Genomic DNA, 53,214 nt, shown 5'->3' on the forward strand with positions numbered 1-53,214 from the left:
GATTCATCCAAATTTTGAATCAAAATCCGGGCGGGAGCGCAAGCCCTGCCGCGCCGCCGATGGGCCTGGGTAATTACGTCGCAATTCACCCAGAAAGTTTAGCGTCGCAGATCTCGCATAATGGTCAAGTCGGAAACCATCGCGAATGCTGGCTAGCGAAAGCGGCAATGCAACACCATTATGGATCAGTGTGATCGCGTCCAGTTCAGGCATGGCCGATCACCCATTGACGCTCTGCCAATTTCTGCGATCATTTTTGAGACGGTGATCGCGGTACCTTTGTATCCGTCCTGTCGGCTTGCGTGAGTGGAGTGAATCGATAAATCGCGCAATCGACAGGTGGACGCATGACTGCGTATTTCTGCAACCGCTTTCAGCATCGCCGCCAGGCAAATATCTCAAGACGCGTATGCGGCCTGGTGGCCGGACTGTCTCTCGCGTTCTTCGCCGTCGCACAGGGTCACGCGGAGGCGCCCGGATGCGTCTTGGGTGACCAGGCGTCTTGCGAGGCTGCCGCCAAGGCGGGGAACGCCGCCGCGCAACTCGATTTCGGGTCCATGTACGAAAAGGGGAACGGCGTTCCGGCCGACCTGACGGAAGCTGTTCGCTGGTATCGATCATCTGCCGAAAACGGCAACGCTGTCGCGATGGCCAACCTTGGTTCGATGCTTGAAAGCGGTCGAGGCGTTGCAAAGGATTTCACAGAGGCGTTTCGGTGGTACCGTAAATCAGCCGATGTGGGCAACGCCAACGGCCAGTATGGCGTCGGACATTCCTACGAAAAAGGGCATGGTGTAGACAAGAATTTCAGTGAAGCACTTGTCTGGTTTAGGAAAGCAGCCGACCAAGGCTTTGCTCAGGCGCAATTCAAGCTCGGATACATGAATGAATTTGGTTATGGCACGGCTAATAACCTTGAATTCGCTGTAAAATGGTATCAGTTAGCCGCTGAAAAGGGACTTTCTATAGCTCAGGAGAAAATGGCCACAGCGTACGAAAAAGGCACCGTTACAAGACAAGATTATTCAGAGGCGATCAAATGGCGTCGACTTGCGGCCGATCAAGGACTTGCAAGAGCACAAAGAAATATTGGCTGGATGAATTTCGCGGGCCTTGGAATGCCTGTGAACTATGACGTTGCAATGAAGTGGTACAAACTCGCAGCTGATCAAGGCTTGGCAAAAGCTCAAAATGATATTGGTGTCCTTTACACGCTGGGCTACGGAGTCGAAAAGGATTACGTCAAGGCTTTGAATTGGTTTAAAATGGCTGCTGATCAAGGCTTCCCGGCAGCGCAATACAATCTTGGGCTGGCCTATGAATATGGACGGGGGATACGGACTGACCGTGCAGCCGCTATGGAATGGTACGCGACGGCAGCAAAGCACGGCAATCAAGAGGCGCTAAATGCGATAAAGAACTCATGTGGGACAAATGACATTTCATGTATCGAGAACAAAGGTCTTTCAAAAGCTAATGAATCGAAATCGACTTCTCTATCGACTGCAAATCAGTTAACGGCCTCGCAACCGTCCACGTGTTCTTCCGGTCGCGAGGTTTATGTTGGTTTGGATGGCGACGCGGCTAGAGCCGTCTGCGTCTCCGCGTCCCCGCCCGAGGCCGTCCAATCTTTTAACGCCGGGCTTTCCAGTCGATCCAACTCCCGCATCAGCGACGACAACATTCCTTGCTCGGACGGGACGACTAGCCACGCGGCGACAAGGCGCGGCGCGTGCTCTCGGCACGGCGGCATCGCTCGATAGGCGTCTTGAGCGTCAAGATTCAGGTTTGCGATTCATACAGCGAGGTGATATACAGAGTAGAGGCATACGCCGTTCAAGTGCTTGGTAAACAACAACAAAGTATTTCTGGTGTATCTTCCCTCCCTCTCCGCCATCGTCCCTTGATTTCATTGCGGATTATCGTCTCAATGACGTCCTGCCGCCTTCTTGCCCGCCATGCTTCAACATGCTTGAGCCGTTTGTCCCATTTGTTCTGACCGCGGACATCCGAACGGCATCGGGTTCAGCCCGATCCCACCGCTTGATTGCAACTTCACAACCCAGCCGGGAAAACCGCGCCTTGAAAGCGTTTTCGAGCGAAGTGGATGCCGGTTCGCGTGAAGAAAGCGCGTAAAAACAAAACACTAGAGGCGTCGGAATCGACCTGTTGACCAAGCCGATCGCCGTCGCGCTTGTCTTGGCGATTCTGAGCCATAGCGAACAGCTCGTCTTGAACCGTCGATCCCGCGCCATGCCCGCAGCCCCGAAATCCCGACAGAGCGCCGGACCGGGGCCGCCGCGATCAGGGTGAGACAAGCACGATCAATTGCGAGTCGGCCGATTCGCGATCGTCTCTTGAATGGCCCGTCAGTAATCCATTCCCATGCCGCCGCCGGGCGGCATGGCCGGACCGGAGTCTTTTTTCGGCGCCTCGGTGATCGTCGCTTCGGTGGTGACGATCAGGCCGGCGATCGAAGCGGCGTCCTGGATCGCGGTGCGGACGACCTTGGTGGGGTCGATGATGCCGAGCTTGACCAGATCGCCGAATTCGGCGGTCTGGGCGTTGTAGCCGAAGGCGTAGTCCTTGGACTCCATCAGCTTGCCGGCCACGACCGCGCCGTCGCCTCCGGCATTGTCGACGATCTGCCGCGCAGGCGCCTGGATCGCCTTCCGAACGATATCGACGCCCGTCTTCTGGTCCGGGTTCTGGACTTTGACCTGTGCGAGCGCCGGTATGGCGCGCAGCAGGGCAACGCCGCCGCCGGGCGACACGCCCTCTTCGACCGCGGCCCGCGTCGCGTTGAGCGCGTCGTCGACCCGGTCCTTCTTTTCCTTGACCTCGGTTTCGCTGGCGCCGCCGACGCGGATGATGGCGACGCCGCCGGCCAGTTTCGCCAGGCGCTCCTGCAACTTCTCGCGGTCGTAGTCCGAGGTGGTTTCCTCGACCTGCGCCTTGATCTGGGCGATGCGGGCCTCGATGTCCTTCTTGTCGCCGGCGCCGTCGACGACGGTCGTGCTGTCCTTGTCGATGCGGATTCGCTTGGCGCGGCCCAGCATCGCCAGGGTCACATTTTCCAGCTTGATGCCGACGTCCTCTGAAATGACCTGTCCACTGGTGAGGATGGCGATGTCTTCCAGCATGGCCTTGCGGCGATCACCAAAACCCGGGGCCTTGACGGCGGCGATCTTCAGGCCGCCGCGCAGTTTGTTGACGACGAGCGTGGCCAAGACCTCGCCTTCGACATCTTCGGAGACGATCACCAGCGGCTTGCCGGTCTGGACGACCGCCTCAAGCAACGGCAGGATCGCCTGCAACGACGACAGCTTCTTCTCGTGGATCAGAATGTAGGGATCGTCGAATTCGGCGATCATCTTTTCCGTGTTGGTGATGAAATAGGGTGAGAGATAGCCGCGATCGAACTGCATGCCCTCGACGACGTCGAGTTCGGTCTCGAGACTCTTGGCTTCTTCCACCGTGATGACGCCTTCATTGCCGACCTTCTGCATCGCCTTCGCGATCATGTCGCCGATCGACCTGTCGCCATTGGCCGAAATCTGCCCGACCTGGGCGATCTCGTCATTGGATGTGACTTTCTTCGAATTGGCCTTGAGATCGGCGACAATGGCGACGACGGCAAGGTCGATGCCGCGCTTCAGGTCCATCGGATTGAGGCCGGCCGCGACCGCCTTGGCCCCTTCGCGCGCGATCGCCGCGGCGAGCACGGTGGCGGTCGTGGTGCCGTCGCCGGCGGCGTCATGCTGCTTGTTGGCGACTTCACGCACCAGCTGGGCGCCGAGGTTCTCGAAGCGGTCGGCCAGTTCGATTTCCTTGGCGACGGTGACGCCGTCCTTGGTGATGCGCGGCGCGCCGTAGGATTTTTCGATGACGACATTGCGGCCCTTCGGCCCCAATGTAACCTTCACCGCATTGTTGAGCAGTTCAACGCCGCGCAGGATGCGGTCGCGCGCGTCGGTGGAAAAGCGAATGTCTTTGCCGGCCATGGGGATTAAAACTCCAGGAGATGGGTGGGTTCGAGAGATGGATCAGCCGACAATTCCGAGCACGTCGCTTTCCTTCATGATCAGCAGGTCCTGCCCGTCGATCTTGACCTCCGTGCCCGACCATTTGCCGAACAGGACGCGATCGCCCGCTTTCAGGTCGGGCGGGACGCGTTTGCCCTGCTCGTCGCGCGCGCCGGGGCCGACGGCGACGACTTCGCCTTCCTGCGGCTTTTCCTTGGCGGTGTCGGGAATGATGATGCCGCCCTTGGACTTTTCTTCGCCTTCGAGACGTCGAAGCGCAACCCGGTCATTGAGGGGACGGAATGCCATCTGGGATTTCCTTGATTTGGGGATCGAACGGGGGGCTGAAATGGGGAACGCGACGTCGTCAGCCTTGAGCCGGCGCGCCGCTGTCCTTGGCGGGAAGCCCGGAATCGCGATCGGCTTTGCCCGCGTTCTCGACCCGTGTCGCCTTCCGCGCCTCTTCGTTGCGCTGCGCGACCAGCAGGTCGTGGACGATCTGCACGGTTGAAGGAAGGGGAACGCGTCGTCCGAAACGCATGAGCTGTTTCATGATGAAAACTCCTTGGAGATAAAAGGTTTGGCGCCGGGCGCGCTACCAGCGCCCGCCGAAACGGCTGCGCCATCCGCCGCCGCCGCGAACCGCTCGGATGAGCAGAAGCAGCAGCACCGCGCCGATCGTGGCGTTGAGGATTGCGCCCAGCGTTCCCGATCCAAGATGGACGCCAAGCTTCGGCAGCAGCAGCCCACCGATGAAGGCGCCGGCGACGCCGATCACGAGATCGCCGATGAGGCCCAACCCCGCGCCCTGCACGAACTGGCCCGCCAGCCATCCCGCGACGATTCCGACAAGGAGCAGAATCAGTAATCCCTCGCCCGACATGACCTTCTCCTTTGAGGGCTCTTTCGCCGATCGCAGATTGGCAGATGTCGCGAAGAGGGTGCAGGTTCGGAATCTACTCAGCACAGATGGGAGCTCACGCGGGGGGCGTCCGAAACTTGGCGGCCCCTCGAAGTCTATCGAGCGCGTTGACGCCCTCGACGATTGGCTCTGGCGTCGCGCCGTCCCCATCGCGCTGCGTGAGTAGTTTCCGATGCTGTCGGCGCCGCTCCGCGAAGCCTACCGCTTGGACCATTGGCGGCGTTCAATTTCGCCACGCGCTCCGCTGTCGCCAGTTCTGGCCCGCGCCGGGCGCGCCCTGGTGAGCGCTCACAGTCGCAGCCGCGCACGTTGGAGAAAGTCATGACAACAACCACCATTGAGTCGCCGCCGCCTGGGCGCTCGCGCTTTCGCGTTCTCGTGAACGGTTTCGTCGAGAACGTCACCTTTCCGACCCTGAGAGAGGCGATCAAGTCGATTCCAGACAGCGGCGTCGAGCGTTCGAGCTTCGAGATCTATGACGCCGTCGAACTGGGATATGTCTGGACGCGGCACAGACGCCAGGCCCGCAGCGCCCGGCCCGAGCCGTTCGCCATTCGCGTCAACGGGCGCGCCAACGGCCAATCTTTCACAAGCCTGGACGACGCCATCCAGGCGATCTCGCTGCGTCCGCGAGGTGACGATTGCGAGGTGCTCGAAGCCGGGACTTGCGTGTTCGCGCTGCGCTCCGCGTGCGCCGGGAAATCCGCGTCAGCGATTTAGAGCATTTTCAAGCGAAGTGGATGCCGGTTCGCGTGATGAAATTGCGTCACAACAAGAACCTAGAGCTTTTTCATGTTTCCATGAAACGTGAAAAAACTCTAGAGCTGTGAGCGCGGCTCGCCCGCAAACGTGTCCGCCGCATCGCGAAAAGGCCCATTCATGCGCTAAGCAGGATTTCCGAAAAGCAGCCCCCGGTTTTCGGATGAAAATCCTGCGAAAACAAAGGAACCTAAGCAAACATTCGTTGGCCGACCAACGAATGTTTGCTTAGGCGAATTCCGAGACATCTCCTTGCGCGCCCTTGACCCGAACGCTCAAGGAGCATTGGCCGGGAATAGACCGCCGGATCGCGGCGGCAATAACCGGAAACTGGACGCGCTGTCTCGCAACCCTTGCGCGGGCCAGAGCGAGACACCAACCGGCCGCCGCTCTGCGGGTGCGAACGCCGGCAGGAAAAGCCCTCAACCCCAAATGGAGATTTCAACATGACATCGTTTTTCAAGATCGGCGGCGCTCTAATTTTCGCCACGCTCCTTCCGACTGCGGCCTTCGCCGGTGAAAGAATTGGCGCGCTCGAATGTCATCTTTCCGGAAACGGGCCCAGCATTCTGGTGGAGAATCAATCCGTGGACTGCGTGTTCACCAGCGATCGCGGCGGCCGGCCCGCGCATTACGTTGGCAAGCTCACCAAGATCGGAGCCAATATCGGCGCGAATGGCCATGGAGACCTCCTCTGGGGCGTGGTTGCGGCGACCGGGAAGATCGGACGCGGCGCGCTTGCCGGCGAATATGTCGGGCCTGAAGCTTCGGTCAAGGTCGGCGTTGGCGTCGGCGCGGCCGCTCTTGTTGGCGGATCGCACCAGACATTCTCGTTACAGCCGTTGAACGTCGAAGGCGGCGCAGGCCTGGGCTTTGCCGCGGGCGTGGAAAGCCTGACGCTGGTCTATGTCTCGGATCGGCCGGCGCCGAAAATGCGGCATCGGCATTTGAACGACGCGCATCAAGGCTGACAAAGCGGCGCCGGCGGGGGACATCCCGGCGGCGCCCGCCGCGAGATCAAATCGACGTCAGCGCCTGACCTTCGCCCAGCTCGCGGCCATGGCCTCGGACTCCTTTTTGAATTTGGCCTTCGCGCTCGCCCATTCGGCGGCGCTGGCGGTTTCCAGTCTGGCCGCCGCATCCTTGGTTTTCCTCCACGCCCTGTTCAGGTCTTCCGCCGCTTCGGCGCGCGCCGCCTGGGACTCGGTCTTGGCCTTCTCGGCAAAAGCGTCGAGCTTGAGGCGCCAGTCGTTCAAGTCTTCCCTGGCCTTTTGCAAGGTCGCGCCGCGATCCGCGACGGGCGCGGCGGCCGGCGCGGACCGCGCAGGTTCCGCTGAAGCCGGCGCGACGCCAATCAACGCCAGGGACGCGACGATGACGATGTGCATGAGAGTTTTCATTCTGATGTCCTTGCGGGATCGCAGGCCGCGCGCTTCGCGCTCCAGGCCGCGAAAGTAAGCGCCGGGTTCACCTCCACGACAGGGGCGGACATGACCCACGACGCGGGCGCCAACGCGCCGACGACGTCTATTTCATGGCTTTAAAGCGCGGGCGTGCTGCGCATTTTTCGGACCTGCCGCGCGCCCGTTTCGCTCATGACTGGCGCTCGGGCAAAGCGCCTTCTGCATGGCCAGGATGAGATCGGCTTCGAAATAGGGCTTTTGCAACACCGTCGCGAGGGGTCGCAGGGCTCGAACGCTGGTGGCGTCGCCGCTGACGAGAATATGCGGCATCGGACCGAACGCCAGGATCGTCTCGATCGCGCCCAGCCCACTGCCGTCCCGCAAATTGGCGTCGATGATCATGATGTCGGGCTTTTCCCGGGCGGCGGAGGCGACGGCGTCGCGCTCGCCCGCCTCGATCGCGCAAACCTTATGGCCGAAGCCTTCGATCACTTCAGCCAGCAGTTCGGCGAGCAAGCCGTCGTCTTCCACGATCATCACCCGGAGTGTCTTCACGGCGCGGCTCCAATGTGGGATCGGCGTTTCCACCGCATGAGATCTCGAATCGGCGCATTCAACGCGCACCATAGGGATGCTGGGGCTCGCGACGCAGGGTCGGAATCTACCCAGGGTCGGGCTTGGAGAATTGGAGCCCCCGCCGCGCCACCTATGGTATGATGCAAGCGTCCTGTATGCGCAGGCGGACATCACGGGGAGTTTCGCATGCGAACGATCGCGCCGCGCGTCGACGATTCACATTTTCCCGTGGTGGCGATCGGCGCCTCCGCCGGAGGGCTCGACGCCTGCCGGAAGTTTCTGGGCGGATTGCCGCCGCATTCCGGCATGGCTTTCATTCTGGTCCAGCATCTCGATCCGACCCACGCCAGCATGCTGGTGGAGCTTCTGGCCAGCCAGACGCCGCTCAAGGTTTGCGAGGCGGCGGATGGCGCGCCGGTCGCGCCCGAGCATCTTTATGTCATTCCGCCCGGCCTCTATCTGTCCGTCTCGGGCGGCGCGCTCAAACTGTCGCAGCCCGAGGCGAGGCACGGCGCGCGCATGCCGTTCGATTTCCTGCTGCAATCCATGGCGGAGGAATATTCCGATCGCGCTGTCTGCGTCATGCTTTCGGGAACCGGCGCGGACGGCAGCCGGGGCCTGAAAGCCTTGAAGGAGTGCGGTGGCCTGGTCGTCGCGCAGGACCCCGACGAGGCCGGATTTGACGGCATGCCGCGCAGCGCCATCGAAACCGGCGCGGTGGATCAGGTGGCGCCGGCGGCGAATTTGCCCGAGGCGATCATCGCCTATTTCCAAAGCGCGCGAAGAAATGCGGCGCAACCGGTTTTGACGGAGGATTGGCTGACGGCGATCGTCGATCTGCTCCGCGTGAAGGCGGAGCATGATTTCCGCCTTTACAAGCCGGGCGCGCTGCGCCGCCGAATCGAACGGCGCATGGCGCTCGCCGGCTGCGATGCGACGAACTATCTGAACAAGCTGCGCGACGATCCCAGGGAAGTCGATCTCCTCGTCAAGGACCTGCTCATCAACGTCACCTGTTTCTTTCGCGACCCCAAGGTGTTCGACTTTCTCAGCGAGAAAATTCTGCCCGAGCTGATCCGCGATCATCAGGCGGAACAGCCCTTGCGCATCTGGGTCGCCGGATGCAGCACAGGCGAGGAAGCCTATTCGCTGGCCATGCTGTTTCGCGAGGCGATTCACGCGAGCGGCAGGGCGATCAAATTGCAGGTTCTCGCCTCGGACATTGATGGCGACGCCGTGGCGCAGGCGCGCGAAGGCTTGTACCCGGCCTCCATCGACGCCGAAGTCTCGCCGGAGAGGCTGGCGCGCTTCTTCGTCAAGGAGGAAGGCGGCTACAGGGTCGCGCCCGACTTGCGCGACACTGTCGTCTTCACCGTGCAGGACCTGCTCGTCGATCCGCCATTTTCCAGGCTGGACTTCGTGTGCTGCCGCAATCTGCTGATCTATCTTGGCCTGGAAGCGCAGGCCAAGGTCATGGACCTCTTTCATTTCGCCCTGCGTGAGGGCGGAATCCTGCTGCTCGGCGGCGCCGAATCGGTGGGGGAAACCCATGGCCGTTTCACGGCGGTTGCTGGCGCCGAACGCATCTTTCGCCACACGGTGCGCGGCCGTCCCGGAGATTTCCGCTTTCTGGGCGGCGCAGGCGCGCGCCTTCCGGCGCGGTGGGCGCCGGGATCACCCTCGCGGCGAAGAAGTCTCGCCGATTTGTGCCAACGGCTGTTGCTGGACGATTTCGCGCCGGCGGCCGTGCTGATCAATCGCAACAACGAATGCCTTTACGCGTTCGGGCCGACGGATCGTTACCTGGCGATCGCTCCGGGGCAGGCGACGCACGACCTGCTGGCCATGGCGCGCAAGGGCCTTGGCGCCCGGCTCCGCTCGGCGATCCAGCGCGCCTTCGACGAGAATGCGCCTGTAACCGTCAACATCAGTCGGCCGGATCACGAGGAACGGCCGCCCTGTCGCATTTCCGTTCGGCCGGTCGTCAGCGACGGCGAGCAACTCGCGATGGTCTGTTTCGTCGACGAGCCGCGAAGGCCAAGGCGCGAGATCGGCCCAAGCGACGTCGCGCCGAACGCGGAACTGGCGCGAGAACTGGAGGCGACGCGGATCGAATTGCAGGAGGCTCTGCGCGATCTGGAAGTCGCGGGCGAGGAGCACAAGGCGATCAACGAGGAAGCCTTGTCGGTGAACGAGGAGTTCCAGTCCGCCAACGAGGAATTGCTCACCTCGAAGGAGGAGTTGCAGTCGCTCAACGAAGAGCTGACCGCGCTCAACAACCAGCTTCAGGAGACGCTCGATCGGCAGCGCACCACCTCGAACGATTTGCAGAATGTGCTTTACAGCACCGATGTCGCGACGCTCTTTCTCGACGACAGCCTCAACATCCGCTTCTTCACCCCTGCGACCCGCGCCTTGTTCCACGTCATCGCCGGCGATGTCGGCCGTCCCCTGGCGGACCTCGCCTCGCGCGGCGCGGACGAAGCTCTGCTGTCGGACGCGCGCGTCGTGCTGGCCAAGCATCTGCCGGTCCAGCGCGAGATCGAGACGCCCGACGGCCACTGGTTCATGCGCCGCATCCAGCCCTATCGGACCCAGGCCGGCGGCGTTGAAGGCGTCGTCATCACCTTTGTCGACATGACCGAGCGCAAGAGCGTCAATGACGCGCTGGAGGCCGCGAAACATCGGGCCGAAGCCGCGGACAAGGCCAAGTCGCGATTCCTGGCCGCCGCCAGCCACGATCTGCGCCAGCCGTTGCAAACGCTGGCGCTGCTCCAGGGACTTCTGGAGCGCGCGGTCTCCGGCGAGAAAGAGCGCAAGTTTGTCGCGCGCATCGGCGAAACCCTGACGGCCATGACCGGCATGCTGAATGCGCTGCTCGACATCAACCAGATCGAGGCCGGCGCGGTGCGCGCGGAAATGGCGCCTTTCCCGGTGCAGAACCTGCTGACGAAATTGCGCGATGAATTCATCTATCCCGCGCAGGAGAAACATCTCGACGTGCGCATGGTCGGATGCGGCCTGTCGATCTGGAGCGACCCGCGTCTGCTCGAACAGATTCTGCGCAACCTGTTGGGCAATGCGCTGAAATACACCAAAAACGGCAAGATTCTGCTCGGCTGCCGGCGCCAAGGGCAAGCCCTGAGGATAGAAGTCTGGGACACCGGAATCGGAATCCCGGAGTCCGAGATCCACGCGATTTTCGATGAATATCATCAGGTTGGCAATGAAGCCCGCGAGCGCTCCCGCGGGCTCGGGCTCGGCCTGTCGATCGTCCGGCGTTTAAGCAACCTGCTCGGCCATCGCGTGCGCGCGCGCTCGCACCATGGCAATGGTTCGGTCTTTTCCATCGAGGTGACGCTGGCGCCGAACGCGCCGCGAAAAGCTGCGGCCACGCGGCCCGGGCGTGGTTTCGAGCTTGAGGAGGAGCCGGCGCGCAAAGGCTCCATTTTGATCGTCGACGACGATCCGGAAGTGCGGGAGCTTCTGGCGCTTTTCCTCAAGCAGGACGGCCATCGCACGGCGCGCGCCTATGACGGCGCCGAAGCGATGCAATTGATCGAAAGCGACAATTTTCGTCCCGATCTCATTCTCGCGGATTTCAATCTGCCCAATGGAATGAACGGCGTGGACGTCATCGCCGCCATAAGAGAGAAGCTGCATCGCAATGTCGCGGCGATGGTCCTGACCGGCGACATCTCGACCGAAACCTTGCAGGCGATCGAAAAGGCCGATTGCACGCTGCTGAACAAGCCGGTGAAACTGGAGGAGCTGGCGCTGGCGGTGCGCCGCGCCCTGGCGCCGCCCACGCGCGCGGCGGCGCGCGAGGACGGCGATCCGCCCGCCCCCTTGCCGCCGGTGGTTTTCGTCGTCGACGACGATCGCTTCCTTCGCGAGGCCGTGCGCGCCGTGCTGGAGGACGATGGCCGCACCGTCGAGGATTTCGAAAGCTGCGAGGCCTTTCTCGCCGCGCTGACGCCGGGCCGCGACGCCTGCCTGCTGGTCGACGCGGCGCTGCCCGGCATGAGCGGGCTAGACCTGTTGCGCCAACTGAATCGGGACGGCCCGAAAATCCCGGCGGTGATGATGACCGGCAAGGCCGATGTCGCCATGGCTGTCGAGGCGATGAAAGCGGGCGCGTTGGATTTCATCGAGAAGCCGATCGGCCGCGAAGAACTGCTGGCCAGCGTCGCGCGCGCGTTCGAACATGCTCAGGATTCCAGCAAGCTGGTCGCCTGGCGCGAAGCGGCGGCGGCCCAGATCGAAGTCCTGACCCCAAGGCAGAAGCAGATCATGGCGCTGGTGCTCGCGGGCGCCCCCAGCAAGAACATCGCCGCCGATCTCGGCATCAGCCAGCGCACCGTGGAAAACCACCGCGCCGAAATCATGAAACGCACCGGCGCGAAATCTCTGCCGGAACTGGCGCGTCTGGCGGTCGCCGCCGCCGAGTGACTCGCCTCAAGCCTTGGGGGCGCCAGTCTTGGGGGCGTCGCGCTGTCCCAAGAGCCCGCCAAGCGCCAGGCCGCAGGTCAGCGCCAGCACCACAAGCCGTGTCGGCGTGGAAACGCCCGCCGACCGCGTCAAGGCGCGCGCGAGCCGATCCTGCGCGCCGACGGCCGCGACAATGGCTTCCACGAGCGGATCCGCAGGGGCGCGCGCCTGGGCGGGCGCCGCGGGCGCGCCGCGACGCGCCGAAAGGATAGCCGAAACGACGAAGGTTGCGAGCGCGAGCCCCGCACAGAGCCCGCCGACGATCATCGCGCTGGCGACCTGCCCTTGAGCCGCGACGAGCGCCGCATAGGCCGCGAGCGCGCCAAAGCCGATGGCGAGGGCGGCAAACAACGCCGTCAAACCAAAGCCCAGAGCCGTCATCGCCGCGCCGAACAGCGTGACGCGCAGACGCTGCTCGACAGCGGCGCTGACGAGGTCGAACAGCTTGGCGGGAAACGGGTTCATCCCCGCGCTCGGCCGATCATGCCAATGATCAGGCCGAGGCCCAGGGCGATCAGGATGGCGGTGAGCGGGTTGCGCTCGATGCTGGCGGTGATTTCATCGCCCGCGCGCGCGGCGCCTTTCTGGGCGTCTCCGGCCGCCTGGGCGAAAGTGTCCCTGACGCCGTCCGCCGCGTCGGACATGCGCGCGCCGGCCGTCTGCTTCTGTTGGTCCAGAAGGGCGCGCAGGGATTCGGTCAGATGGGCGATGTCGCGTCGCAAGGCGGCGAAATCCGCGGCGATTTCCTTGGCGGCGTTGTCAACATCTGCGGTCATTGCATCCTCCTGAAATGGCCCGCCGTCGCTGAACGCGCCGGCGGCGCGCGGGAAAAATTTCGAACCCGGAAACTGGAGCCTTTTCAAGGGAAGCGGATGCCAGTTCGCGTGACGAAAATGCGTCAAAACAAGACTCTAGCCCCAGTTCACGCTATGCGGCCATCTCGGCAGGGCGCCGATGAGAAACAACACCAATATGACGAGCAGGATTGTGCCGAGCAAGGGAAATCCCTTTCCTGATTGAACGCGGAAGCCGACGGATCGCCACCGGCGACCCGTCGGCTTGGAAACCTTACTTTTTAAGGACGTCCTTCACCGCATCCTTCACGCCGCCGGCGGCGTTCTGGACCTTGCCTTCAACCTTGTCGCGCTGGCCTTCGGCGACCAGCTTGGCGTCGCCGAGGACTTTGCCGGCGGCTATTTCGACAGCGCCCTTGGCCTGTTTGGCGGTTCCGACGATTCGATCCTTGTCCATGTTCATGGCTCCTGTTATCGAGGCTCCCACGGGCGCGCTTTGAGACGTTTCCAGCTTCATGGTGAAAGCGTCATTGCGAACGACTTGCTGGTTGTTGGCGCCAGCCCGAACGTCGCTCACGCCGCTCGTGGAGCCAGACCCTAGCTTGCGTCAGGCGATGGCCGACAGCATCGGAATCTACTCACGGAAGAAGAGTCGAACGGCTCGGACGGCGCTCGGTCAGGGCGATCACGCGACCGGCGGCGGCGCGCGGAAGGGAAATTCGCGGACTGCCGCGACAAGCCCGCAGGGCGCGCAGAAAGCGCAGCATCCAGTTGCCGGCGTCATGCTTGCGGACACGCTTCATCAGCGCGCGATAACGCGCGATGCGCTCTTCTCTCGGCATTTCGATCGCCCGTCTCATCGCGTGGGCCGTCTCGTCGATATCATAGGGATTGACGAGCAAGGCTTCCTGCAAATCCTCGGCGGCGCCGGCGAAGCGCGACAGGATCAGAACCCCGGGATCGGCTTCGTCCTGCGCCGCGACATATTCCTTCGCCACCAGATTCATGCCGTCGCGGAGCGGCGTCACCAGGCCGATGTGGCAGGCGCGGTAGTGAACGGCGAGGGTTTCGCGTGCGACGGCGCGATGAATATAGCGCAGGGGCGTCCAGTCGAAATCGCCGAACTTGCCGTTGATCTTGCCGGACAAGGCCTCCAGCTCGTGGCGAATGTCGATATAGGCGTCGAGATCGTCACGGGTCGGCGAAGCCACCTGGATCAAGGTCAGGGGCCGGCGATCTTCCGGATAGGAATCGAGCAGCCGCCGAAACGCCCGGAATTTTTCCGGCAGGCCCTTGCTGTAATCCAGGCGATCAACGCCGATGGCGCGAAGGGGTTTGCCGTCGCGGCGCTCCGTCTTCTGGATTTTTTGCGCGCCCTCTGGGTTCGCCGCCATCGTGGCGAAGCCACCCACATCGATGCCCGCGGGAAACACGCCGACTTGAAGATATTTGCCGTCGAGCCGCACCGTGTCGAGCCCGACGCGCTCGCCACCCAGCGCCTCGCAGACGAAACGGCAGAAATTGGCGTGATCGCCAGCGGTCTGAAAACCGATGAGATCGTAATCCAGCACTGTGCGCGCGAGACGCTCATATTCGGGCGCGGCCCTCAGGATTTCCGGCGGCGGAAAGGGAATATGCAGGAAGAAGCCAATCTGATTGCCGACGCCGCGCGCCCGCAGATCGGCGCCAAGCGGGATCAGATGGTAATCATGCACCCAGATCAGGTCCGTGCGGCGCAGGTGCGGCGCGAGCATGTCGGCGAAACGGGCGTTGACCCGCCGGTAGCCCTCGGCCGCCTCCAGCGTGAAGCGGGAGAGATCGAGCCGATAATGGTGGATCGGCCACAACACCTCGTTGGAAAAACCCAGGTAGAATTCGCGATGGTCGCGCTCGGTAAGCGGCATGGTCATCAGCGTGCAGCGGCCGTGCTGGAGGCAAGTCGCGGCGATGTCGCTTTCCTGCGCGACCAGTTCGCCATTCCAGCCGAACCACAAGCCGCCGCGGTCGCGCATGGCGTCGACAAGGCAGACCGCCAACCCGCCAGCGGCCTGCCCGGGGCTGGGAGCGGCAACGCGGTTGGACACGACCACCAGCCGTGTCATGCGCGGGCCTCTCGGGAGAGCGACGGGCGCCCGGCGCGAGCGACGGCGACGCCAGACTCGTTCCTGTCGTTCCGACGGCCTTGGACGCCGGCGCCTCTTGTCATCGCGACCAGGCCTTCCAGCCAATGGCGAAGGTCGGGAATGTCCTTCGCCCGAAATCTGGCGACGGTGCGGCCGCCGCCGACCTTGACCGAGAGCCCACCGCGGGCGTTGACCGCGGCAAAGGCGGGTTCGTCGGTGGCGTCATCGCCGGCGTAAATCGGCGTTTTCCCCTTGAACGGACGCTCGTCGAGAAAGGCGTCGACGACGCCGCCCTTGTCGGAGCCGGAGACCCTGATCTCGCAGACCATCTTGCCCTCGATCAGATGCAGGTCCGCCCGCGCGCCTGAAATTTTTCGTGCGAAGGCGCGGCAGCGTTTTTCGAAATCCGGACGCAGGCGGAAATGGATCGCCACCGCGCCGGTTTTCTTTTCGATCACGACGCCCGGCTCCAGGCGAAAGGCCGCGACCGCCTCGGCGGCCATCGACTCGACGACGCTCTGGTCGATGACCGGGGAATGCAGACGTCCGGCGGCGTCGCGGCGCTGGAGGCCATGCACGCCGGCGACAGGAAGGATCAGGGGATGGATCAGGCGGTCGATGACGCCAATGTCGCGTCCAGACACCAGGGCCAGGGCGTGGCCGCTCGCGTCGCGCAGGTTTTCGAGGAATTGCAGCATCGCGGCGTCAATCCGCACATGGTCGGGACGATCCGCGATCTCCACCAGCGCGCCGTCGAAGTCCAGAAAGATGCAGTAATCTTGGAGGTTGCCGAGAACGGGAAGGCTGGGCTGCGCGCAAAGTTTCGTTGGCGCCTTGGCCGATCCGCCGAACATGGAGCGATTGTCGTCGCTCGCCGCAAGCCGTTTCATGAAGCGCCTCCCAGATTGTCGCCCGAATCCTATGGGGGCTGGGCTGCGGGAGACAGGATCGGAATCTACCCATGACATGCGTGCGCCCGCCAGTCGCGGACGTTGTGGCGTCAGCCTTGATCCCGCAAAGCCTGGGCCTGGATCGGAGGACAAACATTCCGCCAGAAAATCTTGATCCTGTCCGTTGCGGTTCGCAGCCAGGCTTCTAGAGCGTTTTCAAGCGAAGTGGATGCCGGTTCGCGTGAAGAAAATGCGTCAAAACAATAATCTAGAGCTATTTCATGTTTCCCTGAAACGTGAAATAGCTCTAGGCCGAATTCAGCCAGGACTTGAAAGCGATGCAGCTTTCAAATCTGCATCGGCGCGCGCCGACCATGAGAGTCATGCGCCTTTTTCCAACTTTGGCGCTTGCGCCACACGTCACTTCTGCGCGGTCATCAGGTCCGCCGCCTTGAAATAAGCGCGGGCGTGGGCGAGCAGAACCTGGTCGGCGGGATGATCGACGGTTTCGACACCGGCGACACGTTCCAGCAAAGCCGCGTTGTGGCGCGCGATATGCTTCACGAGCGCCGTCTTCGCGACGCCAGGTCCCGTGATCAGAATCGCTTTCGATCCGCCGATCGCCTCGACCACGGCGCGGAAAAACGCCTTGTCCTCGGGCGCGTGGCCGCTTCCCATCGTATTCGCCTTGTGATGGATGTGAACATGCGGATCGTCGGGCCGCACGACGACACGATCCGCGTCCTCGGCGTTGAAATGAAAAACGCGCGCTTCGTGATGATCGATCCAGATGACGCTGTGAGCATGTTCGGTCATGGCTGTGTGTCCTGATGAGGGGGCGCGAGCGCGGTTATTGCGCAGCGATCCAGCGCGCGATTTCCGGCCAATGCTCCGTGAGGGTGCGGGCGCCCATGAACAGTCCGATATGGCCGCCCGGCACGGTCTTCTGCACGATATGGTCTTTCGGCGTTCCGATATATTTCACGGCGTCGAGGACCTGCTCCGGCGTGGTGATGTCGTCGGCGGCCCCGGCGAGCAGGTAGGTTGGACAGGTGATGTTGCGAAGGTCCAGCTTGCGGCCAAGCCCGATGAACTCGCCCTTCGCCAACCGGTTTTGCTTGAAGAGCTGCTCGATCGCCTGCAAGTACCACCGTCCCGGCAGGTCGATCGGGCTTTCGTACCAGCTCTCGAACGTTTCCTCCTTGGCCAACCAGACGGGATCGTCGATATGTTCGTAAACATCGATCTGATCCTGCATATAATGCTGCGCCGGGTGCATGTTCTTCCAGCCCTGAAGCATGACCGCGCCCCGCATCAGCCCGCCGCCGAGCGCGACAAGCTCCTGGTAGGTTGACAGTGGCGTCTCGTGGGCGAGGCGCTTGATCGGCCCGTCGCCCGCGTCCGTATCGATGGGCGCGCCCGCCAGCACCAGCGCATTGACCTTGTCGGGAAAGCGCGCCGCGACCATCGCCGCCATCCAGCCGCCCTGGCAGAGACCGACAAGGTTCACACGACCGCCGAGATCGTCGATGGCGACGACGAGGTCGGCGAGATAATTGTCGATCTCGAGATCCTTCATGTCCGGCGAAGCGGATTTCCAATCGGTTAGGGCGACATGTCCGAGGCCATTGTCCAACAAGGTCTGCACGAGGCTTTGACCCTTGTGGTAGTCGGCGATCATGGCGGTATGGCCGGCGTGAGGCGCGTCGATCAGGGTCGGCAGCGCGCCGGCCTTGCCGTAGTCGCGAAGGGCCATGCTGCGCAGGTCGAGGCGCAACACGTTGGGCGTCGCCAGCTTGGGCCGCAGCCCGCCGTGCAATTTGATTTCCTCGCCAACGAATTCAAAGTTCTTGGCGTAGAGCGCGACGCCTTCCGTAACGAGCGATTCCGCATAGGCCAGCGGCCAGAATGCGGGAATGCTGATCAAGGGCGCGGAGGGGCATTTTTCTGATTTCGCCTGGAGCATGAATGAACCTTCTCGCTTTCGGCGGACAATGTTGCGGGGCCGCGCGACAGCGACGCGTGGCGCAGTCAAAATCCGCCAATATCCAACCGTAGTCGTCACACGGAGTCGGAACAGCATCGGAAATTACTCACGTCGCAGAGGCTGATGCAAGTTGAGTCGTTTCCGAAGCTGCCGCCTTGCCCACGGCGGCTGCAACACTGCCGGGGTCAGAATCTCCCGTGGATCTCCGCCGCGAAACGTCGGGCGACGACGAAGGTCTTGAGTTTGCATGTGTCGCGCCGGCCACATGGAAAACGGGGGCCGGCGCGAAGACTGTCGATTGTCAGGCGGCGGCGTCAAGCGCGCGCTGAATGGCGCGAGTCAGATCGGCCTCGAAAAAGGGCTTCTGGATCATCGTGGCTAAGGGCCTGAGCGCGTGTATCGGCAGGATGTCGCCGGAGATGAAGACATGCGCGATCCTGATCCGGTTCTGGATGCGATCAACAGCGCCAATGCCGCTGCCTTCGCGCAACTGCGCGTCGACGATCATCACTTCGGGCTTGAGATCCAAGGCGGCCGTCACGGCCTCGAATTCCGTGGTCGCAATGGCCAGGACGTCATGACCTTGCGCTTCGAGCATCTCCGCAAGCGTCAGCGCGACCATGGAGTCGTCTTCCACCACCAGGATACGAAGGGGTTTCATCGCCTGACTTCGCCTCCGGCTCCGCCTTCATTCACCCAGGCGGAGATTTGCCGCGTCGCTTCAGCCGTCGCGACCTGTTCGCGAGCCTCCGCAACCTCCAGGACGCTCGGCGCGCGGGCGACCATCGGGTCAGCCGTCCGCAGCTGGGTTATCGAAACCCCGCGGGACAGAACCAACCAGTTGATGTCACGTGTCGCGCGCATGGCGGGGCTCCAGAAGTTACCACGGCAAGCATCGCCGGCGACGGCGCGACCGCTTGATCGCCGTGATGATAGGCGGACGGCTTTCGCAGTTTAACCATCGGAGATTACTCAAATTTCATCTCCACGCCGCTTCGTGGCGACCCGGACGTGAGTAGATTCCGAAGCTTCCGCCAGGGACCTCGCCGCCTATTTTGCCAGCGGTCGTGAACGGAGGCTGTCGCCATCGGGCTTGACCGCGCCGCTCCGGCTGTGGCGGTCGCAACTCTCCCCGCGACCGCCACCATTCCTGCAATTGTCGCAATTGCGGCGACCATGGAAGGCCTATCGCATGCTCCGCGAAAACGAACCGGAAATGCCGGAAATCAGCACGGACAAGGTTTGTTTCGTGGTGACGAAATCTCGCGAACTCCTGGCGGAAGATGTTGGCGCGCAGTGCGACAGCTCCAACGCGACGGACGATGGATTTTCCTCCGTTCTGACCGATGCCGGCGATCGCCCGGCGCGGCTGGAGCTGGTCGCGTTCATCGACGCGCTCGACAGCGACGAACGCGATGCGCTCGTCGCTCTCGTCTTGATTGGCCGCGGCGATTTCGAACGTTCCGATTGGCGCGCGGCGGTCAAAAGCGCAGGCGAGCGGCGCGACGGCGGCGCGACCAACTATCTGATGGGGACGCCCTTGCTCCCGGATTATCTCGAAGACGCGCTGTCCGCCTTCGATCAATCCTGCCGCGGCTTCGAGGAACGGGAAGCGCCCGGGATCTGAACGGCCTCGCTCCCGTGGATCGACTTCAGCACTTCGGCCATCGCCTCGCGCAAACCGTGGATCTGGTCGAGCAAATGGAGCGCGACGCCGACGCCCTCCGCGTTGACGCCCAGATCGTCCGTCAGATCGCGGATCAATCGCGCCCTCGCAAGATCCGCTTCGGAAAAGACGAGATCATCCGCCGCTCGGCCGGGGATCAGCCATTCTTCTTCGATCCAGAGTACGAGGGTGCGGTGGTCGATCGCGGCGCGGACAAGAAAGTCCAGCTTGGTGATGATCATGTCAGCATCCCCCGGCGCGGGTCATAGTTTGCAGGCGCCCAGCTGGTAAGGAAGGCGTCCAGTTCCGGGTTTGCCTCCGTCGGCGCCATGATCTTGAGCTTGACCAGGAGATCGCCGCGTCCGCCGTCGCGCGGAACGCCTTTGCCTTTCAGCCGCAGAACCGTGCCGGTGTTCGATCCCTTTGGCGCCTTGAGCATGACGGGCCCGGTGGGCGTCGGCGTCTTGATCTCGGCGCCGAGCACGGCCTCGGCGAAAGTGACGGGCAGATCGAGATGGATGTTGTCGCCATGCCGAGTGAAGAAGGGATGTGGACGGATGGAAATCTCCACCAGGGCGTCGCCGGCTTTGCCTTCGCCGGGCGCGGGCGCCCCCTTGCCACGCAGGCGCAAGACCTGGCCGTGGTGGACGCCTGGGGCGATGGTCACGTCAAGGGATCCGCCATTGGGCAAGGTGATCCGTTGGGTCGCGCCGTTGACGGCGTCGAGAAACGCGACGGCCAGGCTGTAGTGCAGGTCCGATCCGCGCGCGCGCCGCGCTTGCTGGCGGAAGATTTCCGAGAGAAAGTCGTCGGTGTCGGCGAAGTCGGCGTAGCCCGAGGCGCTCGCATAGGGCTGGCCTTGGCTCGCATAATCCCGGTAGTATTTTTCGTGCCGCGCCTCCGCCCCGGACGCATCGATCTCGCCGGCGTCAAAGCGTCGCCGCTTCTCGGCGTCAGACAAGAAATCATAGGCGCTCGCGACCGCCTTGAACCGGGTCTCGGAGGCCTTGTCGCCTGGATTCAGGTCCGGGTGCAGCTTTTTGGCGAGCCGAAGGTAGGCCTTGCGAATCTCGTCCTGCGTCGCGGTTCGCGCAACCCCGAGACTGTCATAGGGGTCTTCCATTGATCCTCGCCTTCAAGCGGGCTGTCGCATGGACCAAAGGGCCACGGGCGCATATCAGCCAAGGCGCGGCGGCGCGCGGCGCGGACATTTGACGTCGATGGATCGGACCGGTCCGTTGTGCTTGCGCGCGACGTCGCCGACCCAATCGGCGACGTCGCCGAGCGTCGAGCCCACTGGAAGGCCCATCGCGACAGGCGTGTTGCCGAAGACAACGCGCAAGCGCGGTTCGCCGGCCAGGGCCGATTGATGTAAATGCATTTTGCTCTCCATTGCGTGGTCGCGTCAAGCGCTCTTGAAGCGCTCTTGGCGCCTGTCGGACCAGTACGGTAGGGCTCGCAATTCAAGCTCGACAGGATCGGAATTTACTTAAACTCCGGCGTCGACCTTTGCCGTCCAGACTCTTCGCAAGTCCCGCCGCGTTTTTGCGCGAAAATGGGTCCGATCAGCATTGCGCGGTCTCGCGGCGGATTTTCTCGACCATCAACCTCCGGCGCCTCGATCAATTCGGGCATGGGGTCGAGCCGCAGCGTTTCGATCAACGCCTTCCGCGCCCGGTTGACCCGGCTCTTGATCGTGCCGATCGCACAGCCACAGATGTCCGCCACTTCGGCATAGGAATGTCCCGCCGCGCCGATCAGCAGCAACGCCTCGCGTTGATTGGCCGGCAAATGCGCGAGCGCGACCCGGAGGTCGAGCATCTCCATGTGGGACGTCTGCCCGGCCGCGACGGCGAGCGTGCTCGAATAGATGCCATCAACGTCGGGAACTTCGCGTTTGCGCTTTCGGAATTGCGAGAAATAGGCGTTGCGAAGGATTGTGAACAGCCATGCGCTCAGGTTGGTTCCCTCGATGAATGAATCCCTATGGCTCCAGGCCTTGACAAGGGTCTCCTGCACGAGGTCGTCGGCCTGATCGGCGCTTCCGCAAAACGAAAGAGCGAAGGCGCGCAGGCGCGGAATATGCGCGATCAAGTCCAATTTGACTTGCGCGGGGGGCGATGTCGAAAAGGGGGGCATGTCTGATCTCCTGCGCCAAGCTTAGGCGGTGGGCGGCGCGGAGGCAGGCTCGGAATCTACTCAACTTCCATCGCCCACCCGGGGCGCGGCGGCCTCGGGAGGGGCTTGCGCCTTCGCTGAGCGTCCGCGCCCGATAACCATGATGTCGCGCACGCTGATCGTCATCGCGAATGTGAGGCGTCGTCGAGCGGGGCGACGGATGGCGAGGGGGCTTCAGCCTCCACGCGCGATGCACGGTGTCGGATCCACCAGACAATTCCGCCAAGCACGACGATTGCGAATACCGTCGCCGTCACCAGAAGCGACGATTGATTGAGCCATCCCAAGGCGGGAGCCCCTAGGAACAGGACCGCGCCGATCGCGCTGATTTGCCAGACCCGAGCCTGCACGCCGGCGACGAACATTCCCAGAGCCAGCAAGATTGTCATCGTCAGCGACGAGGCGTTCAGGCTCATAACGCCCTGTACGCCACTGTCATAGAGCAGATAGATGCACATCAACAGCGCGCACCAGATCGCCGCGATCCGCCAAGCCAAGCCCACGCGTTCGCTGCTGGTATGGAAATGCCTCCATCCCTCCGCGATCGAGACCAAGGCGAATATCGGCGTCAGAACCACCCAATACATGAAGGAAAGACGCAAGATCACACCGGTGAGCGCCAGAAGCAGAATCAAAATGAAGAGTATGTCGTGCAAGAGCCATTGCGATGCGAAGGGTGGTTTGAATCCCGGCCGACCCGTTTCGACATCAGGCGTATCCTTGGCGCGGTTCTCGTCTGGGAACGCAGGTCGGTCCCATGAGACGTCATCGACCGATTTGTCATGTGGCGCCGGCGCGCCAAGGCGCGCCAGACGCAGCCAGAACCGTCGCAGAGGGTGGGTCATGGCGCCTTCGCCTCGCGCGCCAAGTCCTCGCGCGCCAAGTCTTCGCGCGCCAAGTCCTCGCGCGCCAAGTCTTCGCGGGCCAAGTCTTCGCGGGCCACATCTCGGTCGCCGCCAGCGATGTTCTGCTCCACGCCGGCTTTGCGCTCCTTGACGCCATCGGCGCGCAATTGCGGATTGCCAGCCAGACCGCCGATTTGCTCCATGACGGCGCCCTTGATCTGGCGCCCGACGCCCACGATGCGGTCGGTGTCGATCCCCGCCAGTTGCTCTCCTCCGGCATCGGCTGCATTCAGCTTGTCGCCGATCTCCCGCTCAGCTTTTCCCTCGGCCGCCAGCTTGGCGTCGCCGATCACGTCGCCCAGGCTCTCGATCACCGCGCCTTTGACCTGATGTCCGATGCCTTCGATGCGTTTGCTGGTCGTCATGACAAATACCTCCGGATTGTTTTCGACCACCAGAGATAGCGGCTTGCCGGCGCCGATACAGGCACGGAATCTACTCACGCGGGCGACCGGGCCCCGCGACCGTGGCGCCGCGCTCCGCAGGGACTCACCGCGCTTGTTTGCGTCAGCCTGCGTACATTCCGAGCCTGTCCTTCCGCCTCGCGACGGCGCCTGATCCCGGCGTCGTCATCGAAGGCGGCATGGGCAGCGGCCGCGCCGCGCCCAAATGTCGTCCGTTTCTGTCGCTTGGCCGGATGGGCCGCGACATCGCCCCGGCGGATTTCCCCGACGAGAGCGTCGGCGCTCACCTGGCCCGAGTTCCACCATAGGAATACGCCAATGTTCGCAGCCCCCAGACTCGTTCCCGTCTCCGACTTCACCGTCGGCCAGACCTGCTCCTGCCATCAGCTTGTCGATGACGCGCTGGTGCGCGGCTATGCCGACCTGACCGGCGACCACAACAGGATTCATCTGGACGACGTCTATGCAAAGCAGACCAAGTTCGGCCGGCGCATCGCCCATGGCGGCATCCTGTTCGGCATGATCTCTAAGGCGCTCGGCGGCCAGCTGCCCGGTCCTGGCGCGGTCTACCTCAGCCAGTTGGTGAATTTCCAAGCGCCGGTGTTCATCGACGACACCGTCACACTGGTCATGACGATCACCGCGCTGCTGCCGAAGCACGTCGCCACGATCACCACGATCATGACGAAACAGACCGGCGAAATCGTCCTGGACGGCGTCGCCACGGTGAAGCTGCCAGGCTGGCTGATCAAGGCCTGACGCGCGGCGGGCGCCGGCCCCAGTCTCTTTCCTGGGGCGGCCGTTGACGGCTTTTCCTTCGCGCCGTCCTCCGCTCGGGCGCGTTGACGACAATCACACTGGCTCCGCGCATGTGAGCTGAAAACGTCAGGACAGAAATGACCTCCGATCAGAAATTCCGGCATCACACCCGACCGACGGATCGTCGGCGCGAGACGAACAACCCGCTGACCCGAACTTATGAGTCGAATGGACCGGATGTGAGAATCCGGGGAACCGCGAGTCACATCGCGGAAAAATATCTTCAACTGGCGCGGGACGCTCACACGGAGGGCAATCTCGTCGCGGCGGAAAACTATCTCCAGCACGCGGAGCACTATTTCCGGCTAATCGCCGCCGCGCGTATCGGGCCTCGCGCGATGGGAGACGCCGATCCCGAGGATATTGGCGGTGAAGACGTGGATCGCGGTTTGCCCGATCGTTTCGCGCTGCCCGAGGATTGCGCGCCGCGGCCGTTCATCCCGCGAATTCGTGGCGTCAACTGAAATCCGGAGATCCGATGCGCGGGCAAATTCGATCGGCGCATCGGATTTCGTCAAGACAGGAGTGCGGCGCGCAAGCGCGGCAAAAGCACCATGTATTCAGAAGTCGCTGCAGCGCTGCTCATGATCGTCATGATCATGCCCGAAGGCGACGGTCGAACAGATGGCGCAATTTGGGGCTGGCCGAGGACGAGGCGCGTGGTCATCCAAGGCTCCGGAGATCAAGCCCCAATCGCTCTTGATGTCTCGGCTTCTCTATAGGACGCGACGGCCCTGGATGACGCGCAGCACGATGACGACGACGGCGATCACCAGAAGAATGTGAATGAACCCGCCCAAGGTGTAGGACGAGACCAAGCCGAGCAACCAGAGAACGATGAGCAGAATTGCGATGGTTTCAAGCATTGTCGTGTCTCCTTAGACAATCGCAGCCGCCTGCTTTTTGAAAAACACGCCGACTCTGTGCGACAGCGAGATGTGAATCGATGAACTATCTGCGCCCGTATTCGAACTCGCCGCTGATGAAGCTCATCAGCTTCTGCTTCTGACGATCGTCCAGCACGCTGTAGAGAGGCTCAGCCGCATTGGCGAGGGTCTTGAGTGACTCAGCCTTTTCCGTGAGCCGGTCGGCTTTCTTGCGCATCAGGGCGATATCGTCGGGGCGCTCGTTCTGGCTCGCCCGATCGTAGCGATCGTGACGATCATAGCGATTGTGACGGTCATAGCGGCGCATTCCGTCATCGGCGCGACGCTTGAATTGCAGGATCCCGAAATCATGAAGCGCCGTCTGCGCTCCAGACCAGTTCTTTTCCTGATCGGGCGTCAGCCGGAGGCTGGATTTGAGCTGGGCGATCCGGGCGTCGACGTCATTGGCGACTTGATTGTCGGCAGGCCCATTCGGCGCGGTCACGTCCTCATTCTGTTCAGTTCGCGGAGGCGCCGGAGATGCCGTCTGCGCGCTCGCGACTGAGACGAAGGCGAGAATTGCGATGCTCGACAGCCCTGTCAGAAAAAGGCTTCTCATGGCTTGTTGCTCCACCGATGCCTGCTCCAAGTGCGCCTGCGGATGGCGCTGCAATGCAAAAATGAGCCAAGTCATTCGCCGTGGGCAGAATCGGAATCTACTCAGCCGCGGCACAGCCGCCCCGTTCGCCGACCAAGGCTATCACGCTCCCGGCTTGGCCGACGCGCGTCCTATCATCGAAGGGCCGGCCTCAGCGCGAAAAACGTGCCCCAAGGCCGCCAAAGGCCGAACCCGGTCGCAGATGATCGTGGCGATGGCCAAGCATGGGCATGGGCATGGCGCCGGGAATGCCCCGACAATGCGCGCTCTGATCCAGGCCGCGCACTTTGCGCAAACTTGGCGGATCCAATTCTGTGGCGTGGCGTTATCGTGTCAAACCACCGGGGGCGCGAAAGCTATGCTGACCCTTCTTCTGATCATCGTCATCTTGCTGCTTTTCGGCGGGGGAGGCGGATACTATGGGCGAAAGGCCGGATGGGGTCCGCGCGGCTTCGGCGGCTTGGTCGTCACCGTGTTGATCGTCATCTTGCTGATCTGGGTCGTCAACGAACTGCTCATGCCGCCGATACCGATGCCGGAAGGCGTTCCGTCGATCATTCGTTGAGCGAGAAGAAAAATTCGCCAAGAGCCCGTCGGCGTCAACCAAGCCCCCGGTCGTGATCTCGCGACTGCGGGCATGGCCCCTCCATCGCCAGTTTCATGACGAACGTTTCGCGATGCGATGACCAACCGGCGCCACGTCGATCCTCGCGGGTATCGCTGGCCGTTGCGACGTGAGTAGATTCCGAACCTGTCTCGACGGATGACGCTGCTGATAACTTTCGGTTTGGTGCCGCGTATTGCGCGCCAAACCACATCAGAAGGCAAGACGCAGAATGCCCTTCGCCGTCTGAAAGACAAGTTCTACGTGACGCTGAAACGCAAACAGCCAGTGAGGCTGTTGGTCTGATTTTATTGCTGCCGCGACGCCCGGGACAGCAGCATTGCGCTTTGGCGGCGTGTCGCCAGCGGCGATTGAACTCGTCCAGAACAAGGAAAAAAATCATGTCTATTGGAACAATCCTACTCGTCCTCCTGATCGTCGCATTGTTGGGCGGATTTTCCGGAATCGGCGGGGGTCCGTTTTATGGAACAGGTTATTACGGCGGGGGTGGCCTTGGCCTCCTGGTTGTCATCTTGCTGGTCCTGGTCCTGCTCGGCAAACTCTGACCCGACGAAGGTCATGCTTTTGTGAAAAGGCGTGACGTGAATCGTCGCTCGTGAAACACGACGAGAACGCAACGGGTGGCTCGGCGTTCTGTCCGTCATCGTGGTGTTCGCTGGATCGTGAGCGCCATGTTCTGCGGTCGGAAGCGTTCCGAAAATGAGCGCTGGACGCGGCGATCTCGTCATCGCCGCTGTCGCCTCAATGATAGGGCTGGAGCGAGAACGTTTGAACGACGTGGGCTCCCGCCCGCCGCAAGGCCGACATCCGGACACGCTTCCGATCATCGGCTCATTTCCCGGCGCCGCGCCCCGGGCGTTGAGCGCGTCAACCGTTTCCGGCTTTTCCTCAAACAGGCTCAGGGCTTTTCGACGATCAGGCCGACATCGCCGACGCGCGACAGCACCGAGAACGCCGCCGAAGCCCCCGCGCGCAAAATTTTCAGATCGAGGACGCCGTCGCGCAGGCTGATGCGCCGGATGACCAGTTCGTCCAAGAAATCCGGAAGCGAAGGACGGTCGAAAATGACCCGGCCGCGTCCCACATCAAAGCCGAGGCCGAGCGCCGCCTGCATCAGCGCGAAAGGCGCGGCGGAAGCCCACGCCTGCGGCGCGCAGGCGACCGGATAGGACACCGGCCCCAGGTTCCTGGCGCGGCGAAAACCGCAAAAAAGTTCGGGCAGGCGGCGCAGGTCGAAATAGATCGAGGCGCGAAACAGGCCCTCGAAAATCCGCAACGCCTCGGCCTTGTAACCGTAGCGAGCAAAACCCAAAGCGATCAGTGAATTGTCGTGCGGCCAGACCGAGCCGTTGTGATAGCTCATGGGATTGTAGCGGGCGGCTTCCGCCGAAAGGGTGCGCACGCCCCAGCCGGAAAACGAGGCGGTGGACATCAGCGCCTCGACCACCCGCCCCGCCCGCTCCGGCTTCGCGACGCCGGTGAACAGCGCATGGCCGGCGTTGGAGCTGCGCACGCGGCACGGCTTCTTCTCGCCGTCGAGCGCAAGGACATAGGTCCCCAAGGCGGCGTCGAAGAAAGCGGCGTCGAAACGGTCGCGCAGCACGCCCGCGCGCGCCTCATGCGCCGCCGCATCGCGGTCGAGGCCCAGGGCCCGGGCGAGCCGCGCGGCGCCGAGCCAAGCGGCGTAGCAGTAAGCCTGCACTTCGACCAGGGCGATCGGGCCTCTCGCCAGAGAGCCGTCTTCGTGGGAAATGCTGTCATGGCTGTCCTTCCAACCCTGGTTGGACAGGCCTTCTTCCGTCTGACGGAAATATTCGACAAAACCGTCGCCATCGCGGTCGCCGTGCACGGCGATCCAGTGGAGCGCCGCCTTGAGCGAGGGCCACAGTTCGCGCACGGTTTCGACATCGCCGGTGCGCTCGAAATAGCTTGCCGCCAGCATGACGAACAGCGGCGTCGAATCCACCGAGCCGTAATAGCGCCGGAACGGCACTTCGCCCAACTCGGCCATTTCGCCGTAGCGCACCTCATGCAGAATCTTGCCCGGCTCGGCGTCGGCGGCGGCGTCGAAATCTTGAGCCTGGTTGGCGGCGAGATGCAGCAGCACGCCGCGCGCGATGGTGGAGTCCATCCACAGGGTCTGAAACGCGGTGATCAGCGCGTCACGACCGAACACCGTGCTGAACCAGGGCACACCGGCGTAAGGATAGGGGCCTTGAGGCGTGTCGGTGATGAGGATCGCGAGATCGCTCGCGGCCCGGCGCAAACCGTCATTGAAATATTGGTTGGAGGACGTGGCCCACGCGGCGCGCGCGCTGCGTTTGCGCAGAGAGGCGCGCGCGCTGTTCAGCGCCGAGCGAAAGGCGCGTTTGGCCGAGTGTCCGGAAGGCGTCGCGTCGCAGCGGATTTCGATGTACAGGGCGAGGGTTTCGCCGGGGCTGAGGGCGATTTGGTACAGCGCCCGTTCGCCGCTCAGTTCCGTCGGTTGCGGTTCGAATTGCAGCAGGGTGCGGCGCATCCGGCCGTCGAGGCCGGTGTAGGCGAGCGCAACGCTGGTCTCCGAAATGTGGGGGGAATGGAAGTCGCCCCTTCGCGTGCGGCGCGCGCCCCGCACTTCAAAAAGGTCGGCGAAATCGGCGGAAAAATCGAAGGCGATTTCGATGCGGCGCGACGTCACGTCGAAATTGTGCAGAGTCAGGCAGTCGTGGGACGCGCCCGCGAACAAGAAACGCTGTCGGCGCAGGTGGATGAGGCTGTGCTGCAAATCGTCCACGCCATCCCGGGCGGCGAGATGCGGGTTGGTCATGTCGCACGTGAATGTGGCGTTGTCCTCGCGCACCGTGGAACTCAACAGCAGCGGCCGAACGCCGCAAAAGGTGAGGAACAGTTTTGAGAGATGGCGCGTGTCATGGTGGAACAGGCCGAGATTTCCGCCAAGCTCCGGCGCGGCGTCGCCATGCGCGTCGAACACCGCGAACGTGTCCTCGTTCTTGAGTGTGCGTGGGGTGATTTCGATATGCGACGTTTCCGCCGAGATCACATAATCCAGAGCCGTCGCATCCGCGACGTACGTCAGCGCGTCAGAGAATGGCATTGCAAAGACCGTTGACCGCCTGGATGCGGGATTTGGGTTTTCCGAGCGTTATCATGCGCTGGTAGATCGCGACATAATCGCTGGCCATGCGCGCGGAGGAAAAACGCCGCTCGAACGTGCGGCGGATCGCGGCGCGGTCGAGGGACCGGACATCATCGACGCGCTTGACGGCCTCGTCGATGGATTTCACCAGGAATCCGGTGACGCCATCCTCGATGACTTCAGGCACGGAGCCGTGCTGGTAAGCGATCACCGGGGCGCCGCAGGCCATCGCCTCGATCATGACCAGACCGAATGGCTCCGGCCAGTCGATGGGGAACAGCAGCGCCCGGGCGCCCCCGAGAAACAAAGCCTTCTCGCGCTCGTCGATCTCGCCGATATATTCGACGTTCGGCGCCGCCTTCACCAGCGGCTGAATCGTCTGCTCCCAATATTCGATGTCGGCGGGATCGATTTTTGCCGCGATTTTCAACGGCGCGCCAGCGCGCACGGCGATCTCGATGGCGCGGTCCGGGCGCTTCTCCGGCGAGATGCGGCCGAGGAAGGCGAGATAGCCGTCGTCTCTGGCCGAAAAAGGCAGAAGGTTGAGGGGCAGGCCGTGATGCACCGTGCCCACCCAGTTGGCGTCGGGAATCGGGTTGCGCTGGTGCTCGGAAATGGAGACCAGCGGGAACTCATCGAACAGTTCGTGCATACGCACAAGCAACGGCATGTCCAGCCGGCCATGCATGGTGGTGAGGCTGCGCGCGGCGTGGTCGCGCAGAAGGGCGTAATGCAGCAGGTCGACGTGCACATGGATGATGTCGAAATCGAGGGCGCCGCGCCTCACCTCCTCCAGCATAAGGAGATGGCTGGCGATCGGGTCCTTCGGGCTGGGCGCGAGACGCAGGCCCATATCGCACATCGGCCGCAACTCCGAGCCCGTGAGCGAATCCGCGCTGGCGAACAGCGTGACCTCATGCCCCGCCCGGACCAGCTCCTCCGTGAGATAGGAGACGATGCGCTCCGTTCCGCCGTAACGTTTTGGGGGCACGCTCTCCATCAGAGGCGCAATCTGGGCGATCCGCATGGTCAACTCCTGGCCGCGTGTAACGATCTGCAATTTGGGCAAATGGCACGTTGGACAACGTGCCAGATGCGCCCGAGGTTTCGCCCGGCGCGCTGATTTCGGAAAAGGCTGGCGCCGCCGCCCAACCTTCCGGCCGGCGGCGCCAGACGCGCGCGGGTTTCTCGTGTCACGCGGCCTTCTTGTTGATGGTGGAAACAGCGAGGCGGGTGAGCAGCGCGTCGGTTTCCTTCTCCTCCTTAAGGGTCTCCTCCAGCAGCGGCACAGCATCCTTCATGCCCAGCTGCTGAGCCCAGTTCTTCAGCGTGCCGTAACGGGAGATCTCGTAGTGCTCGACGGCCTGCGCCGAGGCGAGCAGCCCCGCGTCCAGCGTCTCGGATCCGCTGAACTCTTCCATGACCTCCTTGGCCTCTTCGAGCATGCCGACGATGGCGTGGCATTCCTTGCCGCGCGAGGCCTTCCCAACCATCTCGAACACCTGTTCGAGGCGCTCGATCTGGCCTTCGGTCTGCTCGTGATGATGCTGGAACGCCTCGCGCAGTTCCGGAGAGTGCGCGGCCTTCGCCATCTTTGGCAGGGCGCGGAGAATCTGCTTTTCGGCGTAGTAGATGTCCTTCAGCGTCTCGGTGAAGAGGTCCTGAAGCTGTTTTTCCTGAGGCATTGGATTGTCCTTGCGCTGGGTTTGCCGCCGGAGAACCCTGAGCCAGCGGCGGGGTTCCCAACGGTCTGATATTTCGTGCTTTATGTCGTGAGGTCTTCCTGCTCAGCCGTGGCCGCGGCGCCGGGGCTTTGTTTCGCCGCCGGTCCGTTCGCACCCGGCGGCGGCGCGATGCGCTGAAGGCGCAGAGCCGGCGCGAGGGCGGCAGAGGTGGACGCCCGCAACCACGAGCGCGCGAAGAAGAACGAGGATGGCCCACCCAAGAAAAATGAAGGCGGTCCTCGCGGACCGCCTTCATCGTCATGACGTCACTTTTTGCTGACCGCGTCCTTCACGTGTCCGGCCGCCTTTTGCGCCGTTCCCTTGGCTTCCTGAACGGCGCCCTTGGCGCGCAATTCCTTGTCGTCGAGGGCCTTGCCGACGGCTTGCTTGGCTTTGCCGGTCACCTGGTTGGCGGCGCCGGAAATCTTGTCACGGGTTGAGGAGGACATGAAACGCTCCGTTGCTGGATGTTCGCCTTGGCGTGGGCCGCGACGACTCATCGGGCATGAGGACGGCGGCTTTGCCCCGCCCCATGCCTAAACGACGTTCAAGTCTTGATTTTGTTCCGAAATTTCCGTTTCACGCGCAGCGTTGAGGTACGCGACATACTTCCGGTCGCTGCCCTGGATGTGATCGATGAGCCAGTTCTTCAAAAAATTCATCACTTCCAGGGACAGAGTCCCCTGGACCCCGGCCCTCACCTTCGCCTGAATCTCCAGAACCCGGCCGGTCAGAGCGTCGTGCTCCCTCTTGTGCTCGGCGCTGCAAGGATAGCGGGCCCGCGAAAAAAGCTCCTCCTCGCCCCGGAAGTGGCTTTCGGTGTAGGCGACCAGTTCATCCAGCACGCGTCCCAGCACAGCGTTGGCCTTGCCGGCTTGAATGGCGTCATAAAGTTCGTTGACCAGCCCGACGAGCTTCTTGTGCTGGTTGTCGATCCCGACGACGCCAAGGCTCATCTTTTCGTTCCAGGTCATCAGGGGCATGCATTCCTCGCTTCATACGGTTTCCGCAAGATCGCTTCGCGATCCGCGAAAACGAAATCGCGCGGAAATCCTCCAGGCAAAGGGCGGATTGCCGCGCGAGTGGAATACGATTTCCGAGCTGATCGTTCGGAAATCGCATTATTCGATCGCTGCAATGGGCTGCGATCTCCGGCGCGTCCGCGCGCGCCCCGAAATCTAAGCGAGGAGAAATGTTTGGCGCGGTCGCGCCACCCGGGACGCTGCGCCTCGAAGCTTGCGCCAGGCTTGCGCTTTCCGCAGTCAATGGCTGGCCGAGATGCGTCGGTTCAGGCGGCGGTGGCCGGGTTGCCCTTCGTCCGCGCGTTGAAAAACAGCGCCTGGCTGATCACGGCGCGCACCATGTCCTCGTCGAAGGGCTTGGCGATCAGAAAAGCCGGTTCGGAGCGCTCGCCGGTCAACAGCCGTTCCGGGTGCGCCGTGATGAACACCACGGGAACGTTGAAGGATTCTTGTATCTCGTTCACCGCCTCGACGCCGGAGCTGCCATCGGCGAGGCGCACGTCCGCCAGCACCAGGCCGGGGCGCAAGCGGTTTGCCAGGTCCACCGCCTCGCCCCTGGTGCGGGCGATGCCGGCGAGCGTATGGCCGAGCCCGGTGACGAGATGTTTGAGGTCGAGCGCGATCAGCGGCTCATCCTCGATGATCAAAATGTCGGCTGCGACCTGCGCGCCGATTTCGCGGCCGGCCGTTTCCAGGAGTTTTGAAAAGGCGGCGGGCGCGCATTCCAGCACGCGCGCCGCCTGATCGGGCGTAAACCCCTCGACCGCGGTGAGGAGGAACGCCTGGCGCGGCAGCGGCGTGAGCTTGTCAAGGCGCCCATCGGGCTGCGGCTGGCTGGCGTTGATCGGCAGGGCGTTCCAGATGCGGGTGAAGGCGCGATAGGTCGCCATACGGGAATCGCCCTTGACGTCGAACAGGCCGGGGTCTTCAACCAGCGCCTCCAACATCGCCACCACACAGGCGTCGCCGCTTCCCTGGCTCCCGCTCAGGGCCCGCGCGTAGCGCCTGAGATAGGAGAGCTGCGGGGCGATCATCGCGGCGAGAGTCATGTCGGGCTCCGTTTCACGTTCGATTAACGACGCCTGAACGCTTCTCGAGTTCCCAAACATTTTGGGGAACGCCCCGGCGTTTGCGGCGTTGGAAATCGCGAGCGTGGCGCAAGCCTGCGCCTCCCAAACTTTTTTGCGATGGTTTGACATGACTGAGAAGGAAGAGGTCGTCGGAACGCCGCTCGACAAGACTTTGCAGGCGCATCTCGGCAGGCAGCTGCGCCGCCTGTTCAACGAAACCGCCGCTGAACCGGTCCCCGATCGATTCGTCGATCTTCTGGAGCGCCTCGACAGCGAATCGCCGCGCCCGCCGCTGCCTGGACAGGCGCGCGCCCAGGAGGCGCTCTGATGGGGGACGCCAAACGACCGGACGCCGATTTCAAATCCGCCCTGCTCGCGGAAATCCCGCAATTGCGGTTTTTCGCCCTCTCCCTCTCCGGTCATCATGACCGCGCCGACGACCTCGTGCAGGATACGCTGATCAAGGCCTGGGCGGCGCAACAGCGGTTCACGCCCGGCAGCTCGCTGCGGGCCTGGCTGTTCACCATCATGCGCAACACCTTCTATTCGAATTACCGGAAGGCGCGCCGCGAGGCGCCGGACCGCGACGGCGATTCCGCCGCGCGGCTGTTCGTCAATCCCGAACAGACCGGCCATCTCGATCTCGACGACCTGAAGACCGCCCTGGCGAAACTGCCCGAAGACCAGCGCGTCGCGCTGCTGCTGGTCGGCGCCACGGGCCTGTCCTACGAGGAGGCCGCGCAGATCTGCGGCTGCGCCCTGGGCACGATCAAGAGCCGCGTCAATCGCGCCCGGCGAAAGCTGATGGCGCATCTCGCCATCGAGTCCGTCGGCGAATTTGGCGCCGAGTTCCTGGCCATCGGCGGCTCGTTGGCGCCTGGAGAGGCGGCCTGATAGGGTTTCCGCAAGATCGCTTCGCGATCCGCGAAAACGAAATCGCGCGGAAATCCTCCTGGCGAAGGGCGGATTTCCGCACGAGCGGAATGCGATTTCCGAACGATCAGTTCGGAAATCGCATGACTCGGAACAAAGGCGTCCCCCTCACGTTGCCTGTCTTTGTCGGGACGGAGCTTGGACCATGGGAATCGATATCAAGTCGGAACGCGACGATCTCGCGGCGACGATCAACGACGCGGTCGTCGCGATCCGCGCCGCGCTGGCGGAATTCTCCGAAACCGCCGCGGGGCGGCGCGACGACGCGACAGAGGCGGTGAGGCGCGCCGGCGCGCGCGCCGCCGACCAGGCGGGGCATCTCGCCTCCGAGGCGCGCGCGACCGCGGATCGCGGCGTCGAGACGATTTCGGAGACGGTCGCAAAGAATCCGCTGGCGGCGCTCGCCATAGCCGCGGGCTTCGGCTTCATCCTGGCGCACCTGACCCGGAGCGCCCGCTAACCCAATCCTCCGGCCCTTCGCCCCGGTCGCGGGCGTCGAGGCCGAAATGCAGGCTGACGCGGCTTCCGGCGCCCTCGCCCGCGTAGCTGATTTCGCCCTGGACGTTCTGCGCCAGCGACTTCAGAATTTTCGAGCCGAGCCCCGTTCCCTTCGCCCGCTCTCGCGGGTCGAAGCCAACGCCGTCGTCGGACACGCAGAGGACGGCGCCCTCGCCCTCCCGTATCATGGCGATTCGGATCTCGCCCTCGTCGCCTTCGGCATAGGCGTATTTGTAGGCGTTGGTGACAAGTTCTCCAACCATCACCCCCAGCGACACCGCTTTGTCGGTGGTCACCGTGATCGGCTCGACCGCCACCGTCAGCCTGTGGCGGTCGCCGAGCTGCGTCCGCAGGTCGTCCACCAGCGATTCGAGGTAATCCTTGAGCGCCACCAGCCCGATGCGGTTGTGCATGTAAAGCCTGCGATGCACGCCGCCCACGGCGGTGATGCGCGCCTGCGTCTCCTGAAGCGCCTGGATGGCGGCGGGATCGCTCAAGGCGCTGGTCTGCATGCGCACCATGGCTACGATCAGGCCGAGACTGTTGGCGACGCGGTGGTTAACCTCGTGCAACAGCATCTCGGCCCGGTCGCGCGCCTCGCGCACCGCCTTCTGCTGCTCGTCCCGAATCCGCTTCAGCCGCCATCGCTCAAAGACATGTTCGATCGCAGCGGTCAGCAGCTCGAAAAACTCGTCGCCGCCATCCTTCACCACATATTCGTCGGCGCCGGATTTCAGCGCGGTCACCGCCGTGCGCGCGTTCATGTCGCCGGTGACATAGACGATGGGCGGGCGGATTTCGCGGGGACCGAGACGCGCCATGATGTCGAGGCCGGTTTCGCCGACCAGCGTGTGATCGAGCGTGATGACGTCGACGTCGCCCTCCGTGACACGGGCGATCACCTCGTCGCCGCTTTGCACGATCGTCGTGCGGTGGCCGCGCAGCGCGAGGCGCTTGCGCACAAGCGCGCCGAACCCCTCGTCGTCGTCAACGAACAGGATGCGCAGGTCAGAGCGGTATTCTGAACCAAAGGGCATGGTTAGTCACGGCGGCCGGTCGTCAATCGAAAGGAACCTGGATCACGGACAGGAACAAGCCTAATTGCTGGATCGCGTTGGCAAAACGATCATAGTTCAGCGGCTTGACGATGTACACATTGGCGCCGAGATCGTAGCACTTCTCCACCTCGCGCCTGTCGTCCGTGGTGGTCAAAACGATGACCGGCGCGCGACGCGTGTTGTCGTTGGACTTGAGCGCGGAGAGAATGTCGACGCCCGTCATGTCGGGCAGGTTGAGGTCGAGCAGGATCAGATAGGGCCGGCGCGGCGGCGTCGGACTGAACAAATAGTCCAGCGCCTGCGAACCGTTGGCGAAGGTGACGATGTCATTGGCGACCCCCGCGCGGCGAATGTTTTTTTCGATCAGACGGGCGTGTCCCTCGTCGTCCTCGATCATCACGATCGAAACGGCGCGGTTGCGGTCAGACATTCCTGTCCTCCCTTGGCTCATGGTTGAGAAAAGCCCTGAGGTCGCTGGCCACAGTCACCGTAAAAACGCTGCCAGACTTGCCGTCCGAGCGCACCGTGACGTCGCCGCCCATGCGACGCGCCAGCGTGCGCACATGAGCAAGGCCAATGCCGTCGCCGGGCTGGTCCTGCGTTCCGGCGCGGCGGAACAGTTCGAAAATGCGGCTCTGGTCCTTGGCGGCGACGCCCCGCCCATTATCCTCGACCTCGATGCTCGTTTGAGTGGTCGTCTGTCGGCCGCGCAGCACAATGCGTCCAACCCGCGCGTCCGAGAGATATTTGGCCGCATTGTCGAGCAGGTTGGCGAGCACCTGTGAAAGCGCGTCGCGATCTCCGACCACGCTGGGCAGGCGGCCCTCGACTTCGACCTCCGCGCCAGCGCCGTTGAGGCGGTGCCGCACGGTGGCGATACAGTCTCGCGCCAATTGATCGAGGTCGACGCTCTGGGGTTGCAACGCGAGCCCCCCGAGCCGCGACAGTCTTAGAATGCCCGCGATCAGCGCATCCATGCGGCTGGTGGAGGAGCGGATGAATTTCAGCGCCTCGGGTATGTCTTCCCTCACGGCGGCGATGGCCTTCTCTGCGCCGGGCTCGTCACGCGCAGTCTCCGCCAGCGGCTTCAGGCTGGCGAACGCATTCTCCAGCTCCCTGGCGAAACCGATGATGTTCACCAGCGGCGCGCGCAGATCGTGGCTGACGATGTAGGCGTAGCGCTGGATTTCCTCATTGGCGCGCTTGAGGTCGCGGGTGCGCGCGGCCACTCGGGACTCCAGGGCGTCGTTGGCCGCGGCGAGGTTTTGTTGCGCCACGGCCAGCGCGCTTGAATGGCGGACCTGTTGCGCCACGGCCAAGCCCGCCAGCAGGAAAACGGCGACGGAGCCGAGCACGTTGAGCACGGTCATCTTGTCGGCGCTGTCCTGCAATTCGACGATCCATTGCTTGCGCATCGTCGCGAGCCGGTCCAGTTCGGCAATGGTCAATTCGCGGATGCGCGACATCAGCTCGCGTCCATGATTGGCGCGCACGATGTCGATCGCGGCTTCACGCTGGCCCGCCTGCGCCAAAGCGACGGTCTTGTCCAACTCGTCGTATTTTTTCGACACGATCTCGCGCAACGCGTCAAGGCCGCGCGCGTCCACGTTCAGTTGCCCGAGTTTTTGCACGGCGATAGCGAGATTCTCTTCACCGCGGGCTCGCGCCGCGCGAAACGGGTCGAGATAATTGGGATCGTTGACGAGCAAATAGCCGCGCTGACTTGATTCCGCTTCCAGGACCTGGGTGTAGACGCCAGAGATCCTCACTTCGGCGACGGCGAGGCGGGCGACGGCCTTGGCGAGGCTCTCGGTCTTTTCCGAAAACACATGTGCGCCATAGGCGAGCGCGAGCAGCACCGCGACTCCGGCGGCCGCCAGCACTGCGTTGAGGTTTTTCAGGCTCGGCTCCGCCCGTTTCATGCCCCGCCAAACACTTGCATGATGAGCGAGACGAGGAAGAACACCAGGAAGACGCCGAAAATGATGCGCGCGACGCCGGCGGAGGCGGAGGCCAGCCCCGTAAAGCCGAGCGCGCCGGCGACCAGCGCCACCGCCAGGAAAACGAGGGTCCAATAAAGCATTGTCGCGCCTCCGCGCTGCGAATGAGTTGAACGGCAACGGCCCAGGGCGAGGCGTGGTTCCGCTTGGGCGCGAGGCCGCGCGAATAAATTTCGCCCCTGCGCCGGGAACGCACGACGGCTCATCCGGTTACCTCAACCGAGCGTTGCAACAAGCGAAGGACGTTTCATCGCCAATGTGGAAGTCTTGGGCGCGAAGCCGCGCGTCGAATCCATGCAATCCGGCATCGACCCGGCCGCCCCCGCAAAAATCGCGGAGAACCTGCGCGAGATCCCGAGCCCCGCGAGGAGATCTTGGAGGAGATCTTGGAGGAGCTGATCGCCGACCATGAGGCGGCTGTCCGCGTGATGCGCCAGGCCGCACTGAACGCCGAGGACCAGAAGGACATGGTCACCCACGACATGCTGGTTTCGCGCATGGAATGGCGCGAGAAAACCATCTGGATGCTGCGCGCTGTCATCACGAAGTGAGGAGGAGGCAATGGGACGTGGAATTCTGCTTTGGCTGATCGGCGTGCCGATACCGATCATTCTCCTGATCGCTTTCCTCTACCGCTGACGGCGGTCAGAAGGGCGCCGCGCGAGCGGCGCTCTTTTTTGCGCGTCTTGCAAGCAGCCGCGCTTCGCGCATCATGGGGGCATGACAGAGAGAACCGCCTCCCAGTTCTGGACCCATCTCCACAGCGACCGCCGCTACCTCGCCATGCTCGGCCTCGGCGTGGCCTCCGGCATGCCCTATCTGCTCGTTTATGTGACGCAGTCGGCCTGGTTGTCCGAAGCCAAACTGCCGTTAGAGACCATCGGCCTCATGAGCTGGCTGACCTTCGCCTACAAGCTCAAGTTTTTGTGGGCGCCGCTGCTGGACCAGTACGATCCGCCGCTGCTCGGACGTTTGGGGCGCCGGCGCGGTTGGATCATCACAGCGCAGGCCGGCGTCGCCGCGTCGCTGACAGGCATCGCCTTCGGCGACCCCGCCCATGCGCTGGCCTGGACCGTGTTGTTCTCGCTGGCTCTCGGCGTGGTCGGCGCGACCCAGGACATCGTCATCGACGGATGGCGCATCAATGCGGTCCCGCAGGAAAAACAGGCGCTGATGACCACTTTTTCCGAGACCGGGTACCGGATCGGCGTGTTTGTGGCGGGAGCGGGCGCGCTTTACATTGCTTCCGCCTGGGGATGGAAAGTCTCGTATCTGTGCATGGCGGCGATGATGCTGCCGGGGGCGGCGGCGGCGATCCTGGCGCCCGAACCGGAGATCGACCGGGTTCACGCGAAGCACAGGGAGCGTCCCGGGCTGGTCCGCGCCATCTGGGAGCCGATCCGCGAACTGGTCGCGCGGCTCGGCCCACTGGCCATTCCCATCCTGCTGCTGATCGCGGGTTTTCGCATGCCCGGCTACATTTCCAACGCCATGGCCATGCCGCTGTTCAAGAGCCTGCACTATTCCGACGCCGACATCGCCACGGTCACAAAGGTCTTTGGCTTCGGGGTGGCGCTCGGAGGCGCGTTCCTGTGCTCCTATCTCGTGCCGCGCCTGGGGCTGATGACCTCGCTGCTGATCGGCACGGTGGCGGGGTCCGCCTCGCACCTCAGCCTCGCCTGGCTGGCGGCCCATGGCGGCGAATTCTGGGCCTTCGCGCTCGCGGTGAGCGTGGATTCCTTCGCCTATTCCTTTGCCTCCGTTGTCCTGATCACCTTCATGTCGTCGCTGGCCAATGCCGAATTCGCGGGCAGCCAATTTGCGCTGATGACCTCGCTTTGCGCCATGCCGGGATTTTTTCTCGCGGGTCTCGGCGGCTTCGTCGCGGAGCGCACGGGCTTCGTCTGGTTTTTCACGCTGACCTCGCTGATCGGCCTGCCGGTGGCGGCGCTGTGCTATTGGCTATGGCGCAGGCATGGCGAGGACCTGGTCAGGATGGAGAAGACCGCCGAGGCGGCGGGAGTCGCGAGCCCGCATTAGAGCATTTTCAATGCGAAATGGATGCCGGCTTGCGTTAAGAAAATACTTCAAAACAATAACTTAGATCTTTTTCATGTTTCCATGAAACGTGAAACAGATCTGGAACGGCGAGTCGCGCCGTTAACCATTTGTTAACCAAATCGCAGATACAACCCCAGCGTGACTATTGGTCATGTTCACAACCTAACGTAATGAGGTCCAGCGTGCCCACTGCAAACATCATCGATCGCACCATCGGGTCTCGGCTTCGCGCGGAAAGGCTTGCGCGCCAGCTCGACGCCCCGTCCTTCGCGGAAAGCGTCGGCGTGACTCCGGACAGGCTGGAGGCGTTCGAGACCGGTTTTGACCGCATCGATGCGCGCACAATGGTGGAGATTTGTAGACGATTGAACATCGGAATCCGTCACTTCTTCGAGCCTTGGACCGACACGCTCTCGAGCTCCGAAAAGGCCGCCTGGCCCCTCGCTGCTGAATGATACGGTTTCCGCAAGATCGCTTCGCGATCCGCGAAAACGAAATCGCGCGGAAATCCTTAGGGCGAAGGGCGAATCTCCGCGCGAGCGGAATACGATTTCCGAACTGATCCTTCGGAAATCGTATGAGGCGGGATCAGGCGCCGGTCAGGCCGCAGAATTCCTCCGCTTCGGCGCGCTCGGCGCGCGTTTTTGGGCGCGTACGCTCTTGAGCGCCTGATCGATATGGCGAATGGCGCGCATCAGGGCTGAACGATCGGCGGGGGCCGCCGTCAGTTCCGCCTGCGCAAAAAGCAGATCGATCTCGATGCGGTCGGAAAAATCGTTTTTGACGGCGATCATCGCGTGAGCTTTCTCCGTTGATGCGCCATGGTCTAAGCTCAAGCTTTCGCCAAGCTTGCAGGGGCGTTCGCCGAAAAAAAAGCGCGCCCCGAAGGACGCGCTTTTCTCAATTATGCCTGAGCCTTAAGCTGCGCCGCGCTGCTGCATGGAGAACACGCGGGTCTGCAGGTCCAGGATAGCCGTGGCGAAGCTGGTCGCATTGTCGGCGAACTCGCCCCAGATCGAGGCGGCGCTCGGCGCGCGCGCCACCAGCTTGCCGGAGACATCGTCGGTCTCGAAGCGCAGATCGGCCGAGAACTTGCGCGCCAGGCCCTGCATCGCGACATTGCCCGACAGGCAGGTCATGTAGAGCGCGTCGGCGCGGCGGTTCCTGGCTGCGCGCACGATGCGCGACATCAGCTCGGTGCCCACGCCGCGACGGCGCCAGTCCTTTTCCACTGAGAACGCCGCTTCCACGGAGCCGCCGATGATGTTGTTGCCGACAGACCGCAACTCACCCGCCCCGCGCAACACGCCGTCCACGTAATAACCATAGATCACGTCGTCGATGCCGAAGCAGCGTTCTGCGTAGCGGATAAGAAAGTCATCGTTGACCGCCATTGCGAAGCGGTCGTACCGGCTCTTGGCGTCCAGACGCAGCAGATGGTCCCGGAACGCCGGCAGGTCGGCCGGCCAAAGTCTGCGAACAACGCCTCCATGGATCATAGCCTGTTCCATGTGGTCTTCCTATTCCTCTGCGCGGCCGCAAGGCCGCTGTGGATCAATGCCCCCCTCGCAGAGCGTTTCCCCTGTTACGCTTATTATGGTGCAGCGCAGCAAAAAGTTCAAGGGTAAACATCGAGCAGGTGACTGAAGTCATGGTTTTACCTGGATTTGACCATAATTCCTGTCTACCACGCCAACCTTGCCCGGAGTTGGCTCTACTCGCTTCTACACTTTCTTTTGCACTGCAACACACTTGCGCACCTGGCCAGCGGCGCCATTTTATTGAGCCGTATCAAGCCAAAAGCTCAACCAGCGCAGGAATCAACGGCTCATCGGCTGGAGGCATCGAATAGTCCCGCAACATGGGCGGCGCAACCCATTTCAGCCTTTGACCTTCGCGTGCGGCAATATGTCCTTCCCAACGCCGACAAATATAAAGTGGCATCAATAGATGAAAATCTGGATAACCATGACTGGCGAAAGTAAGCGGGGCGAGGCAAGCTTCTTTTACGTCGATGCCGAGCTCCTCGCGTAATTCGCGGATGAGCGCCTGTTCCGGGCGCTCGTTCGCGTCGATCTTGCCGCCGGGAAACTCCCAAAGGCCGGCGAGCGTCTTGCCCTCCGGCCTCTGCGCGATCAGGACGCGATTGTCTGCGTCAACCAGGGCGACGGCGACGACAAGCAGCAGCTTCATTGTGTTTCCTAAGCAGGCGGGCGACGCTACGAGCGATAATCGCCGTTGATGGCGACATAGTCCTTGGTGAGGTCGCAGGTCCAAACCCTCGCCGAGCCCTTGCCGATCCCGATGTCGGCGCGAATGACGATCGTGTCCTGCTTCATCACTTCGGACACGGCGGCCTCGTCGTAATCGGGGTCGCGCAAGCCCGCGTGAGCGACGCGGATACCGTTGAACCAGATCGACAAAAGGTCGCGTTCGGCCTTTTCGCCGGCCTTGCCCACCGCCATGACCACGCGGCCCCAATTGGCGTCCTCGCCGGCCACCGCCGTCTTCACCAGCGGCGAGTTGGCGATGGAGAAAGCGATGCGTTTCGCCGCTTTGTCGCTGTCGGCGCCCGTCACCTGCACTTCGATGAAGTGGCGCGCGCCCTCGCCGTCGCGCGCCACCTGCTGCGCGAGATCGATCAGCAGCGCATCGAGCTTTTCGGCGAAATCCGCAAGGTTCTCGTCGCGCGCCTTGCGAATTTTCTTCTGCCCGCGCGCTTCCGCCGCGCCGGTGGCGAACAGCATCAAGGTGTCCGAGGTCGAGGTGTCGCTGTCGACCGTCACCGCGTTGAACGAGGTTTTCACGCCCTTGGACAGCAGCTTTTGCAGCGCGTCAGACGAGATGGCGGCGTCCGTGAAGACATAGGAGAGCATGGTCGCCATGTCGGGCGCGATCATGCCGGCGCCCTTGGCCATGCCATTGAGCGTGACCTCGACATCGCCGATCATGGCCTTGGCGGTGGCGACTTTCGGAAACGTGTCGGTGGTCATGATGGCGCGTGCGGCGTCAAGCCAGGCGTCGGCGCGCGCGTCAGCGGCAAGCCGATCCAGCACGCCCTCGAACTTTGACGCGTCCAGCGGCTCGCCGATCACGCCGGTCGAGGCGAGGAAAATTTCGTTCTCATCGGCGCCGATCGCCTTGGCGGCCAGTTTTGCCGTCAATTCCGTCGCGTCCTTGCCGACTTTGCCGGTAAAAGCGTTGGCGTTGCCGGAATTGACCACGAGCGCGCGGGCCTTGCCGCCTTCCAGCATCTCGCGGCACCAGTCCACCGGGGCGGAGGGGCATTTGGACGTGGTGAACACGCCGGCGACGGAAGCCGGCTTGTCGAACACGGCGAGAACCACGTCGGTGCGTCCCTGGTAACGGATGCCGGCGGCGCCGGCGGCGAGGCGCACGCCGTCGATCGGCGGCAGTTCGGCGAAAATCTTGGGCGCAAGGGGGGAGAGCGGAGCGGGCGCGGCCATCGTAAATCCTCGTGCTGCTCGCGCCGCCGTCCAAGGACAAGGTGGCGCAAATTCGTCTTCGTTTGCGGCGGCGCGGCGGCGCCGTCAAGCTGGAACCTGGCGCGACAGCCTTTGGCTCGCTTGCGTGACAGAACGATGACCAGGTCGCCGCGCGCAAGGTCAAAAAAAGCCCCGCCGAAGCGGGGCTCTCCGGAGCGTCAAATCACTTCTTCGCCGGTTCGTCCGTGCGGGTGATTTTGGCGGCGTCGCGCAGCTTCATGATGGCTTCGCTCTGCACCTTCTGCTGAACGAAATGCTCGACCTGCGCCTTGACCTCGGCAAACGACGGGAACGGCTTCTGGCGCTTGTCCAAAACCTTGATCACATGCCAGCCGAACTGGGTCTTGACCGGGTCCGAAACGTCGCCGGGCTTGGTCTTGAAGGCGACATTGGCGAATTCCGGCACCATGCGGTCCTTGGTGAACCAGCCGAGATCGCCGCCCTTCGAACCCGGGTCCTTGGAAAGCTCATCGGCGAGCTTGCCGAAATCCTCGCCCTTCTTCAGCCGCTCCTCGACCTTTTTCGCCTCGTCTTCGGTCGGCACGAGGATGTGCAGGGCGTGGATCTCCTCCTCCGGCTTCTGGGCCTTGGCGGCGTCGTCATAGACCTGCTTCTCCGCCGCTTCGGTGACACCTTCCTTGGTCACCTTGGCGAGATAGGTCTCCATCAGCAGTTTTTGGCGGAAGTAGGCGAGCTTTTTCGCGAATTCCGGGGTCTGGTCGAGCTTGTCGGCCACGGCCTTCTGGTTCACCAGGGTGACGTCGATCACATAATCGAGGAGCGCCTTCTGGCGGGCCGCATCGTCCATCTGCTTGGGCAGGGAACTGCCGACGTCCTCGGCGGCGGCGGCGAGATCCGCGTCGGTGATCTCCACGCCATTGACGGTGGCCAGCACCTTGGCGGCGGCCGGATTCAGCGCGAGCGCGCACAGCGGAAGGGCGAAAGCGGCGCGGCGCAAGCCGGCGAGGAGAGGAAAAGCCATGGGGTGCAAACTCCGAGAGTGAATGGCGCGGACCTTCTGCCTGAAATCGCGCGCCGTCACAAGTTCTCTGAGGACAATGGGGCGATTGCGCGGCGCTTTGCTATGGTCTAGACGAAAGGGATGGAGCGCGACATGGCCGAAAAGAAGATTGATTGGACCAATGCCCGAACCCTGATCGCCCTGGCGATCCTCGTCGGCACCGAACTGGTCGGCGCCTCCTGGGCGGCCGGATGGGCGCTGAGCGGCTTGTTCCAGCTGGGCGCGACCGTGGGGCGGGTGATGGAGGGGGTCTTCATCGTGATCGGCTTCATCGGTCTTTATTATTTCATGCGCACGGCTGTCGAGCACGAACCTTTCCGCCGCTGATCCTTCAAGGCCTCCCATGACATCTCCCTTCGATCGCAGGACTTTCTGCAAGAGCTTTGCTTTATCCGCCGCCGCCGGCCTGGCCGGCATGGGAGGCGGCGCCGCGATCGCCGCTGCGCCGGGCCTCAAGCTCGGTCCGGAAAAGCCGTTCTCCTTCGAGGCGCTCCAGGCGCAGGCCAAGAAAATGGCCGGCGAGGCCTATGTCGGCCCGGAAACGCCCGCGCCCGACGTGCTGCAAAAAATCGACTACGAGGCCTGGGGCAGGATCCGCTTCAACAACGATTACGCCCTCAACGCCATGGGGCCGAACCGGTTTCCGGTGACCTTTTTCCATCTCGGCCGCTTCTTCAAGAAGGCGGTGGCGATCCATGTCGTCGAAAACGGCAAGGCGCGCGAGATCATCTACGACCAGTCCTATTTCGACATGCCCGCCGATTCCCCGGCGCGCCAACTGCCGAAAGGCGTGGGCTTCGCCGGCTTCCGCTTCCAGGAGCCGAAGGACGGAACGAAATACGACTGGCGCACCAACGACTGGGTGGCCTTCCTCGGCGCCTCCTATTTCCGCGCCATCGGCGCCCTGCACCAATACGGGCTTTCCGCGCGAGGCGTCGCTCTTGACACCGCCGTGGCCGACCGTAACGAGGAATTCCCGGATTTCACCAAAATCTGGATCGGCCCGCAGCAGGGCGATTCCGTCACGGTTTACGCGCTGCTCGAAGGCCCAAAAATCGTCGGCGCCGTCAAATTCGTGATGACGCGCGGCGAAGGGGTCGTCATGGACATCGACCAGTCCTTCTTCCTGCGCGGCAATGTGGTGCGCTTCGGCGTCGCGCCGCTCACCTCGATGTACTGGTTTTCCGAGACCGCGAAGCCGACGGCCATCGACTGGCGCCCGGAAGTGCATGATTCCGACGGCCTCGCCATGTGGACCGGCTGGGGCGGACGGCTCTGGCGCCCGCTCAACAATCCGCCGCATATCATGGCCTCGGCCTTTTCCGACATGAACCCCAAGGGGTTTGGCCTCCTCCAGCGCGACCGCGTGTTCGACCATTACATCGACGGCGTGAATTATGAAAAACGCCCGAGCCTGTGGGTGGAGCCCAAGGGCGAGTGGGGCAAGGGGGCGATCCATCTGGTCGAACTGTCCACCGACGACGAGATTCACGACAATATCGTCGCCATGTGGGTTCCGGACGCCCCGGCGGTCGCCGGCTCCGAGTTCCATTTTTCCTACCGGCTGCATTGGCAGGCCGACGAACCGTTTTTCCCCGCAAATCTCGCCCGCGTGGTCGCGACGCGTCTGGGCAGAGGCGGACAGCCGGGCCAGCCGCGCCCGCCGGGCGTGCGCAAATTCCTGATCGAGTTTTTGGGCGGCCCGCTGGTCGATTTGCCCAAGGGGACCATGCCGGAGCTGGAAGTCCAGGCCTCGCGCGGAACCTTTGGCGAATATCGCCTGATGGAGGCCGTGCCCGACGACGTGCCCGGCCACTGGCGCGTGCAGTTCGACCTCGCCAATGTCGAGGGCAACGACCCCGTCGAGTTGCGCGCTTATCTAAAGCTCGGCGACCGCGTGCTGTCGGAAACCTGGATGTTCCAGTATCATCCGCTGTAACCGGGAATTTAAGAGAGACTCCCTTCTCCCCTTGCGGGAGAAGGTGGCTCGCGCCGCAGGCGCGAGACGGATGAGGGGGCTGCCGAGCGGAAAAACCCCTCATCCGGCGCTTCGCGCCACCTTCTCCCGCAAGGGGAGAAGGAGACAGGCGGCATGGCTTCGGATTCTCACGGACACGCGCACGCGCATTCTCACAACCACGCCCCCGCCCCGCGCGAGGCGGGCTTCTCCCTCCTGCGCCTGTCCGCCATGCAACGCATCGGCCTCGCGCTGATCATCGTGACCCTGCTGTGGGGAGGCGTGTTTTGGGCGCTGTCCTGACTCCCCCCGCGATCAAACTTCGCGACCTCACGCTCGGCTACGACCGCCATCCCGCCGTGCATCATCTCGACGGGACCATCCCGCCCGGCGCGCTGCTCGCCGTCTGCGGCCCCAATGGCGCGGGCAAGTCCACCCTCATCAAGGCGCTGGTCGGCGTGGTCAAGCCGATGGGCGGCGCCATCGAATTCAGCGGCGGGCGCGAAAAGAAAAAAATCGCCTATCTGCCGCAAGCCGCGCAGATCGACCTCAGCTTCCCCATCGACGTGTTCGACATGGCCGCCATGGGTCTTTGGCGTGGCATCGGGATGTTCGGGGGCTTGAGCCAGGCGGACGCGCAAAAGGTGCGCGAAGCGCTGGCGGCGGTGGGCCTCACCGGCTTCGAGCGCCGCCAGATCGGCGCGCTGTCGGGCGGACAGACCCAGCGCCTGCTGTTCGCGCGCCTGATGCTCCAGGACGCCCCGATCATCCTGCTCGACGAACCTTTTTCCGCCATCGACGAGCGCACGGTGAGCGATTTGCTGGCGCTGATCGGGCGCTGGCGCGCGGAGGGCCGCACCATCGTCGCCGTTCTCCACGACTTCGACATGGTGCGCCGCGGTTTTCCCGACACCCTGCTGCTGGCGCGCGAAAAGATTTTTTGGGGCGCCACCGAACAGGCGCTGTCGCCGGAAAACCTTTCGCGGGCTCGAAAAATGATCGAGGCGTTTGATGACCGGGCGAGCGCCTGCGCGCGGGCGGGTTAATTTTTAGCGCGAGGAAACCCGGTCCGGCGTGTCGATGGCCACCCAGATGTTCGGGTCCTCCCGCGACTGGCGCTTCACAAAACGATAGCCGGTCGCCGTCCACGGGCGGATGTCGTCGGTGAGATTGTCGAGAATGAAATCGCCGCGGTCGGTCGCGACCGTCAGGATGGCGTGCCCCTGCCCTTCCGAGTCCCGGACGATGGTCATCAGCAGCGCCTGACGGGGGAAGCCCGCGTCGATGAGTTGCTTGCGCTTGGCGAGCGCGAAGATCTTGCAGTCGCCCTTGCCGTCGGTCGGATAATCCCAGTGATCGAGGATCGTTCCCCAATGGTCGAGGTTCGACACCGGCTCGATCGCCGCGTTGACCTGCCGGTTCACCCGGTCCAGCGCCCGCCAGGAGGCGTCCGTCAGTTTGACGTCGCGCGCGGGAAGCGCCGGCTGCGCGCACTCGCTCGGGCGGCGCCCGCAAAAATCGACCCAGCCGTAGGGAATGGAGGTTTCGCCCAGCGTCGTCGCGGCGCTGGCGCGCGGCGGGACATTCGCGGCCTGCGCAACCGGCGCGCCCGCGAGCAGCAGCAGAGTGGCGATGATCAGGCGTAACGACATGTTCGGCTCCGGCGCCGGCTGGGTTTTCGACGCCAGAGTGATGAAGAGGCCCTTGCCGCCCGCGGAAAAAATTCGGTTGGATTTTACGCAACGCCCGGCGCCGCCGAAAAAGGGTGAACAGCGCGTCAAGGACCTCCTTGCTTCCCATCCCCCGGTCCGACGCCTATAGTTGCGCGTTGAGATGCGAGGAGATGCGGCATGCGGAATTGGCGTCGATTTTGGGCCGCTGCGATCGTTGCGATGGGCCTGGGCGTTGCGCCCGCCCTCGCCGACAGCGGCTCCATTCGCCTCACGATCGTGAAGGGCGGCTGGTTCCTCGGCGCGCACGGCGGATCGGGCGTTCTGGTCTTTCACGGCCGGCGTTATCCGCTTTCGGTCGGCGGCATCGACGCGGGCCTGGTGTTCGGCCTGTCCAAGACCGACTTCCATGGAAGGGTCACCCACATTCGCGCCGCTTCAGATGTCGCCGGCGTTTACGGCGCCGGCGGCGCCGGAGCGGCGGTGGTCGTGGGCGCGCGCGTGATCGTGTTGACCAACGAAAAGGGCGCCGTGCTGGAATTGCAGGGCCGCCAGATCGGCCTGATCGCCAATCTCGACCTGAGCGGGCTCGTCATTTCGCTGCGCTGAGACGAACGCGCCCCGAGCGTCTGGGAACGCGCTGCGACTCGCGCGCGGCCCTGCCCGGCCTGATGGAAATGTTCGGCCAGCCCTCGCGCCAACCTTTCGCTCCATGGCGCTTTCGGCGATAGTGGCGCCATGGAGCCTCGTCAGACCGCCCCCGCCGTCGCCCGCAACCGCGACGCCATCCTCGCCGTGCTGCGCGGCGTGCTTCCGCGAAAAGGCCTTGTGCTGGAAATCGCCAGCGGCACGGGCGAACACGCCGTCCATTTCGCCCAGAATTTTCCCGACCTGACCTTCCAGCCCTCCGACCCCGACCTTTTCGCGCGCAAAAGCATCGCCGCCTGGACCGAGGCCGAACAGCTCAACAATGTCGCGCCGCCGCTCGCCCTCGACGCTTCCGCGCCGGACTGGCCGGTCGCGCGCGCCGACGCCATCGTCTGCATCAACATGGTCCACATCTCCCCGTGGGCGGCGACGCTGGGCCTGTTCGCCCAGGCCCGAAGACTCCTGCCCGAGGGCGCGCCACTCTATCTCTATGGCGCCTACAAGCGCGGCGGCGCGCATACCGCGCCGAGCAACGTCGCCTTCGACGCCTGGCTGCGCGCGCAGAACCCAGCGTATGGCGTCCGCGACCTCGAAGCGGTTGCAGATGTGGCGGCGCAAAACGGTTTTGGTTCGCCTGAGATCGTCGAAATGCCGGCGAACAATTTCAGCCTGATCTTCCGGCCCCCTTGCCAAGCCGCGCAAAACCCCGTTTGAACGTTTTCCGCGCGACCGATCCGGACTCCCTCATGACCACTTCCCTGACCCAGCATGTCACGCCCATCGACGCGAAAGCCGAAGTCGTCGGCGCCTTCTTCCTCGGCCGCCTGCCGGTCCTCGTCCTCGGCAACGGCGAGGTCCTGCTCGCCGAAATCGGCGCGGAAACGCGGATAAAAGTCCACGAGGACGGCGCGATCCTCACCGCCGCCAGCGACGGCAAGCGGGTTTTGACCGGCGGCGACGACGGCAAGGTTTGCGCCGTGGACGCCTCAGGCAAAATAGAGGCGCTCGCCCAGGAAAAGGGCTGGATCGACGCGCTCGCCGCGCGCGCAAACGATGGCGCGCTCGCCTGGTCCTCGGGCAAGACGGTGCGCGCCCGCGACGCCAAGGGCGAGATCAAGACGCTCCAGGCCCCCTCCTCCGTGCGCGGTCTCGCCTGGTTTCCAAAGGGCTATCGCCTCGCCATCGCCCATTACGGCGGCGCGTCGCTGTGGTTTCCCAATGTCCAGGGCCAGCCGGAGCCGCTGAACTGGAAAGGCTCGCATCTCGACGTCACCGTGACGCCGGACGCGCGTTTCGTCGTCACCTCGATGCAGGAGGCCGCGCTGCACGGCTGGCGCCTCTCCGACAAGAACGACATGCGCATGAGCGGCTATCCCGCCAAAACCCGCAGTTTCGCCTGGTCGCACGACGGCCAGTGGCTGGCGACCTCGGGCGCGGACGGCTGCATTGTCTGGCCCTTCGCCGGCAAGGACGGCCCGATGGGCAAGGCCCCGCGCGAATGCGGCGTGCGCTCCAACGCTCTCGTCAGCGCCGTCGCCTTCCACCCGGGCGCGCTGGTGGTCGCCATGGGCTATGACGACGGCTGGATCGTGCTGGTGCGGCTGACCGACGCCGCCGAAATCCTGGTTCGCAGCACGGAGGAAGGCGGCGACGCGATTTCGGCGCTGGCCTTCGACTCCACGGGCGGGCGCCTCGCCTTTGGCGCGCGCGGCGGCGCGGCCGGCGTGCTCGATTTTCCCCAAGCATGATCCCAAAAAGTGGGAACCGGTTTTTGGACAAGATCATGCTCAGAAAAGGCCCCGGCGCGATGATGCGTCGCGCATCATCGCGCCGGGGATAAAAACACTGCCGTTTGCCGCGAAACCCGGTAAGATGGCCAAACTCCCTCTGCGACAGACCTGAGCGTGACCGACATTTCTCCCGAGACGCCCGCTGGCGACGCCGCCGCTGCGCAAGACGAATCCGCGCCCAGCGAAGGGCGCGAAATCGAACTGAAATTCACCCTGGGCGAGGCGGGCTTCGCCGCCGCGTTGAACGCGCCCCTGCTGCGCCGCGACGGCGACAAGGACGCGCCCAAAAAACTGGTCTCCGTCTATTACGACACGCCGGATTGGGACCTGTTGCGCCAGAAGACCGCGCTGCGCGTGCGCCGCTCCGGCCGCACCCCGGCGGTGATGACGCTGAAATGGCGCCCCGAGGCCGAAAGCCTGTTTTCGCGCGGCGAGATCGAACACCGCGTGCGCACCCTCGAGCCGGACATCACCCTGTTCGAGGGCGAGCCCGGAGACGCCCTGCGCGCCCTGATCGGCGACAAGCCGCTGGTCGCCAAATACGAAACCCGCATCGCCCGCACCACCCGGCTGCTGTCCTGCGGCGCCGCGACCGTCGAGGCCGCCTTCGACGAGGGCGAGATCGTCGCCGGCGAAAAACGCCTAAAACTGCGCGAACTGGAGCTCGAACTGAAGAGCGGCCCGGAGACGGATTTCTACGCCTTCGCCAGCAAGCTCGCGAGCGTCCTGCCCCTGCGCCTGGACGCGGTCAGCAAGGCCGAGCGCGCCAGCCATCTGGCGCTGGGCGGCGCGCCGACGCCGGTCAAGGCGAAGATCGCTGCGCTTTCAGGCGATCTCAACCTCGACGCCGCCATCGCCCAGGTCATCCTCACCACCCGCGATCACTTCCTCAGCAACTGGGCGAGCCTGCGCGAAAGCGACGATCCCGAATCCATCCACCAGATGCGCGTGGCGCTGCGCCGGCTGCGCGCCGCGCTGGCCATGTTCAAGCGCGCGGTCCCCTGCCCCGAATTCGAAGCCTTTCGCGCCCGCGCCAAAACGCTGGCGACGGCGTTTGGCGCCGCGCGCGACTGCGACGTGCTGCGCGATCTCGTCGAGACCGGCCCGAAACCGCATTTTTCGGAAAACGCCTTCACCCCGCTGCTCGCCGTGCTCGAACGCCGACGCGCCGACGCCTACGCCCAGGCGCGCCTGCTGCTCGAAAGCGCGGAGCCCACACTGTTCGCGCTCGACCTCGGCGGTTTCGTCGCCCGGCGCGGCTGGCGCAACGCCCTCACCGCCGAAGGTTTGAGCGGCCTCACCGGCCCGGTCGGCGCCTTCGCCTCGGAAGCCCTGGAGCGCCTGCACAAGCGCGCGCTCAAAAGGGGCCGCAAGCTGACCAGCCTGCCGGACGAACTGCGCCACGAGTGCCGCATCGCGCTCAAGAACCTGCGCTACGGCGCGGAGTTTTTCAGCGGCGCCTTCGACGGCGACGCGGCCTCGGATTTCATCCGCGCCACCGCGCATGCGCAAAACATTCTCGGCGCCCACAACGACGTCGCCACCGCCGAACATTTTTTGAGCGAACCCCACGACGAGAAGGCGACGCGCGCGGCGGGTGTGGTGCTCGGCTGGCACGCCCGCGAAGCCCTCACCGCCGACGAACATCTTTCGAAGACCTGGAAGGGTTTTCGAAACGCCAAGCCCTTCTGGACGTAAGCCGGGCTCTTTCGCAGCGCCACGGGCGCCACTCCCTCTCCCCGCGAGCGGGGAGAGGGCGGGGGTGAGGGGGACTCCGGCGCTGAAACAGAAGCTTTCCTTGTAGGCCCCGGTCATGTTGCGTTCGAAAGTGAAAACGCGCGCGCCACAAGATATTGTTCACCATATGTTCCACGTGAAACGTAGCGCCCCCAAGACACTGTAAACAAACGACGATCAGCCCACGCAAAAACCGCCCGTTCGCCGTTCCGCGCCCCATCGACCAAATGTCGTACGCAACCCAAGAGTTGCACCAGCAAAAATCGCGCGATTTTTCACGGAAAATGACGCGGAATTCACAGCAAATGCGCGCATTCGCAGCCGTTTGAAGGCCGTCATTGCAACCAAAGCTTGCAATGACGGCCGGTCGGAACGAACCCGCGACCCGTGTCCGCCGCCAAAACCACTCCAGCGGAGGGCGGCGGAAATCCGATTTCTGGCGCCCTCGCAACAGAGCTGGTTCGGGGAATCTGGACAGAGCGATAAGTGGCTTTTCTGCCTGACAGCGGCGATGATCGCCGCGTATCAGGAGAGATTATGACCAAGCGACCGCGTCGGAACCACACTGCGGCATTCAAGGCCAAGGTGGCTCTGGCCGCCCTGAAGGGCGAGAAGACGCTGACGGAGTTGGCGCAAGACTTCGAGGTCCATCCCAACCAGATCCGGGACTGGAAGGCGCAACTGCTTGAGGGCGCGGCCGGGGTATTCGGCGCCGACGCCTCGACAGCCCAGGCGCCGCCGGTGGATTTGAAGGCGCTCCACGCCAAGATCGGAGAACTGGCGTTGGAGAACGATTTTTTGGAAGGCGCGCTCATCAAGGCCGGCATGCTGAGCGCAAAGCGATGACCGACCGTCATCACAATCTTCCCATCGCCCGTCAGGCCAAGGTTCTCAACATCAGTCGCGGTAGCGTCTATTACCAGCCTCGCCCGACCTCGCCCGAGGACCTCGCGCTGATGCGCCGCATCGACGAACTGCATCTGGAATTCCCGTTCGCGGGCAGCCGGATGTTGCGGGACTTTCTGGATCGCGAGGGCCTCAAGGCCGGTCGCCGCCATGTCGCCACGCTGATGAAGCGCATGGGCATTGAGGCGATCTATCGCCGGCCCAACACGTCCAAGCCGACGCCGGGCCACAAGATTTATCCGTATCTGCTGCGCGGCGTGAAGGTCGATCGGCCCGACGAGGTGTGGGCGATGGACATCACCTACATTCCGATGGCGCGCGGCTTCGTTTATCTTGCCGCGGTGGTCGATTGGTTCAGTCGGCGCGTGCTCAGCCATCGGGTATCG

The 53,214-nt window shown here is 63.5% G+C and carries 64 protein-coding genes and 2 pseudogenes (1 of these 66 only partly in view); 25 read left to right on the plus strand and 41 right to left on the minus strand.

All coding sequences use genetic code 11. The features are described from left to right. Positions 1-194: hypothetical protein (locus tag GJ654_RS21000; protein WP_210350851.1), on the plus strand; the 194-nt coding region annotated here is incomplete at its 5' end. Between the two features lie 153 nt (positions 195-347). After that, a complete protein-coding gene (locus tag GJ654_RS17565) occupies positions 348-1,763 on the plus strand; it encodes an SEL1-like repeat protein (protein ID WP_155447484.1) in 1,416 nt (471 codons plus the stop codon). 606 nt (positions 1,764-2,369) lie between these two features. Here the strand turns inward: GJ654_RS17565 and groL are convergent. From groL to GJ654_RS17585, 4 genes are read right to left on the minus strand one after another with little or no spacing between them, the layout of a single operon-like run. Next, a complete protein-coding gene (groL, locus tag GJ654_RS17570) occupies positions 2,370-4,004 on the minus strand; it encodes a chaperonin GroEL (protein WP_155447485.1) in 1,635 nt (544 codons plus the stop codon). A 42-nt stretch (positions 4,005-4,046) separates the two neighbouring features. Further along, a complete protein-coding gene (locus tag GJ654_RS17575) occupies positions 4,047-4,334 on the minus strand; it encodes a co-chaperone GroES (protein WP_155447486.1) in 288 nt (95 codons plus the stop codon). A 58-nt stretch (positions 4,335-4,392) separates the two neighbouring features. After that, a complete protein-coding gene (locus GJ654_RS17580; RefSeq protein ID WP_155447487.1) occupies positions 4,393-4,578 on the minus strand; it encodes a hypothetical protein in 186 nt (61 codons plus the stop codon). A 42-nt stretch (positions 4,579-4,620) separates the two neighbouring features. Next, positions 4,621-4,908: a GlsB/YeaQ/YmgE family stress response membrane protein gene (locus GJ654_RS17585; protein WP_155447488.1), complete on the minus strand. Its 288-nt coding sequence runs from the start codon at positions 4,906-4,908 to the stop codon at positions 4,621-4,623. Positions 4,909-5,268: 360 nt separating this feature from the next. Between GJ654_RS17585 and GJ654_RS17590 the strand changes: the two genes are divergently transcribed. Both GJ654_RS17590 and GJ654_RS17595 read left to right on the plus strand, forming a co-directional pair. Beyond that, complete coding sequence (locus GJ654_RS17590; RefSeq protein ID WP_155447489.1) at positions 5,269-5,667, plus strand: hypothetical protein; 399 nt, start codon at positions 5,269-5,271, stop codon at positions 5,665-5,667. A 485-nt stretch (positions 5,668-6,152) separates the two neighbouring features. Continuing rightward, positions 6,153-6,677 carry a DUF992 domain-containing protein gene (locus GJ654_RS17595; protein WP_155447490.1) on the plus strand — a complete coding sequence of 175 codons (525 nt, stop codon included), beginning with the start codon at positions 6,153-6,155 and terminating at the stop codon, positions 6,675-6,677. A gap of 57 nt (positions 6,678-6,734) precedes the next feature. Here the strand turns inward: GJ654_RS17595 and GJ654_RS17600 are convergent, their stop codons facing one another. Then, positions 6,735-7,106: a hypothetical protein gene (locus GJ654_RS17600; protein ID WP_155447491.1), complete on the minus strand. Its 372-nt coding sequence runs from the start codon at positions 7,104-7,106 to the stop codon at positions 6,735-6,737. Positions 7,107-7,238: 132 nt separating this feature from the next. Next, positions 7,239-7,664: a response regulator gene (locus GJ654_RS17605; protein ID WP_264586298.1), complete on the minus strand. Its 426-nt coding sequence runs from the start codon at positions 7,662-7,664 to the stop codon at positions 7,239-7,241. Positions 7,665-7,871: 207 nt separating this feature from the next. Between GJ654_RS17605 and GJ654_RS17610 the strand changes: the two genes are divergently transcribed. Beyond that, positions 7,872-12,137, plus strand: coding sequence for a chemotaxis protein CheB (locus GJ654_RS17610; protein ID WP_155447493.1), 4,266 nt, complete (start codon positions 7,872-7,874; stop codon positions 12,135-12,137). Positions 12,138-12,143: 6 nt separating this feature from the next. Here GJ654_RS17610 and GJ654_RS17615 read toward each other — a convergent pair whose 3' ends face one another. The 9 genes and pseudogenes from GJ654_RS17615 to GJ654_RS17655 form a co-directional block, all read right to left on the minus strand. Then, the gene (locus GJ654_RS17615) at positions 12,144-12,641 is read right to left on the minus strand and encodes a hypothetical protein (RefSeq protein WP_155447494.1); all 498 of its coding nucleotides are present in this window, start codon (positions 12,639-12,641) and stop codon (positions 12,144-12,146) included. After that, complete coding sequence (locus GJ654_RS17620) at positions 12,638-12,952, minus strand: DUF883 family protein (protein WP_155447495.1); 315 nt, start codon at positions 12,950-12,952, stop codon at positions 12,638-12,640. The genes GJ654_RS17615 and GJ654_RS17620 overlap by 4 nt, the downstream gene beginning before the upstream one ends. A 138-nt stretch (positions 12,953-13,090) precedes the next feature. Then, a pseudogene (locus GJ654_RS17625) lies at positions 13,091-13,174 on the minus strand (DUF3309 family protein); the annotation flags it as partial. A 70-nt stretch (positions 13,175-13,244) separates the two neighbouring features. Further along, complete coding sequence (locus GJ654_RS17630; RefSeq protein WP_155447496.1) at positions 13,245-13,427, minus strand: CsbD family protein; 183 nt, start codon at positions 13,425-13,427, stop codon at positions 13,245-13,247. Positions 13,428-13,608: 181 nt separating this feature from the next. Then, the gene (locus tag GJ654_RS17635) at positions 13,609-15,072 is read right to left on the minus strand and encodes an alpha,alpha-trehalose-phosphate synthase (UDP-forming) (RefSeq protein ID WP_155447497.1); all 1,464 of its coding nucleotides are present in this window, start codon (positions 15,070-15,072) and stop codon (positions 13,609-13,611) included. Beyond that, positions 15,069-15,983, minus strand: coding sequence for a trehalose-phosphatase (gene otsB / locus GJ654_RS17640; protein WP_246664804.1), 915 nt, complete (start codon positions 15,981-15,983; stop codon positions 15,069-15,071). The genes GJ654_RS17635 and otsB overlap by 4 nt, the downstream gene beginning before the upstream one ends. Before the next feature lie 420 nt (positions 15,984-16,403). Beyond that, the gene (locus GJ654_RS17645; protein WP_155447498.1) at positions 16,404-16,799 is read right to left on the minus strand and encodes a translational machinery protein; all 396 of its coding nucleotides are present in this window, start codon (positions 16,797-16,799) and stop codon (positions 16,404-16,406) included. A 34-nt stretch (positions 16,800-16,833) separates the two neighbouring features. Beyond that, positions 16,834-17,949 (minus strand): alpha/beta fold hydrolase, encoded by a 1,116-nt coding sequence (locus tag GJ654_RS17650; protein ID WP_155447499.1) that lies wholly within the window; start codon positions 17,947-17,949, stop codon positions 16,834-16,836. A gap of 322 nt (positions 17,950-18,271) precedes the next feature. After that, positions 18,272-18,631: a response regulator gene (locus tag GJ654_RS17655; protein WP_155447500.1), complete on the minus strand. Its 360-nt coding sequence runs from the start codon at positions 18,629-18,631 to the stop codon at positions 18,272-18,274. A gap of 531 nt (positions 18,632-19,162) precedes the next feature. Here GJ654_RS17655 and GJ654_RS17660 point away from each other — a divergent pair. Then, complete coding sequence (locus GJ654_RS17660) at positions 19,163-19,597, plus strand: DUF3775 domain-containing protein (protein WP_246664806.1); 435 nt, start codon at positions 19,163-19,165, stop codon at positions 19,595-19,597. Here the strand turns inward: GJ654_RS17660 and GJ654_RS17665 are convergent. From GJ654_RS17665 to GJ654_RS20900, 6 genes are all read right to left on the minus strand, one after another. Further along, complete coding sequence (locus GJ654_RS17665; protein WP_155447501.1) at positions 19,552-19,878, minus strand: chaperone modulator CbpM; 327 nt, start codon at positions 19,876-19,878, stop codon at positions 19,552-19,554. The genes GJ654_RS17660 and GJ654_RS17665 overlap by 46 nt on opposite strands. Further along, positions 19,875-20,759: a DnaJ C-terminal domain-containing protein gene (locus GJ654_RS17670; RefSeq protein ID WP_155447502.1), complete on the minus strand. Its 885-nt coding sequence runs from the start codon at positions 20,757-20,759 to the stop codon at positions 19,875-19,877. Before GJ654_RS17670 ends, GJ654_RS17665 begins: the two co-directional genes overlap by 4 nt. A 54-nt stretch (positions 20,760-20,813) precedes the next feature. Then, the gene (locus tag GJ654_RS17675) at positions 20,814-21,017 is read right to left on the minus strand and encodes a hypothetical protein (RefSeq protein ID WP_155447503.1); all 204 of its coding nucleotides are present in this window, start codon (positions 21,015-21,017) and stop codon (positions 20,814-20,816) included. 104 nt (positions 21,018-21,121) lie between these two features. Then, complete coding sequence (locus tag GJ654_RS17680; RefSeq protein ID WP_155447504.1) at positions 21,122-21,775, minus strand: sigma-70 family RNA polymerase sigma factor; 654 nt, start codon at positions 21,773-21,775, stop codon at positions 21,122-21,124. Positions 21,776-21,936: 161 nt separating this feature from the next. Further along, positions 21,937-22,659 (minus strand): hypothetical protein, encoded by a 723-nt coding sequence (locus GJ654_RS20895; RefSeq protein WP_196305608.1) that lies wholly within the window; start codon positions 22,657-22,659, stop codon positions 21,937-21,939. Next, on the minus strand, positions 22,656-23,084 hold the full coding sequence (locus GJ654_RS20900) for a CsbD family protein (RefSeq protein ID WP_196305609.1): 429 nt from the start codon (positions 23,082-23,084) through the stop codon (positions 22,656-22,658). Before GJ654_RS20900 ends, GJ654_RS20895 begins: the two co-directional genes overlap by 4 nt. Positions 23,085-23,441: 357 nt before the next feature. Here GJ654_RS20900 and GJ654_RS17695 point away from each other — a divergent pair, with 357 nt between their 5' ends. Both GJ654_RS17695 and GJ654_RS17700 read left to right on the plus strand, forming a co-directional pair. Then, complete coding sequence (locus GJ654_RS17695) at positions 23,442-23,882, plus strand: MaoC family dehydratase (RefSeq protein WP_155447505.1); 441 nt, start codon at positions 23,442-23,444, stop codon at positions 23,880-23,882. A gap of 137 nt (positions 23,883-24,019) precedes the next feature. Next, positions 24,020-24,265: pseudogene (locus GJ654_RS17700) on the plus strand (DUF4167 domain-containing protein); the annotation flags it as partial. Here GJ654_RS17700 and GJ654_RS20905 read toward each other — a convergent pair. The 4 genes from GJ654_RS20905 to GJ654_RS17715 form a co-directional block, all read right to left on the minus strand. After that, positions 24,248-24,460 (minus strand): hypothetical protein, encoded by a 213-nt coding sequence (locus tag GJ654_RS20905; protein ID WP_196305610.1) that lies wholly within the window; start codon positions 24,458-24,460, stop codon positions 24,248-24,250. The pseudogene GJ654_RS17700 and the gene GJ654_RS20905 overlap by 18 nt on opposite strands. Beyond that, positions 24,457-24,609, minus strand: a complete 153-nt coding sequence (locus tag GJ654_RS17705; RefSeq protein ID WP_155447506.1) for a hypothetical protein — start codon at positions 24,607-24,609, stop codon at positions 24,457-24,459. Before GJ654_RS17705 ends, GJ654_RS20905 begins: the two co-directional genes overlap by 4 nt. A 49-nt stretch (positions 24,610-24,658) precedes the next feature. After that, the gene (locus tag GJ654_RS17710; RefSeq protein ID WP_155447507.1) at positions 24,659-24,808 is read right to left on the minus strand and encodes a lmo0937 family membrane protein; all 150 of its coding nucleotides are present in this window, start codon (positions 24,806-24,808) and stop codon (positions 24,659-24,661) included. Between the two features lie 85 nt (positions 24,809-24,893). Next, the gene (locus GJ654_RS17715) at positions 24,894-25,502 is read right to left on the minus strand and encodes a Spy/CpxP family protein refolding chaperone (protein ID WP_246664807.1); all 609 of its coding nucleotides are present in this window, start codon (positions 25,500-25,502) and stop codon (positions 24,894-24,896) included. Positions 25,503-25,725: 223 nt separating this feature from the next. Between GJ654_RS17715 and GJ654_RS17720 the strand changes: the two genes are divergently transcribed. After that, positions 25,726-26,031, plus strand: coding sequence for a DUF3309 family protein (locus tag GJ654_RS17720; protein ID WP_246664808.1), 306 nt, complete (start codon positions 25,726-25,728; stop codon positions 26,029-26,031). 440 nt (positions 26,032-26,471) lie between these two features. Further along, positions 26,472-26,636: a DUF3309 family protein gene (locus GJ654_RS17725; RefSeq protein ID WP_155447508.1), complete on the plus strand. Its 165-nt coding sequence runs from the start codon at positions 26,472-26,474 to the stop codon at positions 26,634-26,636. Between the two features lie 353 nt (positions 26,637-26,989). Here the strand turns inward: GJ654_RS17725 and GJ654_RS17730 are convergent, their stop codons facing one another. The 6 genes from GJ654_RS17730 to GJ654_RS17755 all read right to left on the minus strand — a co-directional run bounded on the left by GJ654_RS17730 (position 26,990) and on the right by GJ654_RS17755 (position 33,022). Continuing rightward, positions 26,990-29,185: an amylo-alpha-1,6-glucosidase gene (locus GJ654_RS17730; RefSeq protein ID WP_155447509.1), complete on the minus strand. Its 2,196-nt coding sequence runs from the start codon at positions 29,183-29,185 to the stop codon at positions 26,990-26,992. Next, positions 29,172-30,254 (minus strand): glycosyltransferase family 4 protein, encoded by a 1,083-nt coding sequence (locus tag GJ654_RS17735; RefSeq protein WP_155447510.1) that lies wholly within the window; start codon positions 30,252-30,254, stop codon positions 29,172-29,174. The genes GJ654_RS17730 and GJ654_RS17735 overlap by 14 nt, the downstream gene beginning before the upstream one ends. Before the next feature lie 166 nt (positions 30,255-30,420). After that, positions 30,421-30,912: a ferritin-like domain-containing protein gene (locus GJ654_RS17740; RefSeq protein WP_155447511.1), complete on the minus strand. Its 492-nt coding sequence runs from the start codon at positions 30,910-30,912 to the stop codon at positions 30,421-30,423. Positions 30,913-31,217: 305 nt separating this feature from the next. Continuing rightward, entirely contained in the window at positions 31,218-31,400 is a 183-nt protein-coding gene (locus tag GJ654_RS17745; RefSeq protein WP_155447512.1) for a CsbD family protein, read from the minus strand. Positions 31,401-31,487: 87 nt separating this feature from the next. Continuing rightward, on the minus strand, positions 31,488-31,934 hold the full coding sequence (locus GJ654_RS17750) for a bacteriohemerythrin (protein WP_155447513.1): 447 nt from the start codon (positions 31,932-31,934) through the stop codon (positions 31,488-31,490). A gap of 305 nt (positions 31,935-32,239) precedes the next feature. Continuing rightward, a complete protein-coding gene (locus tag GJ654_RS17755; protein WP_155447514.1) occupies positions 32,240-33,022 on the minus strand; it encodes a response regulator in 783 nt (260 codons plus the stop codon). 148 nt (positions 33,023-33,170) lie between these two features. Between GJ654_RS17755 and GJ654_RS17760 the strand changes: the two genes are divergently transcribed. The 3 genes from GJ654_RS17760 to GJ654_RS17770 all read left to right on the plus strand — a co-directional run bounded on the left by GJ654_RS17760 (position 33,171) and on the right by GJ654_RS17770 (position 34,436). Further along, positions 33,171-33,371 carry a NepR family anti-sigma factor gene (locus GJ654_RS17760; protein WP_155447515.1) on the plus strand — a complete coding sequence of 67 codons (201 nt, stop codon included), beginning with the start codon at positions 33,171-33,173 and terminating at the stop codon, positions 33,369-33,371. Beyond that, complete coding sequence (locus GJ654_RS17765) at positions 33,371-33,937, plus strand: sigma-70 family RNA polymerase sigma factor (RefSeq protein ID WP_155447516.1); 567 nt, start codon at positions 33,371-33,373, stop codon at positions 33,935-33,937. Before GJ654_RS17760 ends, GJ654_RS17765 begins: the two co-directional genes overlap by 1 nt. A gap of 184 nt (positions 33,938-34,121) precedes the next feature. Further along, entirely contained in the window at positions 34,122-34,436 is a 315-nt protein-coding gene (locus GJ654_RS17770; protein WP_155447517.1) for a hypothetical protein, read from the plus strand. On the opposite strand, the gene GJ654_RS17775 is transcribed toward GJ654_RS17770, so the two are convergent. The 4 genes from GJ654_RS17775 to GJ654_RS17790 are packed head-to-tail and all read right to left on the minus strand — an operon-like array spanning position 34,402 to position 37,615. After that, positions 34,402-35,511, minus strand: a complete 1,110-nt coding sequence (locus GJ654_RS17775; RefSeq protein ID WP_155447518.1) for a sensor histidine kinase — start codon at positions 35,509-35,511, stop codon at positions 34,402-34,404. The two genes, GJ654_RS17770 and GJ654_RS17775, sit on opposite strands and share 35 nt — an antisense overlap. A 22-nt stretch (positions 35,512-35,533) precedes the next feature. After that, positions 35,534-35,962 carry a response regulator gene (locus GJ654_RS17780; RefSeq protein WP_155447519.1) on the minus strand — a complete coding sequence of 143 codons (429 nt, stop codon included), beginning with the start codon at positions 35,960-35,962 and terminating at the stop codon, positions 35,534-35,536. Continuing rightward, a complete protein-coding gene (locus GJ654_RS17785; RefSeq protein ID WP_155447520.1) occupies positions 35,955-37,454 on the minus strand; it encodes a sensor histidine kinase in 1,500 nt (499 codons plus the stop codon). Before GJ654_RS17785 ends, GJ654_RS17780 begins: the two co-directional genes overlap by 8 nt. Then, positions 37,451-37,615 (minus strand): DUF1328 domain-containing protein, encoded by a 165-nt coding sequence (locus GJ654_RS17790; RefSeq protein WP_155447521.1) that lies wholly within the window; start codon positions 37,613-37,615, stop codon positions 37,451-37,453. Before GJ654_RS17790 ends, GJ654_RS17785 begins: the two co-directional genes overlap by 4 nt. Positions 37,616-37,831: 216 nt before the next feature. Here GJ654_RS17790 and GJ654_RS17795 point away from each other — a divergent pair, with 216 nt between their 5' ends. The 3 genes from GJ654_RS17795 (at position 37,832) to GJ654_RS17805 (ending at position 40,048) form a co-directional block, all read left to right on the plus strand. Then, complete coding sequence (locus GJ654_RS17795; protein ID WP_264586301.1) at positions 37,832-38,083, plus strand: ferritin-like domain-containing protein; 252 nt, start codon at positions 37,832-37,834, stop codon at positions 38,081-38,083. 169 nt (positions 38,084-38,252) lie between these two features. Then, on the plus strand, positions 38,253-39,572 hold the full coding sequence (locus GJ654_RS17800) for an AmpG family muropeptide MFS transporter (RefSeq protein ID WP_155447523.1): 1,320 nt from the start codon (positions 38,253-38,255) through the stop codon (positions 39,570-39,572). Positions 39,573-39,775: 203 nt separating this feature from the next. Continuing rightward, entirely contained in the window at positions 39,776-40,048 is a 273-nt protein-coding gene (locus GJ654_RS17805; RefSeq protein ID WP_155447524.1) for a helix-turn-helix domain-containing protein, read from the plus strand. A gap of 144 nt (positions 40,049-40,192) precedes the next feature. Here GJ654_RS17805 and GJ654_RS17810 read toward each other — a convergent pair whose 3' ends face one another. The 5 genes from GJ654_RS17810 to GJ654_RS17830 form a co-directional block, all read right to left on the minus strand. Then, on the minus strand, positions 40,193-40,387 hold the full coding sequence (locus GJ654_RS17810; protein WP_155447525.1) for a hypothetical protein: 195 nt from the start codon (positions 40,385-40,387) through the stop codon (positions 40,193-40,195). 123 nt (positions 40,388-40,510) lie between these two features. Continuing rightward, the gene (locus GJ654_RS17815; RefSeq protein WP_155447526.1) at positions 40,511-41,104 is read right to left on the minus strand and encodes a GNAT family N-acetyltransferase; all 594 of its coding nucleotides are present in this window, start codon (positions 41,102-41,104) and stop codon (positions 40,511-40,513) included. A 280-nt stretch (positions 41,105-41,384) separates the two neighbouring features. Then, positions 41,385-41,786: an 8-oxo-dGTP diphosphatase MutT gene (gene mutT / locus GJ654_RS17820; RefSeq protein ID WP_155447527.1), complete on the minus strand. Its 402-nt coding sequence runs from the start codon at positions 41,784-41,786 to the stop codon at positions 41,385-41,387. A gap of 26 nt (positions 41,787-41,812) precedes the next feature. Beyond that, positions 41,813-43,060 carry a bifunctional glutamate N-acetyltransferase/amino-acid acetyltransferase ArgJ gene (gene argJ / locus GJ654_RS17825; RefSeq protein WP_155447528.1) on the minus strand — a complete coding sequence of 416 codons (1,248 nt, stop codon included), beginning with the start codon at positions 43,058-43,060 and terminating at the stop codon, positions 41,813-41,815. A 202-nt stretch (positions 43,061-43,262) separates the two neighbouring features. After that, a complete protein-coding gene (locus GJ654_RS17830) occupies positions 43,263-44,081 on the minus strand; it encodes a peptidylprolyl isomerase (protein WP_155447529.1) in 819 nt (272 codons plus the stop codon). A gap of 132 nt (positions 44,082-44,213) precedes the next feature. Here GJ654_RS17830 and GJ654_RS17835 point away from each other — a divergent pair, with 132 nt between their 5' ends. From GJ654_RS17835 to GJ654_RS17850, 4 genes are all read left to right on the plus strand, one after another. Continuing rightward, positions 44,214-44,447, plus strand: a complete 234-nt coding sequence (locus tag GJ654_RS17835) for a hypothetical protein (protein WP_155447530.1) — start codon at positions 44,214-44,216, stop codon at positions 44,445-44,447. A 16-nt stretch (positions 44,448-44,463) separates the two neighbouring features. Then, positions 44,464-46,059: a glucan biosynthesis protein gene (locus tag GJ654_RS17840; RefSeq protein WP_155447531.1), complete on the plus strand. Its 1,596-nt coding sequence runs from the start codon at positions 44,464-44,466 to the stop codon at positions 46,057-46,059. A gap of 153 nt (positions 46,060-46,212) precedes the next feature. Further along, complete coding sequence (locus GJ654_RS17845; protein WP_155447532.1) at positions 46,213-46,380, plus strand: hypothetical protein; 168 nt, start codon at positions 46,213-46,215, stop codon at positions 46,378-46,380. Next, positions 46,365-47,123, plus strand: a complete 759-nt coding sequence (locus GJ654_RS17850; RefSeq protein WP_155447533.1) for a metal ABC transporter ATP-binding protein — start codon at positions 46,365-46,367, stop codon at positions 47,121-47,123. The genes GJ654_RS17845 and GJ654_RS17850 overlap by 16 nt, the downstream gene beginning before the upstream one ends. Positions 47,124-47,126: 3 nt before the next feature. Here the strand turns inward: GJ654_RS17850 and GJ654_RS17855 are convergent, their stop codons facing one another. Next, positions 47,127-47,729, minus strand: a complete 603-nt coding sequence (locus GJ654_RS17855) for a transglutaminase-like cysteine peptidase (RefSeq protein ID WP_155447534.1) — start codon at positions 47,727-47,729, stop codon at positions 47,127-47,129. Positions 47,730-47,927: 198 nt separating this feature from the next. Here GJ654_RS17855 and GJ654_RS17860 point away from each other — a divergent pair, with 198 nt between their 5' ends. The 5 genes from GJ654_RS17860 to GJ654_RS17880 all read left to right on the plus strand — a co-directional run. Continuing rightward, on the plus strand, positions 47,928-48,356 hold the full coding sequence (locus GJ654_RS17860; RefSeq protein ID WP_155447535.1) for a hypothetical protein: 429 nt from the start codon (positions 47,928-47,930) through the stop codon (positions 48,354-48,356). Positions 48,357-48,485: 129 nt separating this feature from the next. After that, on the plus strand, positions 48,486-49,109 hold the full coding sequence (locus tag GJ654_RS17865) for a DUF938 domain-containing protein (RefSeq protein ID WP_155447536.1): 624 nt from the start codon (positions 48,486-48,488) through the stop codon (positions 49,107-49,109). Positions 49,110-49,141: 32 nt separating this feature from the next. Beyond that, positions 49,142-50,143 carry a WD40 repeat domain-containing protein gene (locus GJ654_RS17870; RefSeq protein ID WP_155447537.1) on the plus strand — a complete coding sequence of 334 codons (1,002 nt, stop codon included), beginning with the start codon at positions 49,142-49,144 and terminating at the stop codon, positions 50,141-50,143. 156 nt (positions 50,144-50,299) lie between these two features. Further along, positions 50,300-51,883: a CHAD domain-containing protein gene (locus GJ654_RS17875; RefSeq protein ID WP_155447538.1), complete on the plus strand. Its 1,584-nt coding sequence runs from the start codon at positions 50,300-50,302 to the stop codon at positions 51,881-51,883. Between the two features lie 576 nt (positions 51,884-52,459). Further along, positions 52,460-53,214, plus strand: a protein-coding gene (locus GJ654_RS17880) for an IS3 family transposase (protein WP_155447539.1) whose coding sequence is annotated in 2 segments (ribosomal slippage) — positions 52,460-52,724 and positions 52,724-53,214 — 1,134 coding nt in all; it runs 378 nt beyond the window's last position. Because the reading frame shifts where the segments join, the coding sequence is not laid out codon by codon here.

This window comes from Rhodoblastus acidophilus (assembly GCF_009720655.1).
GTDB lineage: Bacteria > Pseudomonadota > Alphaproteobacteria > Rhizobiales > Beijerinckiaceae > Rhodoblastus > Rhodoblastus acidophilus_A.

Coding starts and splice junctions, on each gene's coding strand:
- GJ654_RS17600 (WP_155447491.1), bottom strand. CDS start 7,106: ATGAAAACTCTCATGCACATCGTCATCGTCGCGTCCCTGGCGTTGATT.
- GJ654_RS20895 (WP_196305608.1), bottom strand. CDS start 22,659: ATGACCCACCCTCTGCGACGGTTCTGGCTGCGTCTGGCGCGCCTTGGC.
- GJ654_RS17790 (WP_155447521.1), bottom strand. CDS start 37,615: ATGCTTTATTGGACCCTCGTTTTCCTGGCGGTGGCGCTGGTCGCCGGC.
- GJ654_RS17855 (WP_155447534.1), bottom strand. CDS start 47,729: ATGTCGTTACGCCTGATCATCGCCACTCTGCTGCTGCTCGCGGGCGCG.
- GJ654_RS17680 (WP_155447504.1), bottom strand. CDS start 21,775: ATGCCCCCCTTTTCGACATCGCCCCCCGCGCAAGTCAAATTGGACTTG.
- GJ654_RS17655 (WP_155447500.1), bottom strand. CDS start 18,631: ATGAAACCCCTTCGTATCCTGGTGGTGGAAGACGACTCCATGGTCGCG.
- GJ654_RS17785 (WP_155447520.1), bottom strand. CDS start 37,454: ATGAAACGGGCGGAGCCGAGCCTGAAAAACCTCAACGCAGTGCTGGCG.
- GJ654_RS17765 (WP_155447516.1), top strand. CDS start 33,371: ATGGGGGACGCCAAACGACCGGACGCCGATTTCAAATCCGCCCTGCTC.
- GJ654_RS17840 (WP_155447531.1), top strand. CDS start 44,464: ATGACATCTCCCTTCGATCGCAGGACTTTCTGCAAGAGCTTTGCTTTA.
- GJ654_RS17830 (WP_155447529.1), bottom strand. CDS start 44,081: ATGGCTTTTCCTCTCCTCGCCGGCTTGCGCCGCGCCGCTTTCGCCCTT.
- GJ654_RS17735 (WP_155447510.1), bottom strand. CDS start 30,254: ATGCGGATCGCCCAGATTGCGCCTCTGATGGAGAGCGTGCCCCCAAAA.
- GJ654_RS17695 (WP_155447505.1), top strand. CDS start 23,442: ATGTTCGCAGCCCCCAGACTCGTTCCCGTCTCCGACTTCACCGTCGGC.
- GJ654_RS17670 (WP_155447502.1), bottom strand. CDS start 20,759: ATGGAAGACCCCTATGACAGTCTCGGGGTTGCGCGAACCGCGACGCAG.
- GJ654_RS17580 (WP_155447487.1), bottom strand. CDS start 4,578: ATGAAACAGCTCATGCGTTTCGGACGACGCGTTCCCCTTCCTTCAACC.
- otsB (WP_246664804.1), bottom strand. CDS start 15,983: ATGAAACGGCTTGCGGCGAGCGACGACAATCGCTCCATGTTCGGCGGA.
- GJ654_RS17750 (WP_155447513.1), bottom strand. CDS start 31,934: ATGCCCCTGATGACCTGGAACGAAAAGATGAGCCTTGGCGTCGTCGGG.
- GJ654_RS17815 (WP_155447526.1), bottom strand. CDS start 41,104: ATGGAACAGGCTATGATCCATGGAGGCGTTGTTCGCAGACTTTGGCCG.
- GJ654_RS17775 (WP_155447518.1), bottom strand. CDS start 35,511: ATGCCCTTTGGTTCAGAATACCGCTCTGACCTGCGCATCCTGTTCGTT.
- GJ654_RS17720 (WP_246664808.1), top strand. CDS start 25,726: ATGCGCGCTCTGATCCAGGCCGCGCACTTTGCGCAAACTTGGCGGATC.
- GJ654_RS17645 (WP_155447498.1), bottom strand. CDS start 16,799: ATGACCGAACATGCTCACAGCGTCATCTGGATCGATCATCACGAAGCG.
- GJ654_RS17635 (WP_155447497.1), bottom strand. CDS start 15,072: ATGACACGGCTGGTGGTCGTGTCCAACCGCGTTGCCGCTCCCAGCCCC.
- GJ654_RS17585 (WP_155447488.1), bottom strand. CDS start 4,908: ATGTCGGGCGAGGGATTACTGATTCTGCTCCTTGTCGGAATCGTCGCG.
- GJ654_RS17835 (WP_155447530.1), top strand. CDS start 44,214: ATGGCCGAAAAGAAGATTGATTGGACCAATGCCCGAACCCTGATCGCC.
- GJ654_RS17715 (WP_246664807.1), bottom strand. CDS start 25,502: ATGACTTGGCTCATTTTTGCATTGCAGCGCCATCCGCAGGCGCACTTG.
- GJ654_RS17810 (WP_155447525.1), bottom strand. CDS start 40,387: ATGATCGCCGTCAAAAACGATTTTTCCGACCGCATCGAGATCGATCTG.
- GJ654_RS17665 (WP_155447501.1), bottom strand. CDS start 19,878: ATGATCATCACCAAGCTGGACTTTCTTGTCCGCGCCGCGATCGACCAC.
- GJ654_RS17755 (WP_155447514.1), bottom strand. CDS start 33,022: ATGACTCTCGCCGCGATGATCGCCCCGCAGCTCTCCTATCTCAGGCGC.
- GJ654_RS17675 (WP_155447503.1), bottom strand. CDS start 21,017: ATGCATTTACATCAATCGGCCCTGGCCGGCGAACCGCGCTTGCGCGTT.
- GJ654_RS17760 (WP_155447515.1), top strand. CDS start 33,171: ATGACTGAGAAGGAAGAGGTCGTCGGAACGCCGCTCGACAAGACTTTG.
- GJ654_RS17770 (WP_155447517.1), top strand. CDS start 34,122: ATGGGAATCGATATCAAGTCGGAACGCGACGATCTCGCGGCGACGATC.
- GJ654_RS17595 (WP_155447490.1), top strand. CDS start 6,153: ATGACATCGTTTTTCAAGATCGGCGGCGCTCTAATTTTCGCCACGCTC.
- GJ654_RS17565 (WP_155447484.1), top strand. CDS start 348: ATGACTGCGTATTTCTGCAACCGCTTTCAGCATCGCCGCCAGGCAAAT.
- GJ654_RS17660 (WP_246664806.1), top strand. CDS start 19,163: ATGCTCCGCGAAAACGAACCGGAAATGCCGGAAATCAGCACGGACAAG.
- groL (WP_155447485.1), bottom strand. CDS start 4,004: ATGGCCGGCAAAGACATTCGCTTTTCCACCGACGCGCGCGACCGCATC.
- GJ654_RS17610 (WP_155447493.1), top strand. CDS start 7,872: ATGCGAACGATCGCGCCGCGCGTCGACGATTCACATTTTCCCGTGGTG.
- mutT (WP_155447527.1), bottom strand. CDS start 41,786: ATGAAGCTGCTGCTTGTCGTCGCCGTCGCCCTGGTTGACGCAGACAAT.
- GJ654_RS17615 (WP_155447494.1), bottom strand. CDS start 12,641: ATGAACCCGTTTCCCGCCAAGCTGTTCGACCTCGTCAGCGCCGCTGTC.
- GJ654_RS20900 (WP_196305609.1), bottom strand. CDS start 23,084: ATGACGACCAGCAAACGCATCGAAGGCATCGGACATCAGGTCAAAGGC.
- GJ654_RS17870 (WP_155447537.1), top strand. CDS start 49,142: ATGACCACTTCCCTGACCCAGCATGTCACGCCCATCGACGCGAAAGCC.
- GJ654_RS17740 (WP_155447511.1), bottom strand. CDS start 30,912: ATGCCTCAGGAAAAACAGCTTCAGGACCTCTTCACCGAGACGCTGAAG.
- GJ654_RS17630 (WP_155447496.1), bottom strand. CDS start 13,427: ATGGACAAGGATCGAATCGTCGGAACCGCCAAACAGGCCAAGGGCGCT.
- GJ654_RS17780 (WP_155447519.1), bottom strand. CDS start 35,962: ATGTCTGACCGCAACCGCGCCGTTTCGATCGTGATGATCGAGGACGAC.
- GJ654_RS17800 (WP_155447523.1), top strand. CDS start 38,253: ATGACAGAGAGAACCGCCTCCCAGTTCTGGACCCATCTCCACAGCGAC.
- GJ654_RS17745 (WP_155447512.1), bottom strand. CDS start 31,400: ATGTCCTCCTCAACCCGTGACAAGATTTCCGGCGCCGCCAACCAGGTG.
- GJ654_RS17865 (WP_155447536.1), top strand. CDS start 48,486: ATGGAGCCTCGTCAGACCGCCCCCGCCGTCGCCCGCAACCGCGACGCC.
- GJ654_RS17705 (WP_155447506.1), bottom strand. CDS start 24,609: ATGACCACGCGCCTCGTCCTCGGCCAGCCCCAAATTGCGCCATCTGTT.
- argJ (WP_155447528.1), bottom strand. CDS start 43,060: ATGGCCGCGCCCGCTCCGCTCTCCCCCCTTGCGCCCAAGATTTTCGCC.
- GJ654_RS17860 (WP_155447535.1), top strand. CDS start 47,928: ATGCGGAATTGGCGTCGATTTTGGGCCGCTGCGATCGTTGCGATGGGC.
- GJ654_RS17845 (WP_155447532.1), top strand. CDS start 46,213: ATGGCTTCGGATTCTCACGGACACGCGCACGCGCATTCTCACAACCAC.
- GJ654_RS17725 (WP_155447508.1), top strand. CDS start 26,472: ATGTCTATTGGAACAATCCTACTCGTCCTCCTGATCGTCGCATTGTTG.
- GJ654_RS17730 (WP_155447509.1), bottom strand. CDS start 29,185: ATGCCATTCTCTGACGCGCTGACGTACGTCGCGGATGCGACGGCTCTG.
- GJ654_RS17590 (WP_155447489.1), top strand. CDS start 5,269: ATGACAACAACCACCATTGAGTCGCCGCCGCCTGGGCGCTCGCGCTTT.
- GJ654_RS17575 (WP_155447486.1), bottom strand. CDS start 4,334: ATGGCATTCCGTCCCCTCAATGACCGGGTTGCGCTTCGACGTCTCGAA.
- GJ654_RS17620 (WP_155447495.1), bottom strand. CDS start 12,952: ATGACCGCAGATGTTGACAACGCCGCCAAGGAAATCGCCGCGGATTTC.
- GJ654_RS17710 (WP_155447507.1), bottom strand. CDS start 24,808: ATGCTTGAAACCATCGCAATTCTGCTCATCGTTCTCTGGTTGCTCGGC.
- GJ654_RS17650 (WP_155447499.1), bottom strand. CDS start 17,949: ATGCTCCAGGCGAAATCAGAAAAATGCCCCTCCGCGCCCTTGATCAGC.